The sequence below is a fragment of the Fluviicola chungangensis genome (genome assembly GCF_007558725.1).
In the GTDB taxonomy this organism is placed as follows: domain Bacteria; phylum Bacteroidota; class Bacteroidia; order Flavobacteriales_D; family Crocinitomicaceae; genus Fluviicola; species Fluviicola chungangensis.
Genome location: NZ_VLPL01000003.1, coordinates 519,043 through 576,713, shown reverse-complemented (window position 1 = coordinate 576,713; position 57,671 = coordinate 519,043). Strand labels below are relative to the sequence as shown.

Here is a 57,671-nt window from a genome sequence, read left to right as displayed (position 1 = left end):
TCCTGGAAACCGTATTACGACATGCGAAGCAACGGAGTTGGCGCACCGGTTTTGCTCGAAGCCAAAGGTTTGGTGACACAAAATACCGGGATCGACTGGAAAAATGTAAAACTCATCCTTTCCACCAACGATCCGTACGACAATACCCAGGAACCAAAAATCGATCCGTGGTATGTGAATTATTATACACCGGCTCCCAGAAAACAGGTTGTTGAACGTTACATCCCGGAATACAATTTTGACGGCGAAACCATCCACGGAGAAGTAACCGATGCAACCACCGGCGAGCCGTTGGCTTTTGCAAAAATCTCCATGAACAACAATCCATTGAACAGTTTCACAACCGATGCTACGGGACATTTTACCTTCTCTGTTCCAAGAGGCGAACGTAGCTATATCATTTCCTATTTGGGTTATCATTCACAATACGTCAACATCAATGCGCCTTATATCAAAACACAACTCTATCCGGAAGCTGTTGCTATGGAAACATTAAATAATCCCATTGGTGGAAACGCTTTTGGGAGATTTGATAACGGACAGAATAAAGATTTGAACTTGGATGACGACTATTCAGGGAAATTAGACGAAGTGAGTATCAGTGCTTATAAAATAGACGGAGCAACCAGAACAGCGAAACTTAGTAAAAGAGATTTGGAGCGGATTCCAGGCACCAGCAGAGGAGCCGTTACTCAAGGAGTTTATTCAACTACCATCGCCAACCAGGTAGAAAAAGACCTGCGCATGGAATTCCAGATCGAAACACCGTTCTCGGTTCCTTCAGATGATGCAGACCACCGTGTGGCCATTGCCACTTATCAAATGAAAGCCGATTACGAATACCACGCTGTGCCGAAACTGGATGAATCGGTGTATTTGGTGGCGCAGATTTCCGGATGGGAAAAATTGAACCTTCTAAATGGAGAATCAAACCTGTACTTTGACGGAACGTATATCGGTAAAAGCTACATCGATGTGAATTCTTCGAAAGATACCCTGAGCTTTTCTTTAGGAAAAGACAAGAAAATTGTTGCTTCCAGAAAACGAAGTGAGGAAATGAGTAAAACCCGCCTGCTTGGAAACCGTTACAAATACGAAGTAACCTGGGATTTCACCATTCGCAATAACGGTGGAGCTTCCATTCCGATCATTGTGAAAGATCACTTCCCGATCTCTGTCAATGACGATATCAAAGTGAAACGCGGAACATTCGTCGATGCTGATTTGGACGAAAAAACCGGGATCCTGACCTGGAAATTCACCACGAACAAAGGAGAAACAAAACAGTTCAAATTTGATTACCAGGTAGATTACGGGAAAAGCCAACCGGTTTATTTGGAATAAAAAACCAGACTTTTTAAACTTCAAAAGCATCAGCCGTGGCTGATGCTTTTACCTGATTATGAAGAAAAATTACTATTGCAGCACTCACTGTATAACCAACCTATAGAAATCAAAAAACCTTGCAGCGTTTTGAGTGGTCTAGTCAAACACAGCAAATGTGGCAATAAATATCGCTGTAACGTGAAATAAAAAACTCCTTGGAACTTAGTAGTAAGTTGTAGATGTCGAATATTAGTGTTTCAGCCTTACGAAGTTAAAAAAGGAAGTCGGTTTTTCAAAGTCGTTCTATCAAATAAATAGAATATATGATAAGTGGTTAATTTTCAGTCTAAACGGCTGAATTTGATTACAAAGAGTTGAAGTGCTCCCAAAAATCGGGATAACTTTTAGAAACTGCGTCTGCATTTGTGAGAATAGTGTCACCGTTTGCGATACTTCCTGCGATACCTAGGGACATGGCAATCCGGTGATCGTGATGTGAATCCACCTCTGTTCCATGCAATTTCCCCGATCCATAAATCACCATCAGATCGTCATTCAAATCAATTTTTAATCCCATTTTTCCAAATTCGGTCTGCAAAGCTATTCCGCGATTGCTTTCCTTGTGAATCAACCTGTTTACTCCCCGAATGGTCGATACGCCATCACATTTTGCAGCCAGAATAGTCAAAGCAGGAAACAAGTCGGGACAATCGGTCGCATCAAATTCAAAAGCCCGGAGACCTGAACCGTCTACCCGAATTAAATCTTCTTCCGCTACGATCCTGCAACCGGCAGCAATCAGAGCCTTCAATAATGACTTATCTGCCTGCAAACTACGCATAGTTAGTCCGGAAACTGAAACCGGGTGTCCGATAGCCGCAGCAACCAGCCAATAACTTGCAGAACTCCAATCGGATTCGATGGAATAGTGAGCCGGCCGGTATTGTTGCTTTCCCGGAATTGTAAACCGGTTATGCTCGTTTTCAATCACGATTCCAAACTGACTTAAAGTATGGATTGTCATTTGGATATACGGCCCGGATTTCATGTCAATGACCTCCAATGAACTCGCCTTCCTGCTTCCAGGAAGCGCCATCAGCAAACCCGAAATAAACTGAGAACTCAGAGAACCATCGACCTGCAAATCTGTTCCCTGAAGCGGTCCATGGACTTTTATTGGCAAGAACCCGTTATTCGTTGAAACCTGAACACCAAACCGGGGCAAAACAGTATCAAAGAAATTCATTGGCCTCGCAAGCAAACTTCCCCTTCCTGTAAGCGAAACTTCCCTGTTAAAACCAGAAGTAACACAAGTCAGTAAACGCAACCCCAAACCGGATTCTCCGGCAGACAAGTGCAATCCTTCCGGCAGACTTTTAATACCGGTAATTTCAATTATTGTATCTGAAATCGGAACAATCTCAGCTCCCATTTGTTCAACTGCGCGCAGCATTGCCTGTTCGTCATCACTCTTTCCCATTCCGGTCAGCCTGGAAGTTCCTTCAGCAAGGGCGGCACAAAGAACAGCTCTTTGAGCGTCACTTTTCGATGCCGGAACAGCAATATTCCCTGAAAGAACCTTCGGACGGATTAACTGCTTCATTGCTCTTCCTTATCTGAAGAATGGTTCATCACGCGAACCTGGTGACGAATCGATTCCTGATGAATCGCATCCATGACCTGGCGCACAAAACGATCACTCAATTTATATTCCGAAGCCCGGTTGAGCCTGGCGGAAATGATCTTTTTCCAATGTTCCGGCTGAAGGATGGTGATATTGTGTTCCTTTTTGAAAATTCCCAACTCCTCACTTAACTGCATTCTGGCGGTCAGGATATCAAATAAGCGATCATCCAGATCCCCTATTTTCTCACGGATCACCGAAATGTGTTCACTATCCAGTTTTTCCGAATTTTGAGACCTCAACACCAGTGAATCCAACAACACACCCAAATTCTCCGGTGTCAGCTGCTGTGCGGCATCCGACCAGGCAACATCCGGATTTCGATGGGTCTCAATGATCAATCCATCAAAGTTTAAATCCATTGCCTTTTGTGAAACTTCCAAAAGCAAATTCCTGTTTCCCGTAATATGGCTCGGATCATTGATAATCGGCAGATCGGGAAGCCGTTCATGCAAAGCAATCGGAATTTCCCAATTGGGTACGTTCCGGTATTTGGCATGCTTATAAACGGAAAAACCACGATGAATTGCTCCCAATTCCGTAATTCCGGATTTTTCCAGGCGTTCAAAAGCACCAATCCATAATTCCAGATCCGGATTGACCGGATTTTTCACCATAACAGGAATCTTCACTCCCTTCAGTGCGTCCGCAATATCCTGAACAGCAAAGGGGTTGACCGTCGTACGTGCTCCGATCCAAAGAATATCTACACCGGCTTTCAACGCTTGCTCCACATGTTTGGTGTTGGCCACTTCCGTAGTTGTTGGAACACCGAGTACTTTTCCGGCGTCCACCAGCCAGCTTAAACCGACTTCTCCCACACCTTCAAACGAATCGGGCCGGGTGCGTGGTTTCCAGATTCCTGCCCGCAACATGTCGATATTACAAAACTCCTTGATTTGCAATGCCGTTTCCATCATTTGTTCTTCGGTCTCTGCACTGCAAGGCCCTGCGATAATGATCGGTCTTTTTCCTCCTTTTTGAATGATGCTGCTCATGATTTACCAAATTACTTTTTTTAATTCATTTAAAAACAAAAATCCCGCTCTAATACGAAGCGGGATTGATAACAAACACGTATTTACACTTCGAAATTCAGCGTATTTCAAAGTGCCAACGAAAAGATTTTATTGTTGTTTTTTGCATGACTACCCGCCAAAAGTAATGTTATTTATTTAACCAAAATCAAACATAAAACTATTTATTTCACATTTTTTCTTGGAAATATCATTTGCAACTGTATCTTTGCTCCATGATTTTTCAACAAACAATGAAATTTTGGTGGTGGCAGTTAACTCAAAAAGTGACTGACGCATAATTCATTATACCTATTTTTTTGAACGGCTTGTCACTTGTGGCAGGCCGTTTTTTTATTCCCAAAAATCTCGTCATGAAAATTTACACACAAGAATATTCCTTTAACAGTGATAACCACACTTCCGTAGGACTCTATTTATCATTTAAAAACAGATTCCGGTCCCCTTGCCTGCTTGAAAGCAATGAGTACAGCGACCGAACTGCATCCAAATCCTTTATCGGACTCAATCCGCTGATTGATATTCAAGTTTTTCCGACCGAAATTCGGATCAATGAACCCAATGAAGTATCTATCATTCCGATTGATCAGACCCGGAAAATCACCAATCAAATCCAACCTTTGCTGGAAAAGTATTTGTTCCAAAACCAGCTTGACAACAACGGCTTCCTAAGTTATTTCAGCTTTGAATTTGCTCATTTTGAAGAGCATATTTGTTCATTAGGAACTCCATCTGCTCTTCCTTTGGCCCGATTTACGCTTTTTGAATACCTGATTGTAATAGACCATTTTCATGATCGCGGAAGTATTCTGTTTAATTCAACCGATCAAACTGCAAAGAGCGATCAGGAATTCCTGGAACTCCTTCAATTTAATAAAGCTTCGGATTTGCCATTTGAAGTTCCGGAAAGAGAAAAACCGCTCGTTTCCGAAAGTGATTTCCTGAAATTGGTTCAACGTGCAAAACAACACTTGTACCGGGGAGATGTGTTTCAACTGGTTGTATCCAGATCTTTTGAACAAGCGTTTTTCGGAGATGATTTTCAGGTTTACAGGCAATTACGCCGACTTAATCCTTCTCCCTATCTCTTTTATCTGGATATGGAATCATATCGTTTATTCGGATCTTCGCCGGAGACACAAATTCAGTTAAAGCAAGGAAAAGCGGAAATTCATCCGATCGCCGGCACTGTCCGGAAAACAGGTGATCCAATTACAGACAATGCACTTATCCGGCAATTAATTGATGACGAAAAAGAGAATGCCGAACATACCATGCTGGTAGATTTGGCCCGAAACGATTTAAGCAAGTTCTGTCATTCGGTTAAAATAGAATCCTTCAAGGAAATTCAGCATTTCTCCCATGTGATCCACTTAGTTTCCAAAGTAACTGCTCAAACAGAAGAAGACGCATTGTCCTTATTCAACGGAACTTTTCCTGCCGGCACCCTTTCCGGAACACCCAAACCAAAAGCTTTGGAACTTCTCAATCTCTATGAGAAAAACGAACGCGGATTTTATGGCGGAGCTGTCGGATTCATCCACACCAATGGAAACATGAACCTGGCAATTATTATTCGAAGCGCGTTAAGCAGGAACAATACATTGCGTTACCAGGCTGGGGCCGGAATTGTTCTGGATTCCGTTCCTGAAAGCGAATTAGAAGAAGTGACAAACAAATTAGGTGCAATCCGCTCAGCGATCAAGTGTGCCTCAAAAACAAATTTCCAATGAAAATTGCAGTAATAGACAACTTTGATTCCTTTGTTTTTAACCTCATCAGGTACATCAAAGAAGAACAACACGAAGTCATTGTTCAACGGAACAACCGGATTGATTTTGAAACATTGGAATCCGTTGATGCGATTTTACTTTCCCCGGGACCCGGCATCCCAGCTGAGGCCGGTGAACTTTTGGAGGTAATTAATCGATACCACGGAAGAAAACCCATCTTAGGCATTTGCCTCGGACATCAGGCAATCTCGGTCTATTTTGGAAATCCGTTGATTCCATGTCCGGAACCTGTTCACGGAAAATCTTCTCAAATAATCCTTACAAAGAATTCGGACATTTTCCAAAACCTTCCGCAGAGAATAACTGTCGGGAGATACCACAGCTGGCAAACTCAAATTGCTGCAGAAAGCGAATTGGAAGTTACTGCATTGACTGAAGATGCTGTTGTAATGGCCATTCAGCACAACGTATATCCAACGATCGGAGTTCAATTTCACCCGGAATCGATTTTAACTCCACACGGAAGAAAAATGATCCAAAACTGGTTAAATATATCCTTATGAATTACCTGAAAAAATTAATAAACAACGGCACTTTAAGTCGGGAAGAAGCACGCAGCTGCATGATCCAAATCGGAAAAAAAGAGATTTCAGATGTACAAATCGTCGCAGTGCTGACAAGCATTCAACAACGTGGAGTAAGACTTTCCGAACTGGAAGGATTCCGGGATGCCTTGATCGAACTGGCAAAACCACTGCATCTTCAGACAGAACGAAGCATTGATTGCTGCGGAACGGGAGGTGACGGCAAAAACACATTCAATATTTCTACTTTGACATCCTTCATCCTGGCATCTATGGGCTACAAAGTTGTGAAACATGGAAATTACGGCGTGAGTTCCTTATGCGGTTCATCTACAGTGCTTGAATATTTAGGATACGAATTCTCCTCAAATCCTGAAGAGCTTCAAAGACAACTGGATCGAAACAACATCTGTTTTATTCATGCGCCGCTATTCCATGAAGCTTTGCATCATGTTGCTCCTTTGCGGAAAGCATTGGGAATCGTAACTCTTTTCAACGGTTTAGGACCTTTGGTAAGTCCGCATCATTCTACCAATCAACTGACCGGAACATACTCACTGGAACTTGCGAAACAATACCAGCATATTCTGAAATCTAAACACACTCATTTTGCGGTTCTGCATGGACTTTCGGGATATGATGAGCTCACTTTTATCGGAGGGACAAGGGTTTTAAAAACAACAGGTGATGAATTGATTGAAACCGCTCCCAACAAATTACCCATTAACCCGAATGAGATTTCAGGAGGGAATTCAGTAGCTGAATCGGCACATATCTTCACCTCAATCTTAAGTGGAGCAGGAACAAAAAGTCAGAACACAGTTCTTGCAGGAAATGTAGCACTGGCAATCCAGACTTTTGAGCCCGGATTGGCTTTCGATCATGCGTTTGGTCAGGCATTCGAACACATTCAAAGTGGAAAATCATTTTACACCTTTAAAAAAACCTGTTTATGAAATCAATTCTAGACCAAATAGTAGCAAATAAGTATCGGGAGATTCAACTTTTAAAACAAGCTTCATCCTTATCGAACTACATTCAAAGCCCTCTTTTTAATCGACCTGTGATTTCATTGAAGGAGCGCATCCTGGATCAATTTGGAATTGTGGCGGAAATCAAGCGGAAATCTCCAAGTGCAGGTGAACTATTTCCAAACCCCGACATTCTTTCCCAGGTTGAAAGTTATGAAGTGATAGGGGCTGCAGGAATCTCCGTTTTAACTGATTATTCGTACTTCGGGGGATCTATTGAGGATTTAAAACAAATCCGTCGTAAAACACCCCTGCCGCTTCTCCGTAAAGAATTCATCCTGGATGAATATCAGCTTTTTGAAAGCAAAGCGGCTGGTGCAGATTCGATCTTATTGATAGCTTCCATCCTGGAAAAAGAGCAAGCGCATCACTTAACAATTGTTGCCAAAAGTTTGGAATTGGAGGTCTTGTTTGAAATTCATTCTTTCGAAGAATTGAATAAACTCAATGATGAAATCGATATTTTATTGATCAACAACCGCGATCTGAAAACCCAGGAAACAAATCTGGAAACTTCAGTCAGGCTTGCATCTTACCTGCCTGAAAGCATTCTGAAAATTTCTGCTTCGGGAATCTCAAATTCCGATCAGTTAAATCAATTGCGATCATTGGGATATAACGGAGCTTTAATTGGCGAGAGTCTTCTGAAAGGAAACTTCCAATTCGGATTACCTGAAAAATCTTTTGCTCCATGAAACTGAAAATTTGCGGCTGCAGCTCGGAACAATTCTATAACGGGCTATTTCATCTCCCTGAAGTGGATTATTTCGGATTCATTTTTTATCCCGGTTCTCCGAGGTTTGTTACAGAAACACCAGCCATCGCAGCTAAAAAAGTGGGTGTTTTTGTCAATGCGCACCCGGATTTTATTCTTGAAAAAATAAAAGAGGAATCGCTTGATGTCATTCAATTCCACGGAACAGAATCTGCACGCGACATCCGGGAAATGCAGGTTAAAATCACTAAGTGGAAAGCTTTTGGGATCCGGAATGCTTCAGATTTTCTCCAATGCAAGGCTTATGAAGGAATTGTGGATGCTTTTTTATTTGATACCAAAACCACCTTATTCGGTGGAAGCGGAAAATCCTTTGATTGGGAACTTTTGAACGATTACCAGGGAAATACACCATTCTTTCTAAGTGGCGGAATTTCCATACAGCATGTGAACCGGATAAAGCAATTGAACCATCCGAAATTCATCGGTATCGATGTTAACAGCCGCTTTGAAATCGCTCCGAAACAAAAAAATGTTCCATTAATCCAATCATTCATTCAACAATTGAAACATGAAAACTTCTAAACACATTACTCCTGACGAGCTTGGGTTCTACGGAGAATTCGGCGGAGCATACATTCCCGAATTACTTCGTCCGGCAATCGACGAATTATTGACTTCATTTCGCAGCTTTTGTTTTACAGACGCATTCCGAGCAGAATACCTTGACCTGCTGAAAAATTATGTCGGAAGGCCGACCCCTTTGTATTTTGCCAAAAATTACGCTCAAAAATACGGTGCTAAAATCTACTTCAAACGCGAAGATCTGTGCCATACGGGCGCACATAAGATCAATAACACAATAGGCCAGATTTTACTAGCAAAACACATGGGCAAGACTGAAATAATTGCGGAAACAGGAGCCGGTCAGCATGGAGTAGCCACAGCAACCGTTTGTGCATTAATGGGCTTAAAATGCATTGTTTACATGGGAGAAAAAGATATGGAGCGTCAGGCGCCGAATGTACAACGGATGCAGATGCTGGGAGCAGAAGTAAGACCTGCCACCTGTGGAAGTAAAACACTGAAGGATGCCACTAACGAGGCAATCCGCCACTGGATCAATTTTCCGGATTCTTATTATTTGATTGGTTCGGTAGTCGGACCACATCCCTATCCGCAAATGGTAGCTTATTTTCAATCCGTTATTTCAGAAGAGATCCAAAATCAACTGCATGAAAACGGACTCAAAATCCCACATAAAGTAATTGCCTGTGTAGGAGGCGGCAGTAACGCGGCTGGAGCATTTTATCATTTTTACGACCTGGAAGAAACAGCATTAATAGCTGTGGAGGCTGCCGGAGAGGGACTAAAATCCGGGAAAAGTGCTGCAACTTCTATTTTGGGGTCACCTGGCGTGTTGCATGGAAGCCTGACCCTTTTAATGCAGGATTCAAACGGTCAGGTAGCTGAACCACACAGCATTTCCGCCGGCTTGGATTACCCCGGCATTGGCCCGATGCACGCAAATTCCATTTCAACAGGACGAACTACCTCACTGTCCGTTACCGATCAGGAAGCACTCCATGCAGCTTTGGAATGCTCTCGATTGGAAGGAATTATTCCTGCATTGGAAAGTGCCCATGCATTGGCCGCTTTACCCAAACTACCTTTTCTTAAGGATGAGATTGTAATCGTAAATCTTTCCGGAAGAGGGGACAAAGACATGAACACCTATCAAGAAGCATTTAAAAACTTATGAATCCATTCAAAAAAACGGAAAAATCAGTTAGCATCTTTATAACTGCAGGTTATCCGAATAAGACGAGCCTACCCGAACAAATCCAGTTGCTCCAAGATCAGGGAATTGACTTTTTGGAAATCGGAATTCCCTTTTCAGATCCTATGGCAGACGGGCCGGTTATACAGGAAATCAGTTCCACCGCTTTGAAAAACGGAATGAACTTAAAACTGCTGTTCGAACAGCTTTCAGAAATCAAAGAGCAGATTAAAATTCCACTCGTCCTGATGGGGTATTTGAATCCAATCCTTCAATTCGGGTTGACTGCTTTCCTGGAGAAATGTAAATCCATCGGAGTTTCCGGATTGATCATACCCGACCTTTCCTTTGAACTGGTCCAGCAAAAATACCTGGATTACTTTCGCTCCTTCGACGTTCCGCTCATTTACTTAATCACACCCGCAACGTCTGATTTAAGAATCGCTCAAATAGCACACGCAAGTTCCCGTTCGTTTATCTATTTGGTAGGACAAAACAAAATAACGGGTTCCTCGTATTCATTATCCGTTAATTCGGCTCGTTATTCCGAGATAAAGTCCCTTTGTGGTGAAGTTCCCTTGTTCCTGGGTTTCGGTATTTCCGATGCTTCCCAAAAGCGAGAAGCATTCAGTCATGCGGATGGCGTCATTATAGGATCTGCCTATTTAAAAGCCCTGTCAGAACAGAGGGAAAAAGAATTTCTTGAAAACCTGCTGAGTTAACAACTATTTATCGAATCAACCATTAAATTTGCATCATGAAATCAGAAGCAGTGACATTTGACGCAAAAAAAACAGTTTATCCTATTTTATTTGCGGTTTGTTGCGGTCATTTTCTGAACGATTTAATGCAAGCTGTACTTCCCGCCTCCTATCCCATCTTAAAAGATGCTTACAATTTAAGTTACACACAAATCGGCTTGATCACGTTCGCTTTTCAGATTACCTCTTCTCTGTTGCAACCGGTTGTAGGCATGTTTACGGATAAAAGACCACAACCTTATTCCTTCACCATGGGAATGCTCTTTGCATTTTCCGGATTGATCACTCTTTCTTTCGCCTCGAATTTTGTAACAATTCTTCTTGCCGCCTGTCTAATCGGAATGGGATCTTCCATTTTTCATCCCGAAGCTTCGCGTGTTGCTTATTACGCATCCGGCGGAAGAAGGGGATTCGCACAATCCATTTTTCAGCTGGGTGGAAACGGAGGGAGCGCAGTTGGTCCATTACTGATCGCGTTCATTGCCATTCCATTCGGTCAATATACCATTGCGTTCTTTGCGTTCTTTGCCATTCTCGGCGGATTTATTTTATTCAAGGTCAGTAATTGGTACAAAGGGTATTTAACCCACAGTTCCTTTAAGAAAAATGCCTATAACGAAGAACCCCTGGGTTTATCTCAAACCAGGATCATCCTTTCAATTATTATTTTATTGATCCTGATTTTCTCCAAATATTTCTTTACAGCAAGTATTTCCAACTATTATGTCTTCTACCTGGAAGAGAAATTCGGATTATCCGAGACTGCCAGTCAAATGCATTTATTCCTGTATTTGCTTGCATTTACACTGGGAACCTTGTTTGGAGGTCCTTTGGGAGATCAATTCGGGAGAAAAAAAATCATTTGGTTCTCTATCCTGGGAGCTGCTCCTTTCTCACTGGCACTGCCTTATATTGACAGTTTGTGGTGGACCAGTGCATGCATTGTATGTGCCGGAGCCATTTTAGCATCCGCCTTTTCATCTATTTTGGTTTATGCACAGGAATTATTGCCCGGACGAATCGGAATGGTTTCAGGATTGTTTTATGGATTTGCATTTGGAATGGGTGGATTAGGCTCTGCTATTTTAGGTGGAATTATTGACAAAACGAGTGTAACGTATGTCTATCACCTGTGTTCCTATCTTCCTTTGATCGGGATGGTAACTGTATTTTTGCCAAATATTAAGAAAAGAAGAGCACAGAAATAATTGAAAATGTACAATTGAAAATTGAGAAGTTGTAAAACTCCATTCATATCGAAAAAGTAGATCTCCTTATTTATACGCTAACAGAAGAATCCATTCTTTTCAATTGTCCATTCTCAATTTACGATTTCTTAGCTGGTGTTTGATAAAACTCTTTCAAATAAGCCGGTTCAAAATAGGCCACATCTTCAAACTCCCCGTTCAAAAACTTCCGGTATGAACTTGCTATCTGTCCCCTGGCCGAAGGTTTCAAATCCAGGTCAAAAATGATCCTGCGATCCTTCCACATTTCCTGCACTTTTTGTGCTCCATCCCCGAAACAAACAAAAGGTTCCAGATCTGTGTACGAATTTTCATCCAGAACATCTGCGCTTACCGGTTTTAAAATTTCTGCTTCGAAATTCGTAATCAGCGAGAAAACTTCCATCCTTCTTGCATCAATCATCGGACACAGGTTGGAATCCGGGTAAACAATCCTGGCTACTTCCGCCATTGCCTGTAGTGTATCTGTTGAAATTAACGGAATGGTTAAAGCATAACACAAGCCCTTTGCTGTAGACACTCCAATCCGTAACCCGGTGTAAGAACCTGGTCCGGCTGAAACAGAAACGGCAGATAAATCTCCGGCCGTGATTCCCTGAAGGTCCAGTACCTCTTGAATAAGGATCGTCAATTGCTCCCCATGCGCAAATCCATCATCACTGAATTCCCGGATCTGGGCCAATTCCCCGTCAACGGACAGTGCAACGGAACAAACTTTCGTTGCGGTTTCTATGTGTAAAATGCGTATCATGCTTACTTATGCCAAAACTTCCAGTTTAAATCCAATGCCATGAATGTTGGAAATGGCGATTTTAGGATCCATCGAAAAGTACTTTCTCAATTTGGTAATAAACACATCCATGCTTCTGCCTGCAAAATAATCATCTTGCCCCCAAACTGCAGTTAAGATGTTTTCTCTCGGGACCACTGCATTTTTGAATTTACATAAGATTTTCAGCACCATCGCTTCCTTTTTTGTCAGTGTTTTCTCAAACTCCGGATGTTTCAGGGTAAAATTCTCGGTATCAAATGTGTATGTCCCGATCTGAACTATTTTTTGCTCCGGTTCTTCCTGAATATTGACGCGTTTCAACAGCGCCTTTACCCGAACGGAAAGTTCGTCAAACGAAAATGGTTTGGTCAAATAATCATCTCCTCCTGCGTTGAAACCCGCGATCTTATCTTCTGTCATCGCTTTGGCTGTCAGAAACAGGATTGGAATTTCCTGGTTCATGGTCCGAATTTCCCGTGCCAGGGTAAAACCATCTTTTTTCGGCATCATTACGTCAAAAATGCACATGTGGAACTCATCTTCCGAAAACCGCATGTGACCGTCCATTCCATTGGTACAAAGCACCACCTGGTATCCTTCTGATTTTAACTGGTCCGAAATAACAAATCCCAGGTTGGTATCGTCTTCAACCAATAATATTTTAGCCTTTGGTTTCATTCTAAAATGATTGTTTTTGTGAAGATACTAAGAAATCGTTTCGGAGAAATAATCTTCGGAAAATAGGAACGGAATGGATAAAAAAGATAAGAGCTCAAGACGGGCGTCCTAAGCTCTTATCACACTAATCAACCTAACCTACTACTACTGCCACAAAGATAAGGCATAATCGCATTGGTTTTTCACTTTTCTGAAAGACTTACAAAAAAGGACAAATAAAGGATTTAAAGAATGCTTTAAACGAATACCCATTCCTTCCGTTAAATAATTCACTGATCTGTCAATTACTTCTACATTTGAATCGATTAATCAACATATACGGTCGATAAAATAATTATTACCCGGGTACATTACTAAGTTAAGATTCCAAGAAAGGTGATTTTTTTTGACTAAAAAAGATGCACTTTTTCATGTTGGATGGACAAAATGATTGATGAACGGATTTTTCGGCAATTTCCGGACCAAACTCATTACCTAAAACCCATTTTTACTATTCCGTTTTAGTTTTTGCAATATAATTTCTGAATAATCAGCCTACTCAAAATACTTTCTTACCTTTGAATGGATCTGGAACTCATTCAAAATGGATAAAATTTTAATAGTTGATGACGAAGAAGATATCCGGGAAATACTTGGGTACAACCTAAAGAAAGAAGGTTTCAAAGTGTTTCTTGCAGAGAACGGACAAACCGGAATAAGTCTTTGTAAAGAGGAAAAACCGGACCTGGTCATTCTCGACGTCATGATGCCGGGTATGGACGGAATTGAAGTGTGCGAACAAATCAGGAATACTCCCGGATTGGAAAACGTGCTGATTTGCTTTCTGACTGCCAGGAATGAAGATTACAGTCAGATCGCCGGATTAGATGCCGGAGCTGACGATTACATTTCGAAACCGATCAAACCACGGGTTTTGATCAGCCGTGTCCATGCCTTATTGAGACGAAAAGAGGCTGCTCAGGCAAAACCTTCCGGCACTCCTGACCTGGTTATCAACCGTGAAAAATATTTAGTCATTAAAAACGGTGAAACACTTCATTTGCCCAAGAAAGAGTTCGAATTACTGGCACTTCTAGCTTCCAGACCGGAAGTAGTATTTGAGCGCGATGTAATCCTTGAGCGGGTATGGGGAACAGATATCGTTGTCGGTGATCGCACCATTGATGTGCATGTACGCAAACTTCGGGAAAAGATCGGCGATGACTACATTCAGACCGTTAAGGGAATCGGGTATAAATTTAAAGGATGATAAACTCCGCTGTGCCTATACTCAAGCAACAGCGGAAGCATTCAATTACCTGGATTTTTACAACGTAAATGTTCAAATGTTTCAGCCATTGCTGATTCAAATGTTCAAATTAAAAACATTTTCAATTGATTTTTTTTGAACCCATTTCAACTTTTGAACCTGTTTGAACTACTGATTAAATACCTAATTCAATTTGGAAAATAGCTCCGAACTTACCTGCATCTGTCTTAGCTCTTAAATCACCGGTCAACTGATACAAAAGATTCCCTTGTACCTTCACCCGGTGACCATACAAATATCTGGTAACCCCCAACTGGAATTCCTGGTTCTTTTTCAGATTAACTGAAGTAAAATCCGGGTTATTGTACACCGATGAAAAGGGTGTAACTTCCGCATATCTTAAAGCAATTTCCCAGTTCGATTTAAAGAGGTAGCTCACCTGTTGCAGAAAACCATACCCGGTAAAAACTGGCTGAACACTTAAAGTATCTGAAGTGTAGGTGATCGGATTGGAGCAATTTCGCTGCATGAATTCACTGTAAAGTGCAAAACCTTTGTACTTAAATAACAAGTCCAGTGAGAATGTCTCCATATCTGTTTTTGCAAACAAATCTCTTCCCAACTGACCTCCGGCACGAACCGCATCATCGTTGAAATTGTAAGATGCACCGATGGATAATTTTGGTTTTTGTTCACGGGCCAAATCGCCTTCCTGGTAATCATTTTTATCCGCAAATGCTCCAAAAGGCAATGCTTCAATTCTTCCGGTATAACTCAAACCACTGTTCGAACCACTACTGTTTCTTCCTTCACCGGAAGTGACAGATCCCAAAACGGCAAAGTAATTACGCCTGTAAGCTCCGAAAAAACCAAAGTCGCGGTCCATGTTAAATGTTGCATTTACAATAGAACGATCTGCGAACTGCTGATCACCGGATGAAACAACACGCTGCCTGTTCCCGGGAAGTTTTGTTTGTCCAAAACCAAACTTCAAATCTTTCCATGGTTCGTAATAAACTACCGCATCACGCACAATGTTCACACTCGTATTTACCTGCGATTCCTGGGTCATATCCCAATCCATATCTCCTCGTGAAAATGCCAATTGAATTTTGTACGTCAATTTTGGGCTGTACACGAATCCTTCGAGTTTCAAACGCAGTCTTCTCACTCGAAACTCATAAGAACCGGCTGAAAAATCTTTATCATCTCTTGTCAGGAATGCCGCACGATTTTGCATTCGGAACTGAAGTCGCATAGAAAATAAAGAATCTTTCCCAACGAACTCAATTCCTTTTTGGGGTTTCGTTAAGATTGATAAATCTATCTTTTTCTGAGAAAATAGCGAACTCCCTATTACAAGTCCAGTTAAAAGCAGCAAATATTTCATATCGTATTTTATTTTACGGATGTGTTACTATTAAATTAATCTTCTTTCCTATTTTTTTCGGCAAAACTAATGGCTTCACATTGATTTAATCCCCAAGAAATAATAGTTTAATTTTTTGATAACATTTTTAATATTACCGTAACATTAGAAGTGATTTAAGCAACATTTCAACCTCCAACTCGTTGTTTGATTCCACTTTCCAAGGCAATAGAAGCATGATTCTTAACATTGAGTTAACATTAAAATTGTCTTAAATGGCTCAAATACTGACACTTTATCCGGAATAGTTCATGTTCGCTTCTGAAAACGGCCAACTTTACCATTTCGTTAACATTTGCATTGTACGAAACATCCTCGGGAAACTCCAATTACATTTGCGCCATCAATATTAAGCTTAAACAAAATGGCATCAGGAATTTTAAAGTTTTTCTTACCAAAAGACAAAATATTTTACTCTCTCTTTGAAGAGGCTTCTCAGAACCTGGAAGCAATCGCAGGTAAATTGGTATTATGTGTAAACGAATCCGATTATAATAAAAGAGCTACCATTATTAAAGAGATGGAAGATCTGGAGCATCAAAACGATGATTTGACACACAAGATCTTTGTAGAATTGGGTAGAAATTTCATTACTCCTTTTGATAGAGAAGATATTCACTCATTAGCTACATCATTGGATGATATCGCTGATTACATCTATGCTTCTGCTAAGAAAATCAACTTCTACAAAGTAGATCCGAACGATTCCGGGATTTTGAAAATGGCTGATGCGATTCACGATGCGGTATTAGCAGTAAATGCTGCTGTGAAAGAACTTCGTAACCTGAAGAATACACAGAAAATCGTTGAGTGCGTCATTAAGATCAACTATGTTGAAAATCAGGCAGATGATATTTTTGATTTAAGCATCGAGAAGTTGTTTGATTCAGATATTGACGCAAAAGACTTAATTAAGAAACGTGAGATCTACCAAATTATGGAGGTTGCAACGGACAAGTGTGAAGATGCAGGGAATGTCATCGAATCAATCGTTGTAAAATACGCTTAATATTCATTGGTAAACCAATAAGATATGTTTTCATTATTAATTGCCATCATCATTCTTGCCTTATTATTTGATTTGGTAAATGGTTTTCATGATGCAGCAAACTCCATTGCTACGGTTGTTTCCACGAAAGTATTGACCCCGTTCCAGGCAGTTGTCTGGGCCGCCCTTTTTAACGTAGTGGCTTTCTGGGTATTTGATATGAGTGTTGGAAATACCGTAGCAAAAACAGTAGACAATAGTGCCATTGACTTATACGTTATCCTTTCCGGATTAATCGCCGCAATGATTTGGAACCTCCTGACCTGGTGGCTGGGAATCCCTTCCTCTTCTTCGCATACCTTAATTGGTGGATTTGCGGGGGCCGCAGTCGCGCATGCAGGATTTGACGTCATTGCTTCCACTGAGATCATTAAGGTTACACTCTTCATTTTCCTGGCTCCGTTCATCGGAGGGATTATCGCTTTCGTCATCGCTTTAATTACGGTAAGCCGAAACTTTGCCAAGAAAATGATTTCCATTTTAATTCTTTCAACCATTACTTATTTCATCATGGATTACATGGTTGAATATTTAGATGTAAAGCCGATAATGATGTGGATCGTGATGGGAATGATCATCCTGTTCATCCTTACTTACACGTGGTATCAGTTGGTTCACGGAAAGCGCCAGACCGCTTTGAAAGAATCAAACATGTACAAAAAACTGCAATTACTTTCTTCTGCAGCTTTTTCTTTGGGACATGGTGGTGCCGATTCTCAAAAAGTAATGGGTATTATTTGTGCGGCATTGATGGTATTTGCGAATTCACAGCGCAATGACCAGGGACAAATCGTTGGAGATATTCCTAAAATGTTCCAGATCTCGGAAGTATTCCAGATCGAGTTTGAAGACGCTGATGGTAAAAAAGCGAAATTCAAACCGGAGTATACCAAAAACATTGATTCTCTGAAAATTGAAAAAGAAGATCATATTTTGATCTATACAAAAGGAGAAGATATTTACGACGCGAAAACACACGACGTCATCTTTAAAGGAAAACAGCTGAACAAAGAATACATGGAAGCGGCTATCTTTGATGAGTATGTAGACAAGGACGGAAATTTGCTGAGCGGTCATAAACTGAAAGACAAAGTGAACTCCGAAACGATGCCGGGTTGGATTGCATTTTCCTGTTACTTAATGATTGGTTTAGGAACCATGATGGGAGGTTGGAAAATCGTGAAAACCATGGGAACGAAGATCACCAAAGTAACTCCGTTGGAAGGTGTTTGTGCTGAAACAGCAGGTGCATTGACCCTGTTCACCGTTTCCAACCTGGGAATTCCGGTTTCAACCACGCACACCATTACCGGTTCCATTATCGGAGTTGGGGCTACCAAACGTTTGAGCGCTGTTCGTTGGGGGGTGACCATCAACTTACTTTGGGCATGGATTTTAACGATTCCTGTATCAGGTTTACTGGCGGCCGGAATTTATTACATCACCAAGTTGTTTCACTAAACTTCAGATAATTCACGATAAAACTCTCACTGAAAAGTGAGAGTTTTTTTTGTAACCCACCGGATGAATTATCTTTATAGAACCAAAAAAATACTCTTATGAAAAGATTCTCTGTTTCTATTTTCATTTTTCTTGTAACCATTCTATTCCTCTCGTTTGCAAAACCAAAAAAACCTATTTCAGACCTGGAAGGAATGAAAAATGCAGCAAAAGATGCATTCTCTTACATTCCCCCGGGAAAAACAATCGTGGACGGTGATACGGTTACCTGTCAGGGTTTTTTCATATCCCAAAAAGAGGTTTCCAATCTCAACTACCAGGAATACCTGGATGATTTGAAGAAAACCGGAAAAATGAAGGAATATCGATTGGCTCTCGTTGATTCCGCAAAATGGAACTCGACCTATTTTCAGGGAGAGAAGTATGTGACACATTATTTCAATCATAAAGCGTACAAAAATTATCCGGTAGTCAACATAACACGCCAACAAGCAGAGAAATATTGTGAATGGTTGACTCAAATCTGGCGCGAATACACCAAAAACCAAAGCATCATTGTTCGATTACCCAAAAGAGCAGAATTCCTTCGTGCAGCGAATGGAAGCAGCATGGATCGCCCATATGCCTGGAATTCCCCTTATATCAGAACAGAAAAAGGAAAAATGATGGCCAATTTCCTTCAAATTGACGGAGGCTGTATTTCCAGGGACACCCTTACAGGAAAACTCATACTGGTAACCAATTCCTTTGATTATATTGGAAATGGTGATCTGTACGCGGATGTAACTGCTCCGGTTGAATCCTATTTTCCAAATGAATTCGGTATTTTTCATTTGAATGGCAACGTGTCCGAAATGGTCGCAGAACAAGACATTGCTGTGGGAGGAGACTGGAATTCTCCCGGCTTCGATATCCGGAACCAAAGCATGAAAAAGTTCACAGAAGCTAACCCCATGGTTGGTTTCAGGCCGGTAATGACCTTCTCAGAGAGTTCAAAAAAGTAAAAAGATTTAAATCTTTTTCGCTCTGCGGGCTCGAAAGGTTCAAAATGCTTCCGCTAAAGCTTCAGCATCGGCGCAGGGATCAAAGCCAACAATAGTGTCATTCAAAATTGAACTTTTGAACTTTCCTTGAACTATATTTGTCAAAACACAAAAAATGACACTCAAAGAAACCATTTCAGCCGTGGAAACTTTTCACGATGCATTCAACATTCCAAACAATTATCAGCCAACAGCACAGTTATCTGAAGCAGACATTGTACTTCGCTACAATTTAATGAAAGAAGAAAACGAAGAATACCTGGAAGCTGCCAAAAATGGAGATATTGTCGAAATTGCAGATGCCCTGGGCGATCAATTGTATATTTTGTGCGGAACGATCTTAAAGCATGGACTTCAGGATAAAATTGCGGACGTTTTTGCCGAAATTCAACGCTCGAATATGAGTAAACTGGATGCTGACGGCTTACCGATTTACCGCGAAGATGGTAAAGTATTGAAATCCGAACTGTATTTCAAACCGGATATTCTTTCAGTTTTAGAAAAGTAATGAAGCGATTCAATATCCGTGTTTACGGTATTTGCATCAATGAACGGGATGAAGTACTGCTCTCGGATGAATCGTACCGGGATTTAAGCTTTACCAAGTTTCCGGGCGGCGGTTTGGAATTCGGTGAGGGAACAATCGATTGTTTAAAACGCGAATTCCTGGAGGAATTCAACCTGGAAATTGAAGTTGCCGAACTGTTTTATCTCACCGACTTTTTCCAGGTTTCCGCATTCTCAGAACACGACCAGGTCGTTTCAATTTATTACCTCATCCGGGCAGACCTGGATAAAATAGATTATCTGATCCGGAATCACCTGGGAGCCGAAACGCTCCATTGGGTGAATCTTTCGGAATTAAGTGAAGAATTGCTGACTTTCCCGATCGACAAAGTGGTGACCCGGAGACTAATAAGCGGCAAACGAAGTGGTTTCCCGGACTAAAAAAGTCGATGGAGGAAATGATCAATCGTGTTATTCGTGACCAGCCCTAAAACAAGATGACACCATTTATTTCAGGACGGGACAATCAGAAACAAAAAAAGGACTGCCTTTTCCGGACAGCCCTTTTCCTGATATTTATCTGTTTCTAAAGATCTTAATCAAACACTACGTTGAATTCAACGCGTCTGTTGATTGCCTGACCTTCCGGAGTATCATTTGATGTTTTTGGCTGAGACTCACCGAATCCTTTTGCGTGAATTCGCGCAGAATCAACACCTTTTGAAATCAGGTAAGCAGCTACTACCTGCGCTCTTTCCTGGGAAAGCACCAGGTTTTGATTTTCATCACCTACATTATCTGTATGCCCCAGGATATCCAAACGGTAATCCGGATTTTGTTTCATTACGCGAACCACTTCATCCAAAATTGGAAGAGACGTTTTCAACAAGGTACTTTTTGACGTTTCGAATTGAACTCCTCTAAGTGCTTTCGCCATGACTTCCTGAACAGCTTTTTCAACAACCGGACAACCGTTATTCGAAACCAATCCCGGAGTTTGAGGACATGCATCGTCCCCGTCAGGAACTCCGTCTTTGTCACTGTCAGGACAACCGTTTGCAGAATACACCCCTTTTACATCCGGACAAGCATCGTAAGCATCCGTGATTCCGTCACCGTCCGTATCTTTAATCGCAACACCCTTAGAGTCTACAAAACTGCCTGCCGGTGTGTTTGCTTCCTGGTCAATACTATTCGGAACGCCATCTTTGTCATCATCACGCGCCTGTTCTTTCAATGCTGCAAGTTCAGCTTTCATCCGATCCAATTCTTTTGAGTCGGGACCAGCGGCCCCATAAATAGTAGGAGTCCAGTCTGCATGTGTTTTATTTTTACCCAGGTAGTAAGAAACCCCGATGCTCAGGTTGAGCATATACCCATCAATCGAACCCTTTTTGTTTGCTCTTTGCATGTCAAACGTATTATTCTGACGTGCGTGAAATATGAATGAAAGATCACCGTTCAGGGACCATCTTTCATTCAATTTAACCTGCGGAGTTGCACCGAACGTAAAATTGATCATTCCATCAGCGCGCTTAGACAAGGATTCTGTATTGGCAATTCTTGGGTTATTATCAGACCACAAACTTGAGAATCCGAAACCTCCATGAACCAAAAGCCCGATGCGCGGCATTACCTGCGGGAAATGAAGCATATCCCCGGCATTTACAACACCTTCAAGCGATGTTCTGAAGTAATAACTGTTGAATGGTTTATTAATGAAATCGAGAAAATCGTAATTCACTCCCAATGTGATACCGGCGCGGTTTGTAAACATGTACCGTGTGTTAATCCCATAATGATGAATTTGATAAAGACGGGTAGTCGCCCTGGACGGGGCCATGCCATCATGGGCACCAATTGATAAACCCAGTGACCATTTGTTCATGCTTTTCACATCGTTTTGAGCATTCAATGCAAATGGTAGACAAATGAATAGTAAATGATAAATTTTCATGGTACAGGATATTTTTCTTTATTTTTTGGTTGCAAATATACTCAAAGAAGACACTAATATCTTCTTTGAAATAATCAAATTCATGAAAGGTTTACGCTGTAGCCACGTCAAATATCTGAAAAATAATTGATTGCACAAAATTAATAGAACGAAATAGCAGATTATTAGTTTTACCTTATTTTTCAAGGTATAAATCGTAACTTGTCTCAGCGTTTTTGACAAACTTTAACATCAACGTTAATTTACTGATTACAAACCGATTCAGCAATGTAAAAAAACATACGGAGCATTTTTTTAACAAACCCCTTGAAAAAGAGGTATATTTGCAGCGGCCAAATTAGGTTGTTTGACCGTAAAATTGGTCTGAGGATCTTTCCTGTTTTAAATCCGCTCTTTAATACAAATAGCAAGCTGAACAACTGGTTTATAAATGGAATGAGCGATAGAGATGAGGAGTTAAACTAAGAGGATGAGCAAAAAAGTATTAGTAATTTTCGGTACACGACCAGAAGCTATAAAAATGGCACCATTGATTCACGAACTTAAATCATCCGGTTCCCATTTTGAAGTACGTATTTGTGTCACAGCACAGCACCGGGAAATGCTTGATCAGGTGATGTCTTTTTTGAAATAGAATCAATAAATTAAAGACGCAAAAAAAACAGTTGATAAAACTGAATTAATGTGATGTTGAAAAATGATGCACCAAAAAATTCAAAATAAGAGGGTATTAGTTACGGGAGGAGCCGGATTCATCGGGTCTAATCTATGTGAAGACTTGTTAAAGTTTAATAATAAAGTGGTTTGTCTGGATAACTTCTCAACAGGCTACAGAAAAAACATTATCCCTTTTTTATCTAACCCTGATTTTCACCTTATAGACGGAGACATCCGCAATCCTGTTGATTGCCAAGCAGCCGTAACAGATGTTGATATCGTTTTACATCAGGCGGCCTTAGGATCAGTTCCAAGGTCGTTGGATGATCCGGCGACAACCAATGAGGTAAATATTACCGGATTTCTGAATATACTTATTGCTGCCAGAGATGCAGGAGTAAAACGCTTTATATATGCTGCCAGTTCTTCTACATATGGTGATTCTGAGGATTTACCAAAAGTGGAAAATCTCATTGGAAAACCACTATCTCCGTATGCAGTAACCAAATACGTTAATGAATTGTATGCTTACGTCTTTGGATTAAGTTATGGGATGGAGACAATAGGATTGCGTTATTTTAATGTGTACGGTCGTCGTCAGGATCCTGATGGAGCCTATGCGGCGGTTATTCCAAAATTCATTCAGCAGTTTATGAGGTATGAATCACCAATCATTAATGGAGACGGTTCATTTACTCGTGATTTTACCTATATTGATAACGTCATTCAAATGAATCATTTGGCAGCTACTACTAATAATCAAGGCGCGATAGGACAAGTTTTTAATACTGCGGTTGGAGAGCGGACTACATTATTGGAAGTAACGCAACTTATACAACGCTATCTGAGTGAATTTGATCCTAGAATTATGGAAGTAGAAATCCTTCACGGTCCCAATCGCGCAGGGGACATCCCTCATTCTCTGGCTAGCGTGAATAAAGCAAAAGAGCTGCTTGGATATGAGCCCAGCCACTATCTGGCCGCAGGATTAAAGGAAAGTTTGAGCTGGTATTTTAATTAGATCAACCTTGTACTCGGTTTACTGTATTTAGGAGCAGCCTTCACTGTAGTTTCCTGGCGACCGGATTGATGGATATTACTTGTGTTATCGCGTTAAGTATCATTCTAAAAGCATCTGCACTTACGAATCCCCTGCGCTAAATACTGATTTTTTAAAAATATAAGTATCTTTGTCCTTACTGGAACTCATGCTATAACTAATCTGTAGGACTTTTTGCTAAGCGTAACTCTGAATGGAGTTTTATTAAATCAGTTTAATGGAAAAAATTGCATTAATTACCGGAATTACCGGACAGGATGGTTCTTTTCTGGCAGAATTCCTTATAGAAAAAGGATATGAGGTTCACGGAATTATTCGCAGAGCATCCTATTTTAATACCAGTAGGATTGAACATTTGTATTTTGACGAATGGATACGCGATGTACACCAACAACGTAAAATAGAATTGCATTATGGAGATATGACCGATTCCAGTTCTTTGATACGGATCATCCAACTTGTTCAACCAACTGAAATTTACAACCTGGCGGCACAAAGCCATGTAAAAGTTTCTTTTGAAGTTCCTGAGTACACAGCTGATTCTGATGCAGTAGGAACACTTCGAATCCTTGAGGCTGTCCGTATTCTTGGGATGGAAAAAACCTGCAGGATTTATCAGGCCTCCACTTCTGAATTATACGGTAAGGTACAAGAGGTACCGCAATCCGAAACAACACCATTTTATCCACGTTCTCCATACGGTGTTGCAAAGCAATACGGATTTTGGATTACCAAGAATTATCGGGAGTCGTATGGAATGTTTGCAGTAAATGGAATTTTATTCAATCATGAAAGCGAACGCAGAGGTGAAACCTTTGTTACAAGAAAGATTACATTAGGTGCTAGCAGAATTTCGCATGGGTTGCAGAAGAAACTTTACATGGGTAATCTGGATGCTCAAAGAGATTGGGGGTATGCCAAAGATTACGTAGAGTGTATGTGGATGATGCTTCAATACAGCGAACCGGAAGATTTTGTAATTGCTACCGGACAAATGCATACCGTCCGAAGTTTCTGTGAATTGGCTTTCAAGGAGGCCGGAATTACTATTCGCTGGGAAGGTTCAGGTGTTGAAGAAAAAGGAATTAATGATAAAACAGGTGACGTAATTATTGAAATCGATCCAAAATATTTCCGTCCTGCAGAGGTCGATCAACTTTTGGGAAATCCCGCAAAAGCAAAAACACTTCTTGGTTGGAATCCAAATCAAACAAGCTTAAATGAATTAGTGAAAATCATGATGAAGCATGACTTGGAGTTTGTAAAGAAATTGCACGAGGCAAAAATTGAAATCGAATAAACACATTTCAATGTCAGCAAAAGATAAAAAAATATATATAGCCGGCCATCGGGGAATGGTAGGATCTGCAATTTTCAGAGCTCTTGAAAAATTAGGTTATTCTAATTTGATTGGGAAATCATCAATCGAATTGGAGCTCAAATCTCAAAAGGATGTGGAACAATTCTTTCAAGTAGAAAAACCTGATATCGTAATTGATGCTGCTGCCAGAGTGGGCGGAATTTTGGCAAACAATAACTACCCCTATCCATTTTTAATGGAAAACCTTCAGATCCAGAACAATTTGATTGATGCCGCCCACAAACACAACATTGAAAAATTTATTTTCCTTGGAAGCTCATGCATTTATCCCAAATTGGCTGAACAACCTTTAAAGGAAGAATCATTACTGACAGGCCCTCTTGAACCAACCAACGAATGGTATGCTATTGCAAAAATTGCCGGTGTAAAAGCCTGTGAAGCTATTCGAAAACAATTTGGAAAAGATTTTGTCAGTTTGATGCCTACCAATCTATATGGCCCTAATGACAATTTTGATTTAAATACATCTCATGTTCTTCCTGCCATGATCAGAAAGTTTCACGATGCAAAAATGAACGACCATGCTCCTGTAACACTTTGGGGTTCAGGCACACCCATGCGCGAGTTTCTGCACGTAGATGATCTTGCACAAGCCGTGGTTTTTGTTTTGGAAAACAGGATGGAAAACCATTTGTACAATGTTGGAACGGGAACTGATCTGACAATAAAAGAATTGGCAGAGTTGATTCAACATACTGTCGGACATAATGGAAACATTATTTGGGATTCATCCAAACCGGATGGAACGCCGAGGAAATTGATGGATGTTACGAAACTGAGAGAAGCGGGTTGGGAAGCGAAAATATCTCTGGAGTCAGGTATTTTAGAAACCTATCAATGGTTTGTAAAAAACATAAGCAAACTGAAAGAAATAAAAATCAGTTAATAAACTGGTGATAATGTGAAGAGGAACAATGTATCAGAAAATACAAAATAAAAATGTACTAGTCACTGGAGGAGCTGGCTTTATCGGTTCGAATCTATGTGAAGATCTTTTAAAGGTTAATAATAAGGTGATCTGTCTTGATAATTTTTCGACAGGTCACCGAAAAAATATTATACCTTTTTTATCTGATCCAAATTTTCATCTTATTGATGGTGATATACGTAATATTGCTGATTGCCATACAGCCGTAAAAAACGTTGACATTGTGTTGCACCAAGCAGCTCTGGGTTCTGTACCTAGGTCCTTAAATGACCCGATGGCAACAAATGAAGTGAACATTACCGGTTTTTTGAATATGCTCATAGCTGCAAGAGACGCAAAAGTCAAACGGTTTGTTTATGCTGCAAGCTCATCTACTTATGGCGATTCTGAAAGTTTACCGAAAGTAGAAGAAGTTATTGGTAAGCCACTTTCCCCATATGCTGTGACTAAATATGTAAACGAATTATATGCTCATGTATTCGGACTTAATTACGGTTTAGAAGTTATTGGACTAAGATATTTTAATGTATTTGGCCGGAAGCAATCACCAAACGGAGCTTATGCTGCAGTCATTCCGAAGTTCATTGATAAATTCAGATCGTATGAGTCTCCGGTAATTAATGGTGATGGTTCATATTCCCGTGACTTTACATACATTGATAATGTAATTCAAATGAATCATTTGGCTGGAACGACTGAAAATAAAAATGCCATTGGCCAGGTATTTAATACTGCTGTTGGAGACAGAACAACATTGATCGAATTAACACAGTTATTAAAAAAATATCTTAGCCAATATGACTCTGCTATTGCAAATGTTGAAATTCAGTATGGTCCAAATAGAGATGGGGACATTCCCCACTCGCTGGCAAGTATTGAAAAAGCTGTGACTATGTTGGGTTATATTCCCGAAGTTAAGCTGGAGGATGGAATCAAGAAAACGGTAAGTTGGTATACGGAAAATTGAATGTGATGAGAATTTTAAAATCAAAGTTAGAAGGATGTGTAAAACTGAGTGGTGCCAAGAATAGTGCATTAAAGCTTTTAACTGCATCTGTTTTAACAGATGAGGCAATCGAAATATACAACTCTCCCAATGGGTTATTGGATATGCAGATTCATATTCAAATGCTCAATAAAATGGGAAAAGTTTGTACCGAAGGAGATTCTTACCTCAAAATAGCAGAGAATAAAATTATCCCTGAACTGCTTTGGGATGAACGTTCCATTCGAAATTCATTATTGATCCTGGGTGCTTTAACTTCACGATTCGGAGAGGGAAAGGTTCCTCTACCCGGTGGCTGTCCTCTTGGTGATCGTAAGTACGATCTGCACATCATGATTCTTGAGATGATGGGAGCACGTGTGTGGGAAGAAGATGGATATTTATGTACAAAAGTAAATGGCAAACTTTCAGGTGCGGAAATCAGTTTACCCATTCGCTCGACCGGAGCTACTGAAAATGGCATTTTCGCGGCAACATTAGCTAAAGGAACAACAACCATTTGGAATCCACATATCCGACCTGAAATTATCGATTTAATTTCCATGTTGAACAACATGGGAGCAAAAATTCGTGTTTTTGGACAAAAATGCATTGTGATTGACGGTGTAGATAAATTATCTGGTGTAAAACACAATGTGATCCCTGATAACATGGAAGCATTAACCTGGGCAATCGGTTCAGTCATTACAAATGGTGATGTCGAAATCGTTGATTTTCCGTTTGAACATCTGGAAGTGCCTTTAATTCAGTTGCGTGAGAGTGGAATGAAGTATTTTAGGGGAAATAATTCCTTAATTGTCAGAGGTGGTGAGCCTTACCCAATAGACATCAGTACAGGTCCATACCCCGGAATCAATTCAGATATGCAACCACTTTTTGCTGTATTTGGAGCAAGTTCCAAAGGAGAATCCAGGATCATTGATTTAAGATTTCCCGGAAGATATGGTTATGCGGAAGAACTTGCGAAAATGGGTATGAATTTTCATGTAAATCAAGGAATGCTTCAAATCACAGGGGGAAACTCATTTAAGGGCGCAAAAGTGAAAGCATTGGATTTAAGAGCAGGGATAGCTTTGTTGTTAGCCGGTTTAACCGCTGAAGGCGAAACTTACATTGAAGATGCATGGCAGATTGACAGAGGTTATGAACATATTGAGAAAAAACTTCTACAACTGAATGTTAATCTAATAAAATCGTAATGTCATTGCTCCAGGAACTATACAAAGATATTCCGAAACGGAATCCCAGAATTTCAGATATTCTGATATATCGGTTGATTAATCCTGGATATCGAGTATTGTACCGCTACAGATTGGCAAAATATTTTGGAACATCAAAAAACAAATTCATGCGGTTACTAGCTTCGCGTCAACGTGTTAAAATGATCTCACAAGGGAATTGTGACATTTCCATTTATTCGGAGATTGGAAAAAATTTCAAATTAGCACATCCGTTAAGTGTTGTTATTGGCGCCGGAGTAATTATAAAGGATAACGTAACTATTTTTCAGAATGTAACTTTAGGAAGTCATGGCAGAAAAGAGAAACAATACCCTATTATAGAAGACAATGTGATTATTTACACAGGTGCGGTTGTAATTGGTGGTATTTCGATTGGCAAAAATGCAGTCATCGGGGCTAATGCTGTTGTGAACAAAGATATTCCCGACAATCATGTCGCTTATGGTAATCCCTTAATAATAAAATCAAAAAAAACAGTATGGGATCTTTCCTGAAAGATACTTTAAGCATTGGTTTCTCTAAGATTATCATTATTCTTTTCAGTTTAACGATTTCAATAGTAACGGCAAGGGTTCTTGGACCGGCGAAAAATGGCATTATCTCTGCTCTATTGGTTTATCCAAGTATTTTTATGTCTTTGGGTTCACTTGGAATACGGCAATCAACAACTTATTTACTTGGGCAAAACAAGTTTAGAGAAGACGAAATAAAAACAGCAATTACACAAATTTGGATTTTTACCTCGATTTGCAGTTTGGTAATTTGTTTTATTTTAATGAAACTTTTCAGCAAAACGGGAGATCAAACCTTGTTGGTTATTCTCGCTTTGATCCCAATTCCGTTTACCCTATTCAACACTTATAATTCGGGAATATTTTTGGGGAAGAACGAAATAAAAAAATTTAACCAGATTAACTGGATTCCATCATTTGTAACGTTGCTGCTAACTTTTTTGCTGATAGTTTTATTCAAATGGGATATAGGGGGTTATATGCTGTCACTCATAGGTGGACCATTTATTATTTTTATCATATTGTTATTCAAAAATAAGTTTATCCTGTATTTTAGTTTGAAACTCAATTTCAAGTTATTGAAAGCGATGTTAAGTTTAGGATTGATATATGCACTTTCGCTTTTGATAATGAATTTGAATTACAAGTTTGATGTGATCATGCTTGAAAAACTAAGTAATGATTATGAAACCGGCATCTACGCGAAAGGTGCTAACTTAACAGAATTTTTATGGCAAATCCCGATGTTTTTGAGCACCATCGTTTTTGCAAGAAGTGCAGCTTCAAAGGATGGGCTTGGTTTTTCCAGAAAAGTTGCTCAGCTGATGAGAATATCATTTATATTTATTTCCATTGGATCACTTGTGCTTTGGCTCTTTTCAGGAATGTTTATAGTTGCCATATTTGGCAAACAGTTTTCGGAAAGTGTCCAGGTATTCAATCATTTATTACCCGGCATAGTATTACTCACCATCTACAAAGTAATGAATATGGATTTGGCTGGTAAGGGAAAACCCTGGATAGCCATGGTAGCTATGACACCATCACTTGTAATTAATATTGTGTTGAATTTATTTTTTATACCTTGGTGGGGGGCAAAAGGTGCAGCTTTAGCTTCATCAGTAAGCTATTCTGTTGCCGCCATGATATTTTTATGGATCTATTCCGTAACTGTGAAGATCCCTGTTCGTGAAATAATCTCGCTTCGCCGAACAGATTTTGACCCATTGATAAAAGCATTCAAACGGAATGAAAGTAATTGAGGATTTTGATTTGACGGATTACAATGGGTACAATATTTTTGCTCGTTGTAAAAAAGTCTTTTTACCGGATAATGAATCAGATATTCTTGAGGTAGCGGCTATGCATCCTGATATATTATTGCTCGGAAGTGGTCATAACATAATCTTGTCTCAAACATATTATGAACAACCGATGATGATTTTTAATGGGAATTTTAATGCTATTTCCAAAGACCCTTCAAATCTTAACCTAGTCGTAGAAGCTGGTGCCCTTATGGCTGATGTGAGCAACTTTGCACTTGAGAATAGTTTGTCAGGCATTGAGGTATTTTATGATATTCCCAGCTCAATGGGGGGAGCTGTTGTAATGAATGCGGGTGCCAGTGGTGAAGAAATAAAAGATGTAATTATGAAAGTAAGGTATCTTAACTTAATTGATTTATCCATTTACGAGCGTTCAGCAGATCAAATCGGGTTTGAATACAGGAATAGTTTTTTCCAACAAAACCCTAAAAACATTGTTCTTAAAGCCTGGCTCAATTTACCAACAGGGGAATATAAGAATATTGCAGACAAAATGGATCTGGTTAAAAAAACACGTTGGCAAAAACAACCTCGTGAATTCCCCAGTTGTGGAAGTGTATTCAAGAGGCCCCAAGGAATGTTTGTAGGTCCTATGCTGGATGCACTTGGGTTAAAAGGATTCCGAATAGGAGGTGCTATGATTTCTGAAAAACACAGTGGTTTTATTATCAATGTTGATAATGCAAGTGGTTCTAATATTTTGTCTGTTATTGCTGAAGTGAAAAAGAGGGTGAAAGATTCGTATGGAATAGACCTTGAAATAGAACAACGCGTTATTTAATTATGAAAATTGTATTTGTAGTTTCTTGCATTAATTCAAAAAGTAATGGTTTAGGAGGACATTATTACAGTCTGATTGAAACCACGAATAGGCTTTCTGAAAAGCATGATATCGTAATAATTAGCGTAGGTGATAAACAAGCAAAAGCGCTAGAAAATATTCAACATAAAAAGTGGTGTGTCATTCATCAAGAGGTAGCGATATTCAAAACTCAACGAGAATTGAACCGTATAGTTCTTGATGAGAAGCCAGATGTGCTGCATGCATTTGATGCCCTCGCTTTTCTCTGGGTACGAAGGACTGGATTGAAATTCAAAATCCCCTTTTGCCTAACAAAATGTGGAGGATCAAACCCCATTTTCTTCCCATATGCAGATAACTTGATTTTATATAGCAAGGAGAATCTTGATTTTTTTAAGAACTCAAAAAAATTTGCTAGAACTAAATTAAGTTTAATCCCAAATCGGCTCAATAAATTTAGTACCGACGAAAAAAGATTAAGTTTGTTAGCGAATCAATTGGGATCCTATGATCAGTCATTTAAGTTCTTGCGTATTTCCAGGATAGGCCCTTATTACCTTCATACTGCGGTCCAATTAATCAATCTCGTTAAGAAATTGTCTGAAGAAGGAATAAATTGTTCTGCAATTTTTATTGGTACAGTGGAAAATGAAGAATGCTTTAACCAATTGAAGCAACAAGCTCCCGGGAATGTTATCTTCTTCACAGACGACGAATTCACTAAAAACGCGAAGGCTTTAATTGATTGTGCAGATGCGGTAATTGGAACCGGCAGAAGTTTTATGGAAGCTGCAGCAAAAGGAAAAATACTTTTAAGCCCTATAGAAAATTCTTCTATCCCCCTATTGATCAATGATACGAATTTTGACCAAGCATTCCATTATAATTTTTCGGAGCGCACCAAATTATTGAACTATATCGAATCTGAAAATTATAACGAGATCAAAAGAACTATTTCGGATGTAAACAAAACAGCTCAGCTTAAAAGATTTTCATCCTCTGTGTTTGATGATTACTTTGACGTCAAGAAAGTAACTGAAAAGCACGAAACTTTTTACCTCAATCTAAAAGCTCCCAAAAGGAAATTCGTAAACTACATTCTTCATCTGCTATTTGTTATACGAAAATATTATCGTTAATGAGGGAACAAACTGCTATAGAGACAAAACTGAGAATTACGCGAAAGGATATCTTTTGGTTCTTACTGCTATGGATAATATTATTCATTGAACCCATTTCTATTGGTCCAATAAAAATTTCTCAGATTTGGAAAGGCATCGTTGTGATACTGCTCTTGTTTTCCCTAATTAAATATAAACTTCCTTCTTTTGTTTGGGTTGGTTTTTTGTTCGCTTTCAAATTCCTGATCTTCTCAGAAATGCCTTATGGGTATCTAAGGGCAATACAGGATTTTTTGGAGGCAATAATTTTTCCGCTGACACTTGCATATTTATTTACAAAGTACAGGAACAGTAATAAACGAAATGAGCTGATGCGTATTCCCATTTGGTTATCATTGTTCATTATCTATTCTTCTGTTCCATTTTTATTTGGGTTAAAGGGGTTAAATCCGGAAACCGATCTGGAACGTTATGGCTTAGAAGCAAATGCTATGAAGGGATTATTTTATCATATTGCGACATCTTCTAAATTATATACAATTGCTACAATAATTTTATTTAACACATATAAGTTTTTCTCTCATAAAATATCATATCAGATCATTTGGCTAACAGCCGTTTTATTAGGCACTTATTTTGTCTATACTAGTTGGACTAGAACAGGCTGGTTGATATTTTCTATAGCTTTGCTCATCAGCTTGTTTTATGGAGCAAATCTGAAACGAAAAATACTGGGAATTACATTAAGCGCAATAATATTAATTGGTCTGGGCTGGCTCTATGAATACAATCAGGCTTTTCGTTGGAGATTATCCGGTGGAGCTGTGTATAGAGACAACACGGAACTTTCTTTTGACGAATTGGCAAAAGCAAGACTTCCATTTATATATATAGCAATAGATAATCTTCGGGAAGAAGGAGTTGGTGCGCAACTAATTGGATATGGAACCCAGAAGGGAATTGATTTGTTCGACCAAAAAACCGGAATGGCAATTGTGTCTCATAACAGAACATTTGAAATACTTGAATCAAGCGGTTTGATAGGTTTAATTTTATATTTCTTGTTCCTAAATAGTTTAAATAAAAAAATACAAGCGAGTCGAAGAACCAAAAAAATTCCATTTATTTTTAACAAGATGCTCCTTGTTTCCTTTGTAATGTTTTTAGGCTTTTACGTAACTTCCCATGGAACTCCGTTGTGGGGAGAAATAATTTTCGCCAGTTTAGCTATGGTAGTTATCCTGAATATAAACGATAAACAACATCTCTATGAAGCCGAAAATCCTGTTTATTGAGATTTGTAATTATAAAGACTACCCGATTGGAGGATATTTAGCATTTGCAAAACAGATGGTTACTGCATTTGGTAATGAACTCGCTCTGGTTGGAATGTCGGACGACACTCCTGTTGGGATGTGGACTAAAAAAGAGATTGATGGTACAACTTTTGATTTTTTTTCAGTTAGACAAATCACATTTAACCATAAAAAATCATGGATTCCCGGACGACTTAAGGCTTATTTGGCGGTAAGGAAATATCGCAGAAAAATCTTTGACAGAAACTTCCATAATGTATTTATACAGACTCCCGAAGTACTTTTTGCATTGTCTAAAATTCAGATTACTAATTTGTGTACACGGATTCCAGGTGTTGAAAATCCAATGGCCATTTCGCGCTATTGGTACGGTAAATATTTTGCACGCATTTTTGATTTATTCTTTTTCAATGCCTTAATGAGATCTGATGTAATATTTGCTTCAGCTGATACCAAAGCGATTAAAGCGTTTTTGGCCAGAGGCCATGGTAAGTTAACTACTGAAAGAGTGATACAATTTCCCACTAGAGTGAATACCGAGATATTTCAACCAAGAGAAAAACTATCAGTTCGCAAGCAATTAGGTTTTAGTACCGAAACAAAAATAATTGTTACTTCAGGAAGATTGAGCAAACTAAAAGGTTGGGAACTTTTACTTGAGAGTTTTACACTATTCCTGGAAAAGTTTCCCGATTCAAAATTTATTTTTGCCGGTGATGGAGAAGACAGGAATAGAATCGAAGAATATGTAAGCAGTAATGCTTTAACAGAGAAGGTTATATTTACCGGAAGAATTGACCACCCGACATTATCGCATTATCTAAATGCCGCAGATATATTTGTAATGGGTTCTTTTGTAGAGGGTTGGTCCACATCACTCGTTGAAGCAATTTCATCCGGAAAACCAATTGTATGCACAGACTTTAGTAGTGCCGATGAATTGATTATTGAAAATAAAAATGGTTTCATTATCAATGATCGAAACCCAAAATCATTTTCAGAAGCGATGATAGCTGCACTCTCATTACCTGAGCAGAACTTGACTGAACGCTCATCTGAAATGGAAAAATATGCAGTCGTAAATCTCAAACAGGATATTCTGTCACATTGGAAACTAAAATAAAATGAAGTGGATTGTTTTTTTTGTAAAATTGATTCGAAATGTTTATTTAAAGCATTGGAAATGGCGTAGGTTCCAAATAGGAAAGAACTTTCATGCCGGAAGATCGGTACAATTATGGGCTAAAAACAATATTTCAATAGGTAATGATTTTTACATTGGACGTTTTTCTCAAATTGAAAATGATGCGGTAATTGGAAATCATGTGATCATGGGAAATCATGTTGCGCTTGTCGGAAAGTATGACCATCATTATCAACAACCCGGAACACCGATCAGACTTGCAAGCGCGATAAGAGATAAGGATTATAACTGGAAAGGTCTCGGGTTGACGACCACAATTGAAGATGATGTTTGGGTTGGTTACGGTTCAACCATTATGCAAGGAGTCACCATTCATCAGGGATCAATTATCGCGGCCGGTTCTGTAGTAACAAAAGATGTCGAAGCGTACAGTATTTATGGCGGAAACCCGGCAAGAAAAATCGCGAACCGATTTAATACACCGGAAGAATTAGAGAGGCATTGTTTGATTTTACAACAATCAGGGAAAAAGAATGAGTGAGAAATTGAATTTACTGGGTTATAGTGTTTTTGATGGAATACTTGATAACTATCCATTATCGGGAAAAGTACTGATTAATACAATTAATCCGCATTCCTATTGCGTAGCTGAAAAGGATGAAGTATTTCGTTCTGCCCTGAAATCATCAGACATCTTATTGCCTGATGGAATAGGAATAGTACTTGCCGCGCGTTTTCTTAAGGCGAAACAAATCCGTAAGATTGCCGGTGCTGACCTCCATCAGTTTTGTTTGGAGAAAGCAAATGCAGAAGGAAAAAAGGTATTTTATTTAGGTGCGTCACAAAATACGTTGGATAAAATCACAGAACGCCTGAAGCAGGATTATCCCAATTTGAGTGTTCAGTCGTTTAGCCCTCCTTATAAAACTATCTTTTCGGATGACGAGAATAAAACAATGATTGAAAAAGTAAATGCTTTTGAGCCTGATTTTCTTTTTATCGGAATGACCGCTCCAAAACAAGAGAAATGGGTATTTGAACACAAAGACAAATTGAATGCCAGCGTGATCTCTTCTATTGGTGCCGTTTTTGACTTTTATGCCGGGACCGTAAAACGGCCCCATCCATTTTGGATCAAGATCGGTTTGGAATGGCTGATTCGATTTGTTAAGGAACCGAAACGGCTTGCCCAACGCAATCTGGTATCCATGCCAAAATTTATATGGGTCGTATTGAAAACTAAAATAACCGGTCAACCTTAATACATAAGTTAAAATGCACATTACTCTTATTGCCGGAGCTCGGCCTAACTTCATGAAGATTGCACCGATTATTCATGCATTGCACAAGGCGCAAGCTGAAGGAAGTTCATTACACTATAGTTTGGTACACACAGGTCAACATTACGATGAAAAAATGTCGGGGCAATTTTTCACCGAATTGGAAATTCCACAGCCAGATGTAAACCTTGATGCAGGTGGAGGAACACAGGCAGAACAAACAGCCGCTATAATGGTTCGTTTTGAGAAGTACCTGGAAACTAACCCGACAGATCTGGTGCTGGTCGTTGGAGACGTGACTTCCACAATGGCATGTGCGATCGTGGCACAAAAGTTGCAAATCAAAGTCGCACATGTTGAAGGAGGAATTCGATCCAATGATCGGACAATGCCGGAAGAAATTAATCGATTGGTAACAGATGCCATTACAGATTATTTTTTACCACTTCTGGAGTTGCGAACAAAAATCTTAGGAAGGCTGGGATTGATGAAGAAAAGATATATTTTGTGGGAAACACGATGATTGATACATTACTTAAACAAATGCCCCGTTTTAGAAAACCGGAATTGTGGAATCAACTTAATCTGATCGACAAGGAATATATTGTTTTAACACTTCATCGACCGAGCAATGTGGATGGAGAAACAAAGCTTAAAGCCTTAATTGATCAAATCATCAATGGTTCGGAAAATGCCCCTATTGTTTTTCCGGTTCATCCACGAACAGCCAGAATGATCGAATTATTGGGAATAGCACATCCGCGTTTGCATCTGATTGATCCGATGGGATACTTGAAATTCAATTATTTAGTTCAGCATGCAAAACTAGTAATCACAGATTCAGGAGGTGTTCCGGAAGAAACTACTGTTATGAAAGTTCCGTGCATGACTTTGAGAAATACGACCGCGCGGCCTGAAACGATTACCGAAGGAACCAACAAACTGATTGGAGCATATCCTAAAGAAATTGAAAAAATGCTTAGAGTATGTTTTTCTGGGAATTGGAAAACCGGATCCATTCCCCTTTTTTGGGATGGAAGAACAGCAGAGAGAATCGTTAAAATTTTAATCAAACTCACCAATTAATAATTTGCTCTTTAATAAAAAACAGTTTTAACAGATATTATGTTAAAAAAATAGATTACGCATGAAAATCATTTTACCTTTCGCCTCATGAATTATCCAATTATTCACGCAATAGCTTCGCTGGTGCTTTCCATAGCAGCAACGGCCTATTTGGTGCCTAATATTATTCGAATTGTTCGGTTTAAAAAATTAATGGATAATCCCAATGAACGCAGTTCACATTCATCCGCTACGCCAAGTCTTGGAGGAATGGCTTTCTTCATTGTGCTGATAATTTCCCTGTATTTCAATCATACTTTCGATACCTATGGGGTTGCAACGAGCTTTTATCCGGCATTAACGATCTTATTTTTCCTGGGCCTGAAAGATGACCTGGTGGTACTTGCCCCGTCAACAAAAGTGGCCGGACAAACCATTGCTTCGCTTTTCATATTGATGAATCCAAAGTTTGAAATTAATTCGTTTCACGGTTTTTTTGGTATCAATCACATTGACCATTGGCTGGGAATCGGTTTAGGCTTATTCATTATGCTCGCCATTATCAATGCGTTCAACCTGATCGATGGAATTGATGGTTTGGCATCTTCCATCGGCATTGTTGCATTTTCGGGCTTTGCAGTGGTATTTTTCTTTGCAGGACGACACTTTTTTGGGCTCACTTCACTCGTGATGGTTGGCATCCTCACAGGTTTCCTGTTTTTTAATCTTTCTGCCAAAAATAAGATCTTTATGGGCGATACGGGATCCATGTTGATCGGTTTTATGGTGGGCGTGATGTCGATTCGTTTTTTGTCCCTCGATATAGCTTCATTAAGCAAATTACCCTTTAATGCATTCGATGTTCCGATCATTTTAGTTTCGTTTATTATCATTCCTTTATTCGATACTGCCCGGGTATTTACGATTCGGGTACTGAATGGAAAAAACCCCTTTTCGGCTGATAGAAACCACTTACACCATATTTTGATCGATTCGTTTAGGATCTCCCACCGCAAAGCCAGTTTCTGCATTGCTTCCGTAAATATTGCCTGTGTTTTGATCTTCTCGGTTTTACTGAAACTGACAAATACCTATGTTGCTTTTACAATCATCCTGCTATTTTGCGCACTGGCTCTTCTTTTTCTATACCGAATCAAACAAGTTGTTATTAAAAGAAGGACAATATCCCGGTCGACCATAAAAAAACACCGCGAAAAATTTACACATCAAAAAGATTCCAATGATCAAACCAGGCGACTGCTTGCTTCCAAATGGCTTTTTCCGAAGTAATTTCATATATTTGTAATGAATTTTTATAATCTTACAAGGATGCCAAAAATCAGCATTCCCTTCCTCGTTTCCGCCTTTATTCTTGCTTTGTTAAGTGTTTCGTGCAGAACAGCAAAAGAAATTGTATACTTTCAGGATTTGGAAACTGATAGTTTGCAGGTCTCTGCACAAAATTTCACTCCCATATTCAAAGTGGATGACTTTTTATCGATCGTTATAACTGCCGAAGACCAGGAATCGGCGAGAATTTATAACCTTCCAACGGCTTCATCATCAAACCAAGGATATACAATTGGAAATCCCGCTCTTTATGGGTATCTGGTAAATGCCAGGGGAGAGATTTCTCTTCCTATTTTAGGAATACTGAACGTTGCCGGTAAAAACAGGATGGATGTAGAGTCGGAAATTAAGACGATGTTAACGGGGCATCTTAAAAACCCTACTGTACATATCCAAATTTTAAATTTCAAAGTGACGGTGCTTGGGGATGTAAAATCCCCGGGGACATTTAAGATTCCAAATGAACGAATCACCCTGCTTGAAGCAATTGGTCTTGCAGGCGACCTAAAAATGTCGGGGAAACGAGAAAACATTAAAGTAATCCGGGATTCGAGCGGAGTTAAAATGGAATATAGTATTAATCTTACCAAGAAAGACGTCTTCCGGTCACCGGCCTATTACCTTCAGCAAAACGACGTGGTGTATGTTCAACCGAATGCTGCTGCCAGGTCAGAAGGTGCATTCTGGAGAACTTCCGGGGCAATTTTCATCTCTATCTCTTCCCTGGTGATTACCACAATTTCAATTATTACTAAGTAAATGCGTCAGGAGGAAGCAATATACAAAGTCCGTGAAAACGAAGAAAGCGCAATATCTCTAAGGGATCTGCTAGATAAATACCTCATCCATTGGAGATGGGTCCTTAGTTCGGTCATCTTATTATTGGTTTTGGGCTGGGTGTATGCCCGGTATCAAACTCCCAGCTATGAAAGTACTGCAACTGTTTTGATAGAACAGGAAAGTAAGTCGGGTATGGCTTCAGAGGAGCTTGGAATGCTTAAAGACTTGGGGTTAGCAAGTGGAGGTGGCGTACTTGAAGATGAAATAGAACTATACCAGTCACGCTCACTCATGGAGCATGTTGTACGTGAATTGCAACTGCACTGGAAGTATCAAATTGTTGGGACCACAACAGGGTTAGTGCGCTCAGAATTATATGACTCAAATCCGATCCGGGTCCGTTCCGTGGAAGCCGACAGTTTATACTACGATAAGCATTATGAATTTGAAATCACCTTGACTTCGGCTAACGAATACACCATTACTTCGGGAAATGAATTGGTAGGAAACATGTATAAATACGGAGCCGTTCTTCAATTATCCATTGGAAATATAATTCTGGAAAAAACCAATGAATTTAAATCTCCCTGGATTGGAAAACGAATTCTGATCAATGTTTCACCCGTTTCCGAAGTCGCGACAGAAATTCGCAAAAACCTGTCGGTTGAGCCGGCCAGCAAGGATGCAAATATCCTGGTACTAAAAGTAAAAGGGCATAATGTTGGCAAAAACAACGCCATTTTGAACAAGATCATAGCCGTTCACCAGGAAAATGCCATAAACAACAAAAATGAGGTCGTAAAAAACACTACCGCCTTCATCAATGACCGGATGAAATTTATTGCAGCTGAACTGACTGACGTCGAAAAGAAAGGGGAAGATTACAAATCCAAACACCACTTGGTAGATGTCACCACAGATGCGGTATCTTACCTCGAAAAAGAGGGGGATATTGAGAAAAAAGTAGTCGATGCAAGTATTGAAATGGAGTTGGCTGACTTTATGAATGAAGTGGTTTCCCAGCAAAACGGATACGAGCAACTCTTGCCTGCAAACTTAGGTTTCAAAGATCCTTCGATCGGGGAAATGACCAATCAGTACAACACCCTGGTATTGGAGCGCAACCGTTTGCGTGAGACCAATGGAGGTAAGCATCCGAAAGTTGCCAGTATCGAATCTCAATTGTCCAGTTTACGCACCTCCCTGGAGAATAGTCTGCGCAACATGCGCAACTCGTCAAAAATGGAATTGAAGAAGTTGAAAAGCGAAGAACAATTGTATCAATCCAAAATTTCATCTATTCCCCAATTCGAAAGAGAATACCGGGATATCTTCCGCCAGCAGCAAATTAAAGAAAGTTTATACCTTTTTCTTTTGCAGAAACGCGAGCAGAACGAGATTTCACTAGCCGCAACCGTTGCCAACTCACGGGTTATTGACGAAGCATACAGCACCGGCATCCCGGTTTCACCAAAGAAAACATTGATTTACCTGATTGCGTTGATGTTTGGGATTTTAATTCCGATTGGAGTGATTTACCTACGGACCTTGCTGAACAATAAGATAGTTTCCCGCACTGATTTGGATCATTCCGGACTAACTGTTGTTGGCGATATCCCGGAAGTGAAGGACAAGGACAAGTTGCTGGCGTGGAACTATCCACAATCCAATATCGCAGAATCCTTCAGAGTTTTGCGGACCAACCTTTCGTTTGTCATCCCTTCCGGGAAAGACGAATGTAGAGTCATTGGCATCACATCAAGTTTGAGTGGTGAAGGTAAGTCTTCAACATCAGTCAACCTGGCATTTATGTTCGCAGCAACCGGGAAAAAAGTGTTGTTAATGGGTCTTGATCTCAGAAAACCACGGATCAAAGAAATCCTGGAACTTAAAAACATGCCCGGCCTGTCAAATTATTTGGTGAATCAAGATCTGAAAGCAAAGGACATCATCAGCGTTGCAGAATCGAATGGGCATTCATTCAACGTTATCCAAGCCGGTGATATTCCCCCGAACCCAAGTGAGCTGCTCATGAGCCACCGGTTAGACGAATTAATGGGAGATCTGCGCAAAGAATTTGATTATATTATTCTGGATAATGCTCCTGTAGGCCTGGTAATTGACGCTGTCACTACCAACAGACTGACAGATATCTCACTTTACATTATCCGCTCCGGCATGATTAACAAGCGTTATCAAAACCATATCCTGGAACTTAAAAACCAAGGAAAATTAAAGAACCTGTATATTATGATGAATGCCGTCAAGAATAAAGTAGGAAGTTATTCTTATTCTTATTCGTATGGCTACGGAGAGGATGTGGAAAAAAGACCCTGGTGGAAACGTTTATTGGGGATCGGGCAATGAACTTAGTGTTTTGATCATTTTTTGGGCAGGATAAAATATTTGTTCTCCAGTCGGTCGTATTCCTGGATGAAATAGACTTTCAGCAAGGCTGTGTAATAATTGTAGGGTTTATGCTGCAAAATCGCCTTATCTCGTTTATATACGCTTTTATCCTCAAACATCCCATCTGCCCCGCGTTTATATACTTTCATTAAAGAATCATTCTGTAAAATACTCGAATCTTTTAATTCCAGCGGGTATTGCGTTGGTGGCAAGAGAATTGCTTTGGACGTATGCATAAAATTCGCTTCATTTTTAGCTGCCGGCATCCGAAAATCGCCTAGTAATTTCACCAATTGCTCGTGCACATTGTTTGAGACCCCATTGTTGAACTTATTCAGTTTTGCACCGAACATATTCAGCATACCCTCTTTCATGCTTTCTTTAAAATGGAAATTTTCACGATCAAAAAGCATGGTTTGCAAATTACTCTTCCAAAAGGTAGAATCGTTGAATGAAACCGGCATCTTCGGCACTATATCTTCCGGGTTGTGAAGCAGGAAACTGTATCCGGGATCAGCAAAACGCCGTTGATATTCCATCGCAAAAACTTTATTCCCAATCATCGGATTGGCAAAAGCATAAACTTTGAAGCTGTTTCGGCTGCTCAATGTGGATTTCGGCAGAAAATGCAGCCAGGATCTTGCCATCTGAGCCAAAGCTCCCCCTTGCGAATGCCCGGTGATATAAATCGTATAAATTCCTTGTTTATTCAGGTTTTGAATTTGTTTCAAAATATCATCCGCACAGTAAGACAGGCCCAAAATATATCCCGCATGAACCGCTGCGTCCGGATCTTCTGCACAGGTATAGGAAAAAGTCGTTTCACCTTTAAAAATGGTATCCTTTGCAGGAACCAGGGAAGAATACATATTCTCCAACCAACTTGATTTTTTATCCGTTGAACCCCTGAAATTCAATACCGCTTTTGTTTTGGATTGATTGACATACACCTGGAACAGGTTGTCCATTCCGTAAGCCGGAGAAGAATAAATCCGAACATACTCCTTCGGAAGAATGGCCTCATCGGAACCTTCCAGGTCCAAATAGGTAAATGAATTGCAAATTTGAATAAGGTCGCGCGCTTCTTTGGCATCAAATCCGGATGAATGTTGTGCATAGGAATCCATACACAGCAAAGTAATGAGAACGGTCAATAATTTATTCATGAAATGTTGAGTACTTGGTTCTACCCGGATAAAGCAAAAATGATTCTATTGTTACAGGTTTCGGGTAACGAATTAATCACGCAGTTTCTTATTTTCCTTATGACGTGCGGCATCTCTTCCCGTTTTTTTGGCCAAGTTCTTTTCCAAAGCTTCCTCCAAATTCACGCCGGTTTGATTCGCTAAACAGATTAATACAAAAAGCACATCGGCCAATTCATCTCCCAAATCCTTGTCCTTATCACTCTCCTTTTCACTTTGTTCCCCATATCTGCGGGCAATGATCCGGGCAACTTCTCCCACCTCCTCCGTAAGCATGGCCATATTTGTCAGCTCATTAAAATAACGTACTCCAACCTCTTTGATCCATTGGTCCACTTTCTTTTGCGCTTCTGAAATCTCCATTATTCCTTGTTTTTTGAATCGATGAGTATGGTAACCGGCCCGTCATTCAGCAATGTTACTTTCATATCTGCTCCAAAGGATCCGGACTGTACGGGTTTCCCCAAAAGCATTTCAGCTTTGCGAATAAATGACTCATACAGCGGAATGGCCTGTTCAGGTCTTGCGGCAGCGATAAAACTTGGCCTGTTTCCCTTTTTGGTAGATGCATGAAGTGTAAATTGACTTACAACAAGCAAATCGCCCTCGATATCTTGCAGGGAACAATTCATCTTCCCAGCTTTATCGGAAAAAATCCGCATGTGGCTGATCTTTGGAATCAACCAATCAATATCCTCTTCCGAATCGGCGTGTTCAATTCCAAGGAGAACGAGCAATCCGGGGCCAATTTGCCCGATAATTTTATCTTCTACAGTTACACTTGCATGGGAGACCCGCTGAATGATTAGTCGCATATCTGTCAAATATAAATATTGTTCGCAAAATCTCTAAATAGCTAAATTGGAATATCGGTATATACCGATATTCCAATTTTCCGATATTACGAAGTAATTACTCTAAAACACGTTTATTTCTGCGGTGAACATCTTCATCGTCACCGGTCATCAGCTGCAAATAGGTAAAATACCTGGTTTCATAGATCTCACCCTTTTTAACCGCTTCCTTCACTGCACAAGCCGGTTCGTTTAAATGCTGGCAATTGTGAAACTTGCATTTTCCTATCAGTTCCCGCATTTCAGGGAAGTAATGGGAAATCACTTCTTTATCCAGGTCAACAATTCCAAAAGCCCGGATTCCAGGTGTATCAATGATAAATCCGCCGGATTGCAAAGGATGCATTTCAGCAAAAGTCGTGGTGTGCTGCCCCTGGTGATGAGCAGACGAAATTTCTCCGACCCGTAAATCCAAATTCGGGTCCAGCGCATTGACCAATGTACTTTTGCCCGTTCCGGAATGCCCGGCAATCATGACCTGCTGATCTCTGATCTCTTCTCTCAGGAACTCAATATCTTTTTGATTGGTTGCAGAAATCGCATGGCATGGATAACCAACCGATTCATACATAAACATAATTGCTTTCAAATCCAGTAACCCCTCGTCATCCAGCAGATCCACTTTATTAAAAATCAATGTGGTAGGAATGCGAAATGACTCCGCAGCAACTAGGAAACGGTCGATGAAAACAAAGTGGGTCTCAGGGTATTTCAGCGTTACCATCAGGTAAGCACGATCCACATTTGCTGCCAGAATGTGCATTTGCTTGCTTAGGTTCGTGCTTTTTCTGACAATGTAATTTTCACGAAGTTCATAATCCACAATCACCCGTTTTCCTTCCTCGTCCGATTTTGGATCCAGAATCACACGATCTCCGACAGCAATGGGATTGGTCGTTTTCAGGCCTTGCAGTTTCAATCTTCCGCGCACCCGACATTCCACGACGTTTCCATCCGGCATTAATACCTGGTACCACTTTCCTGTTGACTTTAAGACCTTACCGCGAAGATTATCACTCATAGAACAAAATTACCGAAAGGATTCGGAAAATCATCCTGAATTCTTGCTCTTTGCAGTGAGATTTTTAAGAGAACCAACGTTATTCCATTCCCAATCGTTATCTTCGCAGTCAAAGTTTTTAGTATGTCGATTGAAGTAAAAAACCTTTCCAAATATTACGGCGAACAAGCAGCGGTAAACGACATTACTTTTTCCGTTGGAAAAGGTGAGATCATCGGCTTCCTGGGACCAAACGGAGCAGGTAAATCGACAACAATGAAAATGATTACCGGTTTTATTCCTGCTACGCAAGGAGAGATCAAGGTCTGTGGAATCCCTGTTTCGGTAGATTCCATTGAAACGAGAAAACGCATCGGTTATCTTCCTGAAAATAATCCCTTGTACCTGGACATGTATGTAAAAGAATACCTGGAATTTGTAGGGAAGATCTACAAGGTGAAAAACCTGAAAGAACGCGTGAAAGAAATGATCCAACTGGTTGGACTGGAAATAGAGCAAAACAAAAAGATCGGGATGCTCTCTAAAGGTTACCGTCAGCGTGTAGGACTTGCCCAGGCAATTATTCACAACCCAGATGTATTGATTTTGGATGAACCGACTTCCGGTCTGGATCCGAACCAATTGGTAGAAATCCGCGAATTGATCCGCCGCATCGGGAAAGAGAAAACCGTCATGCTTTCTACACATATCTTACAGGAGGTAGAAGCCATTTGTGATCGGGTGGTTATTATCCGGCAAGGAAAACTGGTTGCGGACAACCTGGCTTCCAACTTACAGGTTGAAACAGATACACAAGTTGTTTATGCAGAATTCGACGGAATTGTGTCGAAAAATTTACTTCAAAAAATTCCGGGTGTTTCCAAAATCGAACGCGTTTCCGACTCCAAATACCTCATCGAAAGCCAATCGTTGGATGATCTGCGTAAAACAGTGGCGCAATTCGCTCAGAAAAACAACCTACTCGTTCTGACTCTGAGAACAGAGGAAAAATCACTGGAAGAAGTCTTTAAATCGTTGACGAAATAAAACGGTACATTCAAAGTCTGTCATAACCAATTAAATTTTTAACCGGAACTAAAAACAACGTCGACCCTCATTCCATTTTATGCGATTACTACTCCTCCTCTTTCTTGTATTAATTCCTGCAACAAGATTGGTTGCACAGGAAGTTCCATCCCTCTATCATACAAAATGGTATTTAAATGCTGCGCAGATCAGCTCGTTTGCCTGGAACGACAGCAGTAAGATTAACTCCTGTATTCCTGCTTACAATTACATACTTTTTAAAACCGATCAGCTTGAAATTGGTATGGATTCCTCTGAGAACCAACGAGCGAAAAGAACTCTTTTTGAATACCGGATGAATTCCGGTCCGGATCATACAGGGCAAATATTCCTGTATCGCACTGCGAAAGAAAAGAAAAAGAAGGTTCCTTTTGCCTATTACGAATACAAACTGACTCCTTTCGAACTGATACTGACCACTTACCCGGAAAAGGAGATTTTCCCGGATATCTCACATACGGAAACCCTCGTTTTTTCTATGAAACCAGACAGCCTTCAATTGAGCACAAAGATTTTAGGAGTCTGGAAATCCGAGCCGTCTCCCTATAAATTCTTCGATAAGTCGCAGCAAGACACTATTGTGCTTACAAGATCTCAAATCGATAAGAATCTCTATGATCGATATTTCTATACGTTCGAACGAATAGAATCCGTTTTAACTTGCACCGCCCGGTTTTTTGTTTCACCGGATATAAAAGACCGCATGTTTTACGATATATCTAACAGGTACAACTATTCGCTGGACCTTTCCAATAAACAACTGATATTTTTAGAAAAATACGGCAATAAAGTTTATGACATTCTTGAAATAAATGAAAGCCGGTTAATCCTCAAACTTCACCGGGAATAATATGTTCTCCCCTCTCTCCCAAAATTCGTTTTGCCAGGTAATGCATCACATAGATCAAAGGCGTGAGGCAAACTGCAATCACTAATTTGGTCAAATAGCCGGTAATTGCCAAAACAAGCACCAGTTTCAAAGGATAAGCCCCCGAAAGGTACAAACCAATGATTGCAACGATAAACGAATCTACTAATTGAGAAACAACCGTTGATCCGGTACTTCGAAGCCAAATCATCTTTCCTTTGGTCAGCTTGCTGAAAAAATGAAAAAGCTGAACATCCAGTAATTGAGAAACAAGGAAGGCTGTAATGCTTCCGACCATGATCCACAACGATCCGCCGAATGCTTTGGCAAATTCCTGATCGGATAGCCAGGAGCCTTCCGCGGTTGGAAGATGTACCGCAATGAAAACTATCAAAAAACAAAAAGCAATCAAGCAGGTTGTAATCCAGCTCAACCTGCGAATGGCCTGTTTTCCGAAATACTCATTCATGACATCCGTGAGTAAAAAAACAATGGGCCAGGGAACAATCCCGGCAATCATCGGAGCCAAATAAGGCCCCATATATACCAATTTGGCAGAGATCAATTCAGCAACAATGGCGCTGGTAATAAAAATCCCCGCCATCACCATAAACGCTAGTTCTTTTCGTGTTCGAAGCATGGTCGAAGATACTATATTTTCGCACGCTGAACGGCCTTCCATGAAACTTCGATCCAAAAAGCGGAATAATCCCTATTTTTGCGCAATAAATTAGAACACATGAAAAAGAATGTCATTGAAGAATTAAGATGGAGAGGAATGGTACAGGATATCATGCCCGGTTTGGAAGAACAACTGCTTAAGGAAATGACATCCGGTTATGTGGGCTTTGATCCGACTTCCGACTCCCTGCATGTAGGAAATTTACTTCCGATCATGTTATTGAAACATTTCCAGCTGGCAGGGCACAAACCATATGCATTGGTTGGCGGAGCCACCGGAATGGTGGGAGACCCTTCCGGGAAATCTGCAGAACGCAATTTACTGGATGAGAAAACTCTGAATCACAACATTGAATGTGTTGAAAACCAATTGCGCCAATTCCTGGATTTTGAAACAGGTGAAAACAAAGCGGAATTGGTCAACAATTACGACTGGATGCGTCATTTTTCATTCCTGGAGTTTATTCGTGACGTAGGAAAACACATCACTGTGAATTACATGAGTGCGAAGGATTCGGTGAAAAAACGCATCGAAACAGGAATTTCTTTTACAGAATTCTCATACCAGTTAATTCAGGGGTACGATTTCCTGCATTTATACCGGACAAATAATGTGAAAGTGCAATTCGGAGGATCAGACCAATGGGGAAATATTACTACTGGGACAGAATTGGTTCGCAAAATTGCCGGTGGAGAAGCCTATGCTTTTACATGTCCGTTATTGACCAAAGCTGATGGTGGAAAGTTCGGGAAAACAGAATCGGGAACAGTGTGGCTGGATCCTGAAAAAACAAGCCCGTATGCATTCTACCAATTTTGGTTAAATGCCTCCGATGAAGATGCCGCCAAATTGATCCGTTTCTATACTTTGAAAACAAAAGAAGAAATCGAAGCGATTGAAAAGGAACATGGTGAAGCTCCGCACCTGCGTATATTGCAAAAAGCAATTGCAGAAGAAGTAACCATTCGCGTTCACGGAAAAGAGGCTTTGGAAATGGCCATTGCAGCTTCGAATATCCTGTTCGGGAAATCGACCTCGGAAGATTTGAAAAAACTGTCAAATGATACTTTTTTAAGTATTTTCGACGGGGTTCCAATGGCAACAATTAAGCGTTCGGAATTAACGGAAGGAATTAGTATTGTTGACCTATTATCAGCAAGGACGGGATTCTTAGCTTCAAACGGTGAAGCTAAACGCGAATTGAAAGCCAATGCCATTTCCCTGAACAAGGATAAGGTCGGTGAAGGAACTTTGGTTGGTCCGAGTGATCTGATCAATGAAAAATTCATTCTGTTAGGCAAAGGGAAAAAGAATAATTACATCGTAATTGTTGAATAAAAATCTTTCAAACAAAATTGTGGGCACGCGATTAATCGCGCGCCCACAATTCGTTTATCATCTTTATCTGGGTCTGCTTCCGAATGTTTTTTGGAAAAAATCTTCCGTCTTCTCGGTAGATTTCAAAATCTTATCGAACATTTCATCCGTGCGCTTCTTGTTCTTTTCCAGTACTTCAAAGTTGTGTTCGGCATTTTTCTCTTTAAACTCTTTTTCCTTTTCCAGGTTTTTCTGAATTGTATGATAATGACCTTCGTAATAATCTTCCAAACGTACCAACTCAGCACGATCGGAAATAAACGTCCGCAAATCGGATTCCATCAGCAACAGGGTCTGGTAATTTAATGAATTGAGGTACTTATTCATTTCCACGTACTTGTAATTCGGATTTTTCTTTGAATACGCTTTCAATCCGCTAAGTCCGCGTTTAATGAGTTTTTCCAGCACTTTGTATTCCTTATTGATCTCAGGCGGATACATTAGCGAATCATACGTTTCTTTGTGAAAGCGGTACAAACGGGTCAATCCGTCCGCAATTTGCCCGTCGTATAAAATAATCGAATCGCTGTAATAAATCGGTGCTGAATTCAGGATGTGCAAGTTGGTATAACTCATTTCATAAGCAACTTTCAACGATTTAAAACGATCCTCATATGTTTTGTCCTGGTGGGCCAATGCATCCCAGTTCTTGCGCAAACTGTCGATACGCAGAATGGAATAAAACAAGCTGTCTTTCCATTTGCCAAATGTTGGCGGTACCAGGGTCGAATCAAAGTTAACCGGAGTAGAATAGTTCCTTGATTCCAGCATTAACTTTCCCTTCTTCTCTTGAATGGTGTTCAGTTCCTTCGAGATCCGGGATTTTTCCTTTCCCAATTGCGTCACGTTTTTCTTCTGCTCGGAAAGCACTTTTTTGACCATACTGTTGGCCGTTTTGTCCGTCGTTTTGAAGATCTTGGTTTCATTCGAAATGATCCGCTTACTAATGGAATAAGCTGATTTATTGATCTTTTTTGCAGCTTTACTGTAAAGTGCTACGCTGTCATTAATATCTCTCAAATCTGGGAAATTTTCGTGCAGCTGGTCTTTTTCAATTATTTCAAATGATTTTCTGAACTTGTCATTCAGGTGCAGTCCCAGGTAATTAAAATGATGCACCGCCATGGCAGTGTAATTGGCAGGGTTAAACTTCAGTCCGTCTTTCGCAACTTTGATCCATTTATCATTCAGGTTCATTGCACAGTATTCCGAAACATAGGTGTCAAAATCCACTGGTTTTCCGGTTCCTTTTTTTAGGATCGAATCCCAATCTTTGGTTCTCCGGGTAAAATCCGCCATTGAAACCGGGTGTTCTCTCAACTGGAATTCAGGTTGTGACGGCAAATGAGACTGCACGAAAAGATCCGGGTCCACCATAAAATTCTCTAACGTGGGATAGCGGACAAAACCAATCTCCGATTTATACGATCCGCGCTTTTTCTCAGTCTTTTCAGCTTTCTTTTTGTCTTTTTTATCCCATTTAAATTGCTTTACTTTTTTGCGCTTTTCTTTAAGTTTTGCCAGTTTTTGCGCTCGTTTCAGGGCAAGCTTTTCCTTTTTCAACAGATCTTCCTTGTATTTTGGAATACGGCCGATATAACCTGCATCCCAGGTTGGGTCACACAAATACCATCTACGATTCACTTTAAAAGCAACCCATTCATGATCCGAATTGGCGATCAAAGGAATGGAATCCGATAGAAACTGAGCGGTATATCCTTCCACGGTTGTTGCATCAATTCCCGCGTTTTTCAATAATTCAACCACCAATGCACTGTATCCTTGGCAAACCGTGTTTTTGGCTTTCAAAACAGCACCTGCAGATTTGTATTCCAGGGGTTTCCCATTTTCAATTGCCTTGTAATCATACGAAATATTATGGGTTACCCATTGGTAAATATGTGCAGCCTTTGTACTGTCATCCGTTAGGTTTTTAGTCAGATAAGCGCTTAATGATTTGGTTGTTTTCTGGGCTTCCTTAGGAACTTTCAGGAATTCGATTTTTTCTTGAGCAGACAATATATTCCACGCCAAAAAAGTGATGATCAGGCAGTAAAGTTTCATTTTCAATGGATTGATTTTTTTCTTCGGAACAAAGGTATATCTTTTTCTCAACTAACTTGTTAAATCAATAGAAATCACATGGAAGAATCAACTGAATGAGGAATTGATTCCGTTAATCTCTGCTAAAGATCGGAATGGAGATCAGCACTTGAGTACCTCGCAGGTTTCCATCAGCATCTTCCAGGCTTTCAATGGAAAAATCAAATTCAGCCTGATACCTTTCTTTAAACAGCTTCAATCGTTCGGATGTGATTTTTGTCGCGTAGGATTTATGATCCGGTTTCTGAGCATCCGCCTTATTTTTAGCGTAGCCCACCCCATTGTCAATAATCTCTACAATCAGGCGGTTATTTTCGACCTTTTTGAAATTCAGGTTGATCATTCCGCCCTGTTCCAATCCTTTAAATCCGTGGATAATGGCATTTTCCGCAAAGGGCTGAATCAGCATGGGCGGAACAAACTTATTCAATTCCTCCTTCGACAAGGAAATTTCCAGCCTGAAATCAAACCTGTTTTTGAAACGCATTTGTTCCAATCCCAAATACATTTCCAGGGACTCAATTTCCTTCTGAATGGAAATCTCTGTTTCCCTTGAATTCGTTAAGGTTAAGCGAATCAGTTTTGAAAGTTTCAATAAATAGCGCTCTGCCAATTCATTTTCATTATACAACAGGAAGCTTTGAATAGAATTCAGCGCATTGAAGATAAAATGCGGATTCATTTGTGCCAAAAGGGCCTTCTGCTCAAGGATTTCCATGTTTCGCTGAATCTCATCCTGACGTCGTATCACCTTTAAACGATACCTGAAAACCAGGAAACTAATCACCAGAACAATGAGAACGATCAAAATTGTAAACCACCACGTGAAATAAAACGGGGGAAGTACAGAAAATCGTGTCAATATATATGGTTTACTCCAACTACCATATTCATTCTGATATTCTATCTCCAAATCATAGGCTTCAAAAGCCGGGTTAATCATGATTAATTCTCCGTTAAATCCGATGGACCAGGGATCCGTTTTCCGGAAGCGATATCTGTATGGTTGTCTGTGCTGTGATTTGTAATTAGTTGTTTTCAACAGGAAACGGATGATTTTATGAGATGAATTAAATTCTATTCCGCTTTTGAAGTGTTCAACCTTTTTTCCGTTCGTAAAAACTGTTTGGATATCGATCTGTTTTTCGTGCGAGTTCTTCGTCCAATTGTATGAAGACGGAATGAGGGTTATTCCTTTTCTTGTCCCAACATACACACCATTCTTGTTACAATAAATAGCACTTATCTCAGATGAAGCAAGTCCATTCAATTCGGTCAGGTTAAAGATCCGGATTTGGTGATTAGGAAGTTGGACAATCTTAGAAATCCCTTCATTTGACGCTACATAAATAGCTCCTTTCTTATCGATATAGATCGCATTCAACTGATTTGAAAGCAGACCGTCTTCGACTCCTATTTTCCCGACGAATTTCTCATTTTTAAGGAGAATAATCCCTTTTCCCCGGGTTGCCGCAACCAAACCCCATTTTGGATGAAATTTCAAATCGGTTATCCTTACCCGATCCAGGTCTCCCGGAAGCCTGCATCTTTTGACATTTCCTTTTTTTATTCGGAACAACCCGATCAAGGTTCCTGCATACAATTCCCCATTTTCATCTACTGCAAGGGATTTAAAGTGATGTGCCGCATATTTTTTTGCATTGTAAACCTGCGTTCGCGTCAATAATTCTTCCTGGAACTCTTTTTCCCGCTGGAATTTTAAAGGCATCACATAAGCCGTATAGAAATTTCCTTCCCGGTCATTGGACCAGGCCTGAAATTGACATATTTCGTACCCCCAATCCCTTTTGGTGAGGGAATTTGATAAAAAATACGGGATGTTATTGGAGATAACCAGTTTATCTTTCCAGACTCCGATTGTATTTTTTGACCCGCTTGTCTTCAACAATTCTTCACCGGTTTTCAGGTTGAAATAGCCGAATGCAGATGAATAATAGACTTGGTTTCCGATCCCGTTAATATCATGAATAACCCCGTAATTTTCCGTTTCTTCCGGATCCCAATTGACAATATCCAAACAAGAAGTATAATAAATCCCTTTATCCAAAGTAGAAAACCAATACCCACCCTCAGAATCTTTTATTACTCCGGTTACTTTCTGATCTTTCAAGTAAATTCCATCTGGTTTGGTAAAATCTGTTTTTCCGGGATTTTTAAAGCGGTAAGCACCGGTCAGCGTCGTAATCCAAAATTCTCCTCCAACATTATACATACCGGTATACCCGTTAAAAAGTACTTTATTCGATGAGTCATCGGTTCGAAATACCATATTATCTATGCAAATAAATCGGTTTTGACCGATTCGAAACATGTCAAATTGTACAATTCCTTGCTCATTCTTATAATGAATCTTTTTTCCCTTCTCCGGAATAATACAGAGTTCTTTCAACCCCGTACTTGGTCCATGTGTACAGTTTACAAGCCAGCTAGCTCCTACTTCGATTAATTCCCTCACTTCTATTGGTCTGTAGATAAAAAACCGTCCGTTTTTATCTATTCTCCCGGTTTGATAGATCCCTGAATAATATACATTATCATCCTTATCAACTGCAAACGATTTCCGGTGATTAAAATCACCATGATTCATTTTAACAAGCAAATGATTGTATTTGTATGGAAGGATTTTCTTTTTTTGAGGATCGTAATAGGCTATCTTTCCATTATACAAGTAGAACCACAAACGTCCCTTGTAATCTTCCTGGATCTTAAAAACAACCTCGTCGGGGAGACCGCTTGATTTATTGTAAACATGCAATCTGAAACCATCATATCTTACCACTCCGTGGTCCGTGCAGAACCAGATAAATCCGCTTCTATCCTGGTGAACATAATAAGTTTCAGAGCTTGGTAAGCCATCATTTACGGAAATATTCATGTAGGATGGTTCCCATCGTTTGTTTTGAGCAATCAAATCATGGTCAAATGCAAGCAGCATGAAAACCAGGAGACATATCCTGTTAAATAAGAAAAAGTTCTTCTTAAAAAAATGAGGTGTTTTTAAGGAGTTCATCTGCTTCAAAAATAATTCCACTTCCAGTTTCTGCTGTATTAATCCTTATTGAAAACCGGGATTAAAATAATGATTTTCGTTCCTTTGGATTTCCCGTTTTCATCCATCCGGTTTTCTATTACAAAATCAAACTCTGCATTGTATTTTTCCCTGAATAAACTCAGTCTCTCGGAAGTAATCTGCATTCCATAGGACTTATGTTCTGAGGACAATGTATTCTTGTCTTTCGAATCGTACCCTATTCCGTTGTCTGTTACCACGACCACTAGTTTGTTCTCCACCAGTTCTTTAAAATTCACTTCCAGTTTCCCCATAATGTTCAATCCCTTAAAACCATGAATGATGGCATTTTCCACAAAGGGCTGGATCAACATGGGAGGAATGTATTTTTGCCGTTCCGTATGTGTCAGTGAAGTTTTAATTTCAAAATCAAAACGATCTTTAAACCGCATTTTTTCAAGCTGGATGTACTTGCTCAAAACATCTATTTCCTGCTGGATCGTTACTTCACTTTCCCGTGAATTATTCAGGGTCATCCGGATTAGCTGAGATAGCATCTGAAGGTATTTCTCCGCCAAATCGTTCTCATGATACACCAGGAAACTTTGGATGGAATTCAATGAGTTGAAAATAAAATGCGGATTCATCTGGGCCAAAAGGGCTTTTTGTTCCAGCTTTTCAATTTGACGCTTATACCTGCGCTGTTTGTTAATTTGAATCGCCGTAATCCTGAAAAGGATAAACGCGAGTAAAAAACTGCTGAAGACCAAAAGAATATAAAACCAGATCGTTTCAACAAATTTAGGCTGTTTATGAATAGTTAATATTCCATAGGGCTTTTGCCAGATTCCATTGTCGTTTAAATAAGACAATTCCAAATGATAATCTCCCGAGGTTAAATCGTAAAAATCAATACTTCCCGTATTGCCATAAGTCCATTTGTCGTGAGCCGACAGCCGGTATTTGTAAGGTTGGCTGCCTAAACTTTTATAGTTTGTGGACCGCAATTCGATATGGATCATCTTTGAACCGCTTTCGAGTTCCAGATCTTGAGATTCCGGGTAGATCACCTTTCCATCAATAGTTAGTTCTTTTACGGAAACTTGTTCTTTCAATGGGTTCATTAAAAAACTCAGGTCCGTCGGAAATTTTGAGATCCCACGCTTGGTTGCCAGGTAAACAGTTCCGTCATCCAGGAACGCATAATTCACTTCACTGGAGGCGAGCCCGTTCACATTTAAAATGTTGTGGATCCGGACGTATTTGTTCCCTATGAAAAACAGTTTTGAAACACCCCTATTTGTTGAAATCCAGCAAGTAATCCCGTTTTTTTCAAGCTCGATTTTATTGATCTGATCACTCACCAAACCATTTTTAGCGGTAATGTGATGTGTTATTTTACCGTTTTTAAAAAGGTAAATTCCATCTCCACGGGTTCCTATTATCAACCCCAATTCTTTTGAATACCTTACACAAGAAATCCTGTTTTCCCTGATCGCTTTTGGAAACATGGAATTAACCAACATCCCGTTCTTCAAACAGAAGAGTCCTTTTGCATTTCCCACAAAAACAGCTTCACCGGAAGAACAAACTGTTTCAAAAAAATGGTGGAGGTTCTTATCGTATTTTTTTGATGCGAAATAATCATAGAGCGTGTCCATTTGGCCGCTCCTGTGAATTCGCATAATCATAGAAGCACAAATCAACACGCTGGTATCTTGCTCATTGAAATAGTCATAATAATTAGGGATACGCCAATATTTTTTGTTCTTCACGTCGATGGGTAACTTCCGGTTTATTCTGGGTAACAGCAGGAGGTTGTCAAATCGCGAAACAATCGTTCTTGAAAGGTGATTGGAAGTAATTAAGGGGTAATGATCCTTTAAACGGAACACCCCCAAATGGTCGGAATAAAAAATGTCTTTATTTGAATCTACCACCACATGGGTTACATCTATTTCTTTCGAATTTTCAAACACCAAACAATTTTTTACAATGGAATTGGGCAGATAAACAATTCCCTTATCCAGGGTAGAAAACCACCACCCATTTTCCCGATCCTTTAGAACGGCTGAAACTTTAAACCCGCTCAAAAAATGTTGTTTCGGAGCATTGACCAAACCATACTTTGCGATGTTCTTCAACTTATAAGCACCATCCACAGTGGTTATCCACAAATCAGGTCCGGCAGAAAAATATCCGGTAGTTCCGGGGAAACGAACAACCTTTTCCGGGAATCTCAGATCAAAAAAGCAATCCTGAACCCGGGCAATTTTCCGGCCTTGATGCAATTTCAGTTCAGCAAGGGCACTCTGCATATGATTTTTAAAAACCTCATAACTGATTATCCTTTTTTGAAGCTTTCCTTCTTTTCGAAGTGTTAATTCATAAAACTTAGGTGCTATGTCTTTTGTTTTATATAAGTTAAAGGTCGCCTGGTAACTTCCGTTGCGTAGATCAAAAGTCCAGTAATCGCCGCGAAAAGCAGCTATTTGTGTTCTACCTTGCCGATCAATTTTCAGGACCCCATTATTTCCGGAACTAAAGAATATGTTATCATTTTTATCAATTGAAAAGGTTTTGTAAGGATATAAATTATTTCCTATATAATCGGAAATCAACTGGTTATACCTGTATTTTATAATTTTGTGTTTTGCATTGTCATAATAACTTAACAGGCCGTTATAACTAATGAACCAGATGCGCCCTTTGTAATCTTCGTAAATCCAAAAAATAACATTGTCGGGAAGCCCGTTTTTGGTGGTCAGCACCTCCATATGAAACCCATCGTACCTAACTACTCCCCGATCCGTACAAAACCAAATATATCCTTGTTGATCCTGGTAAACAAAATAAGTTTCGGAACTCGGAAGTCCCTCTTTAACAGAAAAGATCCGGTAGGAAGGCTCCCAGTTTATTTGAGTAAATGCATGACTTGCCAAAAAACAGGTCAACAGGATTGCGATATTTTTTTTAAGACTCATCTCACTTTCCTGTTCTCATATCCAAAAACACGTGTTCGGGATATTGAATATCCACTAAAAACAATCCTTTTGCCGGTACAGATAGCTTCGCCTCTCCCCTGTCCTTCGATTCCATAATCCGGAACAGATCATCCGGATCCAGATTACCATAACCAACTTCCAGTAAGGTGCCTACAATTGCCCGAACCATATTCCTTAGAAAACGATCAGCGGTTATCTCAAAGTACCAGCTATATGCTGTCAGCTGATTCCATTTTGCTTCCGAAACCGTACAAATATTTGTCTTCACATCTGTATGCAGCTTAGAAAACGAAGTAAAATCCTGCTTCCCCAATAAAATCAGCGCAGCCCGGTTCATAGCAGCAAAATTAATTTCCGGTGCCAGGTAATAGCTATCCAATAAAAACGGATCTTTCTTTTGATGAATAAAATAGTGATACGTGCGGGATGTAGCTGAAAACCGGGCATGGAATTCGTCTGTTACCTGTTGAGCAGAAAAGACCCCTATATCATCCGGGAGCATTTTGTTTAATTTGTAAACCAATTGTTCCGGATCCAGTGCTTTATCCGTATCAAAATGCAGGACATAATAAGATGCATGGACACCCGTATCGGTGCGGCCACAACCAACTACAGAAACCGGGTTATTTCCCATTAAACGGGATAATCTTTGTTCGATTTCTTCCTGAACGGAAGAGGCATTCGGTTGGATTTGCCAACCGTGATAGTTCGTTCCGCGATAGGCGAGTTCCAGAGCATATCGAAATGTCATGCAGTAAAGTTAATCAATTCGTTTGCTTGACAAATGATCTACCTGCTCGTCTAAATTGTTAACATTAAAATAATCCATCCGGTATTAATTAATTATTTCGTAACACAGCAGTAATTATAAAGGAAAGTATCAGGGATACTTTTGCTCAAACTTTAACAAGGAGCACAATGCAAGTGAGTAAGGGACAAACCATCCTTTTAGTGGACGACGAAAAAGATATTCTGGAATTTTTACAGTATAATCTGGAGCGGGAGGGATATAAAGTATTTGTTGCCAACGACGGGCTTGAG

The 57,671-nt window shown here is 39.9% G+C and carries 50 protein-coding genes and 4 pseudogenes (2 of these 54 only partly in view); 38 read left to right on the top strand and 16 right to left on the bottom strand.

Annotated features, from left to right (window positions below):
* Positions 1-1,344: the 3' portion of a mucoidy inhibitor MuiA family protein gene (locus tag FO442_RS08775; RefSeq protein WP_144332785.1), read on the top strand. The gene continues 666 nt to the left of window position 1, outside the view; only the last 1,344 of its 2,010 coding nucleotides appear in the window; its start codon lies off the left edge, out of view; it ends in the stop codon at positions 1,342-1,344.
* A 346-nt stretch (positions 1,345-1,690) separates the two neighbouring features.
* Here the strand turns inward: FO442_RS08775 and aroA are convergent, their stop codons facing one another.
* The 3 genes from aroA to FO442_RS18700 form a co-directional block, all read right to left on the bottom strand.
* On the bottom strand, positions 1,691-2,929 hold the full coding sequence (gene aroA / locus FO442_RS08770) for a 3-phosphoshikimate 1-carboxyvinyltransferase (RefSeq protein ID WP_144332784.1): 1,239 nt from the start codon (positions 2,927-2,929) through the stop codon (positions 1,691-1,693).
* Entirely contained in the window at positions 2,926-4,008 is a 1,083-nt protein-coding gene (locus FO442_RS08765; protein ID WP_144332783.1) for a chorismate mutase, read from the bottom strand. Before FO442_RS08765 ends, aroA begins: the two co-directional genes overlap by 4 nt.
* Positions 4,009-4,185: 177 nt before the next feature.
* A complete protein-coding gene (locus FO442_RS18700; RefSeq protein WP_186279998.1) occupies positions 4,186-4,326 on the bottom strand; it encodes a hypothetical protein in 141 nt (46 codons plus the stop codon).
* A 74-nt stretch (positions 4,327-4,400) separates the two neighbouring features.
* On the opposite strand from FO442_RS18700, the gene FO442_RS08760 reads away from it, so the two are divergent.
* From FO442_RS08760 to FO442_RS08725, 8 genes are read left to right on the top strand one after another with little or no spacing between them, the layout of a single operon-like run.
* On the top strand, positions 4,401-5,780 hold the full coding sequence (locus tag FO442_RS08760) for an anthranilate synthase component I family protein (RefSeq protein WP_144332782.1): 1,380 nt from the start codon (positions 4,401-4,403) through the stop codon (positions 5,778-5,780).
* Positions 5,777-6,343 carry an anthranilate synthase component II gene (locus FO442_RS08755; RefSeq protein WP_144332781.1) on the top strand — a complete coding sequence of 189 codons (567 nt, stop codon included), beginning with the start codon at positions 5,777-5,779 and terminating at the stop codon, positions 6,341-6,343. Before FO442_RS08760 ends, FO442_RS08755 begins: the two co-directional genes overlap by 4 nt.
* Complete coding sequence (trpD, locus tag FO442_RS08750; protein ID WP_144332780.1) at positions 6,340-7,320, top strand: anthranilate phosphoribosyltransferase; 981 nt, start codon at positions 6,340-6,342, stop codon at positions 7,318-7,320. The genes FO442_RS08755 and trpD overlap by 4 nt, the downstream gene beginning before the upstream one ends.
* Complete coding sequence (locus tag FO442_RS08745) at positions 7,317-8,090, top strand: indole-3-glycerol phosphate synthase TrpC (RefSeq protein WP_144332779.1); 774 nt, start codon at positions 7,317-7,319, stop codon at positions 8,088-8,090. The genes trpD and FO442_RS08745 overlap by 4 nt, the downstream gene beginning before the upstream one ends.
* On the top strand, positions 8,087-8,695 hold the full coding sequence (locus FO442_RS08740; protein WP_144332778.1) for a phosphoribosylanthranilate isomerase: 609 nt from the start codon (positions 8,087-8,089) through the stop codon (positions 8,693-8,695). The genes FO442_RS08745 and FO442_RS08740 overlap by 4 nt, the downstream gene beginning before the upstream one ends.
* Positions 8,682-9,872 (top strand): tryptophan synthase subunit beta, encoded by a 1,191-nt coding sequence (gene trpB / locus FO442_RS08735; RefSeq protein WP_144332777.1) that lies wholly within the window; start codon positions 8,682-8,684, stop codon positions 9,870-9,872. Before FO442_RS08740 ends, trpB begins: the two co-directional genes overlap by 14 nt.
* On the top strand, positions 9,869-10,612 hold the full coding sequence (gene trpA / locus FO442_RS08730; protein ID WP_144332776.1) for a tryptophan synthase subunit alpha: 744 nt from the start codon (positions 9,869-9,871) through the stop codon (positions 10,610-10,612). The genes trpB and trpA overlap by 4 nt, the downstream gene beginning before the upstream one ends.
* 35 nt (positions 10,613-10,647) lie before the next feature.
* Entirely contained in the window at positions 10,648-11,859 is a 1,212-nt protein-coding gene (locus tag FO442_RS08725; protein ID WP_144332775.1) for an MFS transporter, read from the top strand.
* A gap of 118 nt (positions 11,860-11,977) precedes the next feature.
* Here FO442_RS08725 and tsaB read toward each other — a convergent pair whose 3' ends face one another.
* Together tsaB and FO442_RS08715 are read right to left on the bottom strand one after the other, a co-directional pair.
* Positions 11,978-12,649, bottom strand: a complete 672-nt coding sequence (gene tsaB / locus FO442_RS08720) for a tRNA (adenosine(37)-N6)-threonylcarbamoyltransferase complex dimerization subunit type 1 TsaB (protein WP_144332774.1) — start codon at positions 12,647-12,649, stop codon at positions 11,978-11,980.
* Between the two features lie 6 nt (positions 12,650-12,655).
* Positions 12,656-13,348, bottom strand: a complete 693-nt coding sequence (locus tag FO442_RS08715; RefSeq protein ID WP_144332773.1) for a response regulator transcription factor — start codon at positions 13,346-13,348, stop codon at positions 12,656-12,658.
* Between the two features lie 583 nt (positions 13,349-13,931).
* On the opposite strand from FO442_RS08715, the gene FO442_RS08710 reads away from it, so the two are divergent.
* Positions 13,932-14,597, top strand: coding sequence for a response regulator transcription factor (locus tag FO442_RS08710; protein ID WP_144332772.1), 666 nt, complete (start codon positions 13,932-13,934; stop codon positions 14,595-14,597).
* Between the two features lie 175 nt (positions 14,598-14,772).
* Here the strand turns inward: FO442_RS08710 and FO442_RS08705 are convergent, their stop codons facing one another.
* The gene (locus FO442_RS08705) at positions 14,773-15,837 is read right to left on the bottom strand and encodes a porin (RefSeq protein WP_186279996.1); all 1,065 of its coding nucleotides are present in this window, start codon (positions 15,835-15,837) and stop codon (positions 14,773-14,775) included.
* Between the two features lie 553 nt (positions 15,838-16,390).
* On the opposite strand from FO442_RS08705, the gene FO442_RS08700 reads away from it, so the two are divergent.
* The 5 genes from FO442_RS08700 to FO442_RS08680 all read left to right on the top strand — a co-directional run bounded on the left by FO442_RS08700 (position 16,391) and on the right by FO442_RS08680 (position 20,526).
* Positions 16,391-17,035, top strand: a complete 645-nt coding sequence (locus tag FO442_RS08700; RefSeq protein WP_144332770.1) for a DUF47 domain-containing protein — start codon at positions 16,391-16,393, stop codon at positions 17,033-17,035.
* Between the two features lie 24 nt (positions 17,036-17,059).
* Positions 17,060-18,535 carry an inorganic phosphate transporter gene (locus FO442_RS08695; RefSeq protein ID WP_144332769.1) on the top strand — a complete coding sequence of 492 codons (1,476 nt, stop codon included), beginning with the start codon at positions 17,060-17,062 and terminating at the stop codon, positions 18,533-18,535.
* A 98-nt stretch (positions 18,536-18,633) separates the two neighbouring features.
* A complete protein-coding gene (locus FO442_RS08690; protein WP_144332768.1) occupies positions 18,634-19,539 on the top strand; it encodes a formylglycine-generating enzyme family protein in 906 nt (301 codons plus the stop codon).
* A 154-nt stretch (positions 19,540-19,693) separates the two neighbouring features.
* Entirely contained in the window at positions 19,694-20,086 is a 393-nt protein-coding gene (locus tag FO442_RS08685) for a pyrophosphohydrolase domain-containing protein (RefSeq protein ID WP_144332767.1), read from the top strand.
* The gene (locus FO442_RS08680) at positions 20,086-20,526 is read left to right on the top strand and encodes an NUDIX domain-containing protein (RefSeq protein ID WP_144332766.1); all 441 of its coding nucleotides are present in this window, start codon (positions 20,086-20,088) and stop codon (positions 20,524-20,526) included. The genes FO442_RS08685 and FO442_RS08680 overlap by 1 nt, the downstream gene beginning before the upstream one ends.
* Before the next feature lie 154 nt (positions 20,527-20,680).
* Here FO442_RS08680 and FO442_RS08675 read toward each other — a convergent pair whose 3' ends face one another.
* Complete coding sequence (locus FO442_RS08675; RefSeq protein ID WP_144332765.1) at positions 20,681-22,042, bottom strand: OmpA family protein; 1,362 nt, start codon at positions 22,040-22,042, stop codon at positions 20,681-20,683.
* 469 nt (positions 22,043-22,511) lie between these two features.
* Between FO442_RS08675 and FO442_RS08670 the strand changes: the two are divergent.
* The 19 genes and pseudogenes from FO442_RS08670 to FO442_RS08585 form a co-directional block, all read left to right on the top strand.
* Positions 22,512-22,667: pseudogene (locus FO442_RS08670) on the top strand (non-hydrolyzing UDP-N-acetylglucosamine 2-epimerase); the annotation flags it as partial.
* A 72-nt stretch (positions 22,668-22,739) separates the two neighbouring features.
* A complete protein-coding gene (locus FO442_RS08665; protein WP_144332764.1) occupies positions 22,740-23,720 on the top strand; it encodes an SDR family oxidoreductase in 981 nt (326 codons plus the stop codon).
* 256 nt (positions 23,721-23,976) lie between these two features.
* Positions 23,977-25,059 carry a GDP-mannose 4,6-dehydratase gene (gmd, locus tag FO442_RS08660; RefSeq protein ID WP_144332763.1) on the top strand — a complete coding sequence of 361 codons (1,083 nt, stop codon included), beginning with the start codon at positions 23,977-23,979 and terminating at the stop codon, positions 25,057-25,059.
* Positions 25,060-25,069: 10 nt separating this feature from the next.
* Entirely contained in the window at positions 25,070-26,026 is a 957-nt protein-coding gene (locus FO442_RS08655; protein ID WP_144332762.1) for a GDP-L-fucose synthase family protein, read from the top strand.
* A gap of 28 nt (positions 26,027-26,054) precedes the next feature.
* On the top strand, positions 26,055-27,035 hold the full coding sequence (locus FO442_RS08650) for an SDR family oxidoreductase (RefSeq protein ID WP_144332761.1): 981 nt from the start codon (positions 26,055-26,057) through the stop codon (positions 27,033-27,035).
* Between the two features lie 5 nt (positions 27,036-27,040).
* The gene (locus FO442_RS08645) at positions 27,041-28,273 is read left to right on the top strand and encodes a UDP-N-acetylglucosamine 1-carboxyvinyltransferase (protein ID WP_144332760.1); all 1,233 of its coding nucleotides are present in this window, start codon (positions 27,041-27,043) and stop codon (positions 28,271-28,273) included.
* A 149-nt stretch (positions 28,274-28,422) separates the two neighbouring features.
* Positions 28,423-28,809 (top strand): serine O-acetyltransferase, encoded by a 387-nt coding sequence (locus FO442_RS18955; RefSeq protein ID WP_281281569.1) that lies wholly within the window; start codon positions 28,423-28,425, stop codon positions 28,807-28,809.
* On the top strand, positions 28,794-30,089 hold the full coding sequence (locus FO442_RS08635) for an oligosaccharide flippase family protein (RefSeq protein ID WP_144332758.1): 1,296 nt from the start codon (positions 28,794-28,796) through the stop codon (positions 30,087-30,089). The genes FO442_RS18955 and FO442_RS08635 overlap by 16 nt, the downstream gene beginning before the upstream one ends.
* Positions 30,076-30,933, top strand: a complete 858-nt coding sequence (gene murB / locus FO442_RS08630) for a UDP-N-acetylmuramate dehydrogenase (protein WP_144332757.1) — start codon at positions 30,076-30,078, stop codon at positions 30,931-30,933. The genes FO442_RS08635 and murB overlap by 14 nt, the downstream gene beginning before the upstream one ends.
* Positions 30,934-30,935: 2 nt before the next feature.
* Positions 30,936-32,093 carry a glycosyltransferase family protein gene (locus tag FO442_RS08625; protein ID WP_144332756.1) on the top strand — a complete coding sequence of 386 codons (1,158 nt, stop codon included), beginning with the start codon at positions 30,936-30,938 and terminating at the stop codon, positions 32,091-32,093.
* Entirely contained in the window at positions 32,093-33,370 is a 1,278-nt protein-coding gene (locus tag FO442_RS08620; RefSeq protein WP_144332755.1) for an O-antigen ligase family protein, read from the top strand. The genes FO442_RS08625 and FO442_RS08620 overlap by 1 nt, the downstream gene beginning before the upstream one ends.
* A complete protein-coding gene (locus FO442_RS08615; RefSeq protein ID WP_144332754.1) occupies positions 33,345-34,514 on the top strand; it encodes a glycosyltransferase in 1,170 nt (389 codons plus the stop codon). Before FO442_RS08620 ends, FO442_RS08615 begins: the two co-directional genes overlap by 26 nt.
* A gap of 1 nt (position 34,515) precedes the next feature.
* Positions 34,516-34,728, top strand: a pseudogene (locus tag FO442_RS19055) (hypothetical protein); the annotation flags it as partial.
* Between the two features lie 126 nt (positions 34,729-34,854).
* Positions 34,855-35,013, top strand: a pseudogene (locus FO442_RS19050) (LbetaH domain-containing protein); the annotation flags it as partial.
* 55 nt (positions 35,014-35,068) lie between these two features.
* Positions 35,069-35,797 (top strand): WecB/TagA/CpsF family glycosyltransferase, encoded by a 729-nt coding sequence (locus tag FO442_RS08605; RefSeq protein ID WP_144332753.1) that lies wholly within the window; start codon positions 35,069-35,071, stop codon positions 35,795-35,797.
* A gap of 13 nt (positions 35,798-35,810) precedes the next feature.
* A pseudogene (gene wecB / locus FO442_RS19045) lies at positions 35,811-36,901 on the top strand (non-hydrolyzing UDP-N-acetylglucosamine 2-epimerase).
* A gap of 87 nt (positions 36,902-36,988) precedes the next feature.
* Positions 36,989-38,170 (top strand): MraY family glycosyltransferase, encoded by a 1,182-nt coding sequence (locus FO442_RS08595; RefSeq protein WP_144332752.1) that lies wholly within the window; start codon positions 36,989-36,991, stop codon positions 38,168-38,170.
* A gap of 39 nt (positions 38,171-38,209) precedes the next feature.
* Positions 38,210-38,989 carry a polysaccharide biosynthesis/export family protein gene (locus FO442_RS08590; protein ID WP_186279994.1) on the top strand — a complete coding sequence of 260 codons (780 nt, stop codon included), beginning with the start codon at positions 38,210-38,212 and terminating at the stop codon, positions 38,987-38,989.
* Positions 38,990-41,377, top strand: coding sequence for a GumC family protein (locus tag FO442_RS08585; RefSeq protein ID WP_144332750.1), 2,388 nt, complete (start codon positions 38,990-38,992; stop codon positions 41,375-41,377).
* A 14-nt stretch (positions 41,378-41,391) separates the two neighbouring features.
* On the opposite strand, the gene FO442_RS08580 is transcribed toward FO442_RS08585, so the two are convergent.
* The 4 genes from FO442_RS08580 to rsgA all read right to left on the bottom strand — a co-directional run bounded on the left by FO442_RS08580 (position 41,392) and on the right by rsgA (position 44,499).
* The gene (locus FO442_RS08580) at positions 41,392-42,585 is read right to left on the bottom strand and encodes a lipase family protein (RefSeq protein ID WP_144332749.1); all 1,194 of its coding nucleotides are present in this window, start codon (positions 42,583-42,585) and stop codon (positions 41,392-41,394) included.
* Positions 42,586-42,657: 72 nt separating this feature from the next.
* Positions 42,658-42,987, bottom strand: coding sequence for a nucleotide pyrophosphohydrolase (locus FO442_RS08575; protein ID WP_144332748.1), 330 nt, complete (start codon positions 42,985-42,987; stop codon positions 42,658-42,660).
* Complete coding sequence (gene dtd, locus FO442_RS08570; protein WP_144332747.1) at positions 42,987-43,439, bottom strand: D-aminoacyl-tRNA deacylase; 453 nt, start codon at positions 43,437-43,439, stop codon at positions 42,987-42,989. The genes FO442_RS08575 and dtd overlap by 1 nt, the downstream gene beginning before the upstream one ends.
* A 97-nt stretch (positions 43,440-43,536) precedes the next feature.
* Positions 43,537-44,499: a ribosome small subunit-dependent GTPase A gene (gene rsgA, locus FO442_RS08565; RefSeq protein ID WP_144332746.1), complete on the bottom strand. Its 963-nt coding sequence runs from the start codon at positions 44,497-44,499 to the stop codon at positions 43,537-43,539.
* A gap of 123 nt (positions 44,500-44,622) precedes the next feature.
* On the opposite strand from rsgA, the gene gldA reads away from it, so the two are divergent.
* A complete protein-coding gene (gldA, locus tag FO442_RS08560) occupies positions 44,623-45,525 on the top strand; it encodes a gliding motility-associated ABC transporter ATP-binding subunit GldA (RefSeq protein ID WP_144332745.1) in 903 nt (300 codons plus the stop codon).
* Positions 45,526-45,604: 79 nt separating this feature from the next.
* The gene (locus FO442_RS08555; RefSeq protein WP_144332744.1) at positions 45,605-46,414 is read left to right on the top strand and encodes a hypothetical protein; all 810 of its coding nucleotides are present in this window, start codon (positions 45,605-45,607) and stop codon (positions 46,412-46,414) included.
* On the opposite strand, the gene FO442_RS08550 is transcribed toward FO442_RS08555, so the two are convergent.
* Positions 46,395-47,072 (bottom strand): queuosine precursor transporter, encoded by a 678-nt coding sequence (locus FO442_RS08550; protein ID WP_144332743.1) that lies wholly within the window; start codon positions 47,070-47,072, stop codon positions 46,395-46,397. The genes FO442_RS08555 and FO442_RS08550 overlap by 20 nt on opposite strands.
* A gap of 99 nt (positions 47,073-47,171) precedes the next feature.
* Between FO442_RS08550 and tyrS the strand changes: the two genes are divergently transcribed.
* Positions 47,172-48,452 carry a tyrosine--tRNA ligase gene (tyrS, locus tag FO442_RS08545; RefSeq protein ID WP_144332742.1) on the top strand — a complete coding sequence of 427 codons (1,281 nt, stop codon included), beginning with the start codon at positions 47,172-47,174 and terminating at the stop codon, positions 48,450-48,452.
* Between the two features lie 63 nt (positions 48,453-48,515).
* Here the strand turns inward: tyrS and FO442_RS08540 are convergent, their stop codons facing one another.
* From FO442_RS08540 to truA, 4 genes are all read right to left on the bottom strand, one after another.
* Positions 48,516-50,555: a transglutaminase domain-containing protein gene (locus FO442_RS08540; RefSeq protein WP_144332741.1), complete on the bottom strand. Its 2,040-nt coding sequence runs from the start codon at positions 50,553-50,555 to the stop codon at positions 48,516-48,518.
* A gap of 112 nt (positions 50,556-50,667) precedes the next feature.
* The gene (locus tag FO442_RS08535) at positions 50,668-53,625 is read right to left on the bottom strand and encodes a sensor histidine kinase (protein WP_144332740.1); all 2,958 of its coding nucleotides are present in this window, start codon (positions 53,623-53,625) and stop codon (positions 50,668-50,670) included.
* A 38-nt stretch (positions 53,626-53,663) separates the two neighbouring features.
* Complete coding sequence (locus FO442_RS08530; protein ID WP_144332739.1) at positions 53,664-56,609, bottom strand: sensor histidine kinase; 2,946 nt, start codon at positions 56,607-56,609, stop codon at positions 53,664-53,666.
* Between the two features lies 1 nt (position 56,610).
* Complete coding sequence (truA, locus tag FO442_RS08525; protein ID WP_144332738.1) at positions 56,611-57,381, bottom strand: tRNA pseudouridine(38-40) synthase TruA; 771 nt, start codon at positions 57,379-57,381, stop codon at positions 56,611-56,613.
* Between the two features lie 167 nt (positions 57,382-57,548).
* On the opposite strand from truA, the gene FO442_RS08520 reads away from it, so the two are divergent.
* On the top strand, positions 57,549-57,671 hold the 5' portion of the coding sequence (locus FO442_RS08520) for a response regulator transcription factor (protein ID WP_144332737.1). Its footprint extends 567 nt past the window's final position; only the first 123 of its 690 coding nucleotides appear in the window; the start codon lies at positions 57,549-57,551; the stop codon falls past the right edge of the window.

Excerpts from the sequence above, each read along its gene's own strand:
- aroA (WP_144332784.1), bottom strand. The coding sequence starts at position 2,929 with ATGAAGCAGTTAATCCGTCCGAAGGTTCTTTCAGGGAATATTGCTGTT.
- FO442_RS08765 (WP_144332783.1), bottom strand. The coding sequence starts at position 4,008 with ATGAGCAGCATCATTCAAAAAGGAGGAAAAAGACCGATCATTATCGCA.
- FO442_RS18700 (WP_186279998.1), bottom strand. The coding sequence starts at position 4,326 with ATGCGTCAGTCACTTTTTGAGTTAACTGCCACCACCAAAATTTCATTG.
- FO442_RS08760 (WP_144332782.1), top strand. The coding sequence starts at position 4,401 with ATGAAAATTTACACACAAGAATATTCCTTTAACAGTGATAACCACACT.
- FO442_RS08755 (WP_144332781.1), top strand. The coding sequence starts at position 5,777 with ATGAAAATTGCAGTAATAGACAACTTTGATTCCTTTGTTTTTAACCTC.
- trpD (WP_144332780.1), top strand. The coding sequence starts at position 6,340 with ATGAATTACCTGAAAAAATTAATAAACAACGGCACTTTAAGTCGGGAA.
- FO442_RS08745 (WP_144332779.1), top strand. The coding sequence starts at position 7,317 with ATGAAATCAATTCTAGACCAAATAGTAGCAAATAAGTATCGGGAGATT.
- FO442_RS08740 (WP_144332778.1), top strand. The coding sequence starts at position 8,087 with ATGAAACTGAAAATTTGCGGCTGCAGCTCGGAACAATTCTATAACGGG.
- trpB (WP_144332777.1), top strand. The coding sequence starts at position 8,682 with ATGAAAACTTCTAAACACATTACTCCTGACGAGCTTGGGTTCTACGGA.
- trpA (WP_144332776.1), top strand. The coding sequence starts at position 9,869 with ATGAATCCATTCAAAAAAACGGAAAAATCAGTTAGCATCTTTATAACT.
- FO442_RS08725 (WP_144332775.1), top strand. The coding sequence starts at position 10,648 with ATGAAATCAGAAGCAGTGACATTTGACGCAAAAAAAACAGTTTATCCT.
- tsaB (WP_144332774.1), bottom strand. The coding sequence starts at position 12,649 with ATGATACGCATTTTACACATAGAAACCGCAACGAAAGTTTGTTCCGTT.
- FO442_RS08715 (WP_144332773.1), bottom strand. The coding sequence starts at position 13,348 with ATGAAACCAAAGGCTAAAATATTATTGGTTGAAGACGATACCAACCTG.
- FO442_RS08710 (WP_144332772.1), top strand. The coding sequence starts at position 13,932 with ATGGATAAAATTTTAATAGTTGATGACGAAGAAGATATCCGGGAAATA.
- FO442_RS08705 (WP_186279996.1), bottom strand. The coding sequence starts at position 15,837 with ATGCAAAATCGTGCGGCATTCCTGACAAGAGATGATAAAGATTTTTCA.
- FO442_RS08700 (WP_144332770.1), top strand. The coding sequence starts at position 16,391 with ATGGCATCAGGAATTTTAAAGTTTTTCTTACCAAAAGACAAAATATTT.
- FO442_RS08695 (WP_144332769.1), top strand. The coding sequence starts at position 17,060 with ATGTTTTCATTATTAATTGCCATCATCATTCTTGCCTTATTATTTGAT.
- FO442_RS08690 (WP_144332768.1), top strand. The coding sequence starts at position 18,634 with ATGAAAAGATTCTCTGTTTCTATTTTCATTTTTCTTGTAACCATTCTA.
- FO442_RS08685 (WP_144332767.1), top strand. The coding sequence starts at position 19,694 with ATGACACTCAAAGAAACCATTTCAGCCGTGGAAACTTTTCACGATGCA.
- FO442_RS08680 (WP_144332766.1), top strand. The coding sequence starts at position 20,086 with ATGAAGCGATTCAATATCCGTGTTTACGGTATTTGCATCAATGAACGG.
- FO442_RS08675 (WP_144332765.1), bottom strand. The coding sequence starts at position 22,042 with ATGAAAATTTATCATTTACTATTCATTTGTCTACCATTTGCATTGAAT.
- FO442_RS08665 (WP_144332764.1), top strand. The coding sequence starts at position 22,740 with ATGATGCACCAAAAAATTCAAAATAAGAGGGTATTAGTTACGGGAGGA.
- gmd (WP_144332763.1), top strand. The coding sequence starts at position 23,977 with ATGGAAAAAATTGCATTAATTACCGGAATTACCGGACAGGATGGTTCT.
- FO442_RS08655 (WP_144332762.1), top strand. The coding sequence starts at position 25,070 with ATGTCAGCAAAAGATAAAAAAATATATATAGCCGGCCATCGGGGAATG.
- FO442_RS08650 (WP_144332761.1), top strand. The coding sequence starts at position 26,055 with ATGTATCAGAAAATACAAAATAAAAATGTACTAGTCACTGGAGGAGCT.
- FO442_RS08645 (WP_144332760.1), top strand. The coding sequence starts at position 27,041 with ATGAGAATTTTAAAATCAAAGTTAGAAGGATGTGTAAAACTGAGTGGT.
- FO442_RS18955 (WP_281281569.1), top strand. The coding sequence starts at position 28,423 with ATGCGGTTACTAGCTTCGCGTCAACGTGTTAAAATGATCTCACAAGGG.
- FO442_RS08635 (WP_144332758.1), top strand. The coding sequence starts at position 28,794 with ATGGGATCTTTCCTGAAAGATACTTTAAGCATTGGTTTCTCTAAGATT.
- murB (WP_144332757.1), top strand. The coding sequence starts at position 30,076 with ATGAAAGTAATTGAGGATTTTGATTTGACGGATTACAATGGGTACAAT.
- FO442_RS08625 (WP_144332756.1), top strand. The coding sequence starts at position 30,936 with ATGAAAATTGTATTTGTAGTTTCTTGCATTAATTCAAAAAGTAATGGT.
- FO442_RS08620 (WP_144332755.1), top strand. The coding sequence starts at position 32,093 with ATGAGGGAACAAACTGCTATAGAGACAAAACTGAGAATTACGCGAAAG.
- FO442_RS08615 (WP_144332754.1), top strand. The coding sequence starts at position 33,345 with ATGAAGCCGAAAATCCTGTTTATTGAGATTTGTAATTATAAAGACTAC.
- FO442_RS08605 (WP_144332753.1), top strand. The coding sequence starts at position 35,069 with ATGAGTGAGAAATTGAATTTACTGGGTTATAGTGTTTTTGATGGAATA.
- FO442_RS08595 (WP_144332752.1), top strand. The coding sequence starts at position 36,989 with ATGAATTATCCAATTATTCACGCAATAGCTTCGCTGGTGCTTTCCATA.
- FO442_RS08590 (WP_186279994.1), top strand. The coding sequence starts at position 38,210 with ATGCCAAAAATCAGCATTCCCTTCCTCGTTTCCGCCTTTATTCTTGCT.
- FO442_RS08585 (WP_144332750.1), top strand. The coding sequence starts at position 38,990 with ATGCGTCAGGAGGAAGCAATATACAAAGTCCGTGAAAACGAAGAAAGC.
- FO442_RS08580 (WP_144332749.1), bottom strand. The coding sequence starts at position 42,585 with ATGAATAAATTATTGACCGTTCTCATTACTTTGCTGTGTATGGATTCC.
- FO442_RS08575 (WP_144332748.1), bottom strand. The coding sequence starts at position 42,987 with ATGGAGATTTCAGAAGCGCAAAAGAAAGTGGACCAATGGATCAAAGAG.
- dtd (WP_144332747.1), bottom strand. The coding sequence starts at position 43,439 with ATGCGACTAATCATTCAGCGGGTCTCCCATGCAAGTGTAACTGTAGAA.
- rsgA (WP_144332746.1), bottom strand. The coding sequence starts at position 44,499 with ATGAGTGATAATCTTCGCGGTAAGGTCTTAAAGTCAACAGGAAAGTGG.
- gldA (WP_144332745.1), top strand. The coding sequence starts at position 44,623 with ATGTCGATTGAAGTAAAAAACCTTTCCAAATATTACGGCGAACAAGCA.
- FO442_RS08555 (WP_144332744.1), top strand. The coding sequence starts at position 45,605 with ATGCGATTACTACTCCTCCTCTTTCTTGTATTAATTCCTGCAACAAGA.
- FO442_RS08550 (WP_144332743.1), bottom strand. The coding sequence starts at position 47,072 with ATGCTTCGAACACGAAAAGAACTAGCGTTTATGGTGATGGCGGGGATT.
- tyrS (WP_144332742.1), top strand. The coding sequence starts at position 47,172 with ATGAAAAAGAATGTCATTGAAGAATTAAGATGGAGAGGAATGGTACAG.
- FO442_RS08540 (WP_144332741.1), bottom strand. The coding sequence starts at position 50,555 with ATGAAACTTTACTGCCTGATCATCACTTTTTTGGCGTGGAATATATTG.
- FO442_RS08535 (WP_144332740.1), bottom strand. The coding sequence starts at position 53,625 with ATGAACTCCTTAAAAACACCTCATTTTTTTAAGAAGAACTTTTTCTTA.
- FO442_RS08530 (WP_144332739.1), bottom strand. The coding sequence starts at position 56,609 with ATGAGTCTTAAAAAAAATATCGCAATCCTGTTGACCTGTTTTTTGGCA.
- truA (WP_144332738.1), bottom strand. The coding sequence starts at position 57,381 with ATGACATTTCGATATGCTCTGGAACTCGCCTATCGCGGAACGAACTAT.